Consider the following 57671-nt stretch of genomic DNA (forward strand, 5'->3'; position numbering starts at 1 on the left):
TATCACGCGCAGCGGTTTAGCCCCACATCGCTGGTGGTGAACAATGGCACACTATGGGTCGCCTTTCCGGGTTATGGCATTGTGGGGTTAAATGCCGACACCTTTGAAAAACAATTTCATTTCGATAAATCGGTCTTGCTTCAATCCAACGTTATTTACGGTTTGCAATTGGATAAAAACGGCAATATTTGGTTTACGTCTCACTCTGGTTTACACCGCTTTAGCCCTGAACAGGAAATAGTGAGTCATTATCGATACGGCCTGGAAATTGGCGTGGCTGAGTTTAACCAAGGGGCAGAGCTCACTTTGCGCGATGGGCGAATGGCCTATGGCTCACCACGAGGCGTGATTTTATTTTCTCCCGATAAATTGTTGTCTGCGTCTGAAACCTCTTTAATGGCGGGAAACAGAATGATGGCCATTACTGGGATCACGCTAGATTCAAGACCACTTAAAATGCCAATGGACAATTTGGCTGGGCGTCATTTAGATCTGCAATACGATGATTATGGCCTAACCATTTACTATTCGCCGCTTCAATATACCGTTACCAAAGACGTGAGTTATCGGCATGTATTAATGAAAAATAACGAAGTGCTGAGCGACTCGGTATCGACCGACTCCAGGGTGATTTTGCCAGTGCTTGCACCGGGGAAATATCGTTTCGAGGTATATCCCATCGGGCAAAGTGCAGATCGTATTATGTTACCCGCGCACATTACGATTTCGGTGCCGTACCCACCTTTTCGATCGCCGTTAGCTTATACGACCTATGGCATTTTGTTTATCGTCGGGTCGTGGTGGTTTTTTTATCGCCGACAGCGTCAAATACACCGTTTACACAAAGCCGAATATCAAGTGCGGTTATTTGGTAATGCCTTTAGGCAAACCCGAGATTGGGTGATTATTTTTGATAAAGATAAACACGCCGTTGCCGCTAACCCCGCATTTGAAAATGCCTTTGGCTTGTACCGCAATGAGGCGTTAGAGCCACAATTGACCTTGTTGTATCGCCGTTACCCCAAATTGCAGGAGCAATTGCAGGGGCGTTTGTCCAACATTCGCCCCGGTGAATTTTGGAAAGACGAAGACAGTATTGTTATGGCCGACGGCCATCAGTACGACGTGCTAATCGATATTACAGCCATTCAAGATAGTCGTGCAGAAGCGTCGTTACATTACTTGGTGGTGATGTCTGACATTAGTGAGCAAAAAACAGCAGAACGCAAGTTACTGAAAATTGCCAACTATGACAGTTTAACCGGGCTGGTAAATCGCAATTTGTTGCTCGACCGGCTAGACCACGCAATTGCGAACGCCGAACGTCACGACACGAAAGTTGCCGTATTGTTTGTCGATTTAGATCGTTTCAAAGGCATCAATGATTCATTGGGGCACGATTTTGGCGATAAGCTATTGCGTGTTGTGGCCAACCGCATGTTAAATCTCGCGTCGTCTACCGATACTGTGGCGAGGCTAGGCGGCGATGAATTTGTGATTGTCATGGAGGAAGTGCCAGATCCTGATCGTCTGTCGTCGTTTGTGTCGCAATTGATAGAGAATATCGAAACACCGATTTCCCTCGGCAATGAAATTTTGCGAATTTCCTGCAGTATTGGCGTGTCTTTTTATCCTGATGACGCAACCGCGCCTTCTGAATTATTGAAGCAAGCCGATGTGGCCATGTATACAGCGAAAAAAGACAACTTAAACGCTTTTACGTATTTCACAGAGGAAATGAACACACGGGCAAGAGAGCGACTCACAATCGAAAATGTGGTTAAAAATGCTTATCGAGAAAGCCTTTTTTATAATCATTATCAGCCAATAGTGAATGTGCAGACCGGTGAACTTGAAGGCGTTGAGCTACTGTTGCGCCTCGATGACCATGTTCATCCAATGTCACCGGCTTTGTTTATCCCTATTCTTGAAGAGTTGCGCTACATTCGGGAAGTCACGCAGCACGCGGTTCGCCGAGCAGTAGAAGACTTGGTCATTTGGTACAAAGCTGGTTTTAAAGGTTATGTGTCAGTTAATTTATCTGCGCTGCACTTTAAAACTGAATTAGATTTAACCGAGCTTATTAAGGCGTTAACCGAACAAGGGCTACCCACGTCTGCAATTCGCTTTGAAATTACCGAATCGGTGTTGATGGAGAACACGGCAAATGCCAGTCGCCAAATTGCCCGTATAGGTGCTTCGGGTTTCAAGTTGGCATTAGACGATTTTGGCACCGGCTATTCATCGTTGAGCTATTTAAAACGCTTCCCATTGCAGGTATTGAAAATAGACAAAAGCTTTATCGATGATGTCAATGAAGGTTCCGCAGAAAATGCCTTGGTGCTGACGACCATTTCACTGGCGAATAGTTTGAATATGGTGTGTATTGCAGAAGGTGTGGAGTCTCGTGAGCAAGCCGCGTTCTTGATGGCCAATGGATGCTGTCACTTGCAAGGTTTTTACTTCTCAAAGCCCGTTAATAGCGACGGAATTACCCAGCTTCTCGGTACCGACTGGCGGCTTAAATAAACCCGCCCCGATCGGCTGTGGGGCGGGCTTGTTCTCAATTAACTCAGTGTTAACTGTAAGGGGATGGGTAAAGTCCGAATGCGTTGCCCTGTAGCGGCGAATAGCGCATTGGCGAGAGCGGGAGCAAAAGGCGGAGTAGGGGGCTCTCCCACTCCAGCTGGTGGTGCCGTGCTTTCTACAATATCCACGCTAAACTGCTTAGGTGCATGACTCATTCTAGCAACCTGATAGTCATGAAAGTTACTTTGTTTGATGCGCCCGTCGGCGGCTGATATTTCACCGATGGCGCAGCTCAATCCGTAAATCATGCCGCCTTCACATTGTGCTTTTACGTGCTCTGGGTTCACAATTGTGCCTGCATCTATTGCTACATAAGCATGAGGAATATGCCAACGGCCGTCTTTATCTACAACGACTTCCACCACCTCTGCAACGTACGTTAAAAACGAACGGTGCGCAGCAATTCCCAAGAACCGCCCTTGAGCATGGCGGTTATCCCAATCGCTCAGAGCAGCTACCCTTTCGATCACGTTTTTCAAGCGCGCTGTATCAATGGGATAGTCGCTCAGAGGATCACCATAGTTGGTGTATTCAGCGTGTTCGGCGGCTAAATCAATGTGTCTATCTTCACCGATGAGTTCGAGCAGGCAATCTTTAGGGTCTTTACCTGTTTCATGAGCAATCTCAGAGGCAAAAGACTGTACCGCGAACGCGTGATAAACATTGGCAACACTTCTTAACCAACCTATACGCACGTGGGGTTTTGCTTGCCCCCTTTCCATAGTGATATTGGGAATATCAAACGGCATGTCGAGTAAGCCTAAGCCAAGTTCACTGGTACTTGGTCTGTCTACCGCGGCGTTAAAGGTTGATGAAATCGAAGGGAAAACACTGTTGTGGCGCCACGCACTGACTTTGCCGTCTTCTGATATGGCCGCTTGAATATGCTGCGCGCTAACTGAGTGGTAATACCCGTTTTGGATATCATCTTCTCGTCGCCACACAACTTTGACTGGCCTTTTCGCTTGTTTGGATAAAATGGCCGCTTCGACCGAGAAATCAGGCTTAGATTTACGGCCGAATCCTCCGCCTAACAAAGTTACATTGACGGTGACCTTGTCTGGTTCAAGACCCAGTGCCACTGCAACTTGTTGCCGTGTTGATTGGGGAGTTTGAGTGCAGGCCCAAATAGTCGCCGCACCTTCTTGAACATCTGCAGTGGCCGCTGGAGGCTCCATTGGCGCTTGAGCTAAATGAGGCGCGTAATAGGTTGCAGATAAGGTGTTTTCAGCTGCTGCCAACGCCGCTTTTGCATCGCCTTTTTGTCTTACTGTTTCACCAGGGGCTTTGGCTGTGTTAATCAGCGCCGCTTTATAAACGTCAGAGTCGTAGCTGTCGTTAGCACTGGCAGCCCACTCTATATCGAGCGCTTGTAAGCCTTGCATAGCGGCCCAAGTAGAAGTAGCCAATACTGCTACACCACCTAAAGCGTTAAACATTGCCGGTGGTTTTGCATCGGGTAGTTTAATTACGTCGACTACGCCTTTTATTGCACGGGCTTTACTGTCATCTAGTGATTTTACCGCGCTAAATAACACTGGTGGGCGCTGAATCATTGCAATAAGCATATTGTCGAGTTGAACATCGTGCCCAAATGTAGTGTCACCACTGGTTACCTTGTCGATATCAACACTGGTGATACCTTTGCCGATGAATTGCCATTGCTCACGAGGTTTGAGGTTAAGCACTGCGATTTCCGGAATGGGCAAGCCTGCAGCAACACTCACTAAATCAGCGTAGTCAACGCGTCGGCCAGTGGAGCGATGTACAACCTGATGCATTTCACAGTCACAGCTCTCTACATCGACGTTCCAGCCTTTCGCAGCAGCTTGCTTTAACATGTGTGCCGCAGCGGCTCCCGCTTGACGCAAACGAGTTAGGTTACGGCGAATACTGCGCGAGCCATCGGTGTTTTGGTCACCGTATTCTGGGTTGCCCGTGCCTTGTTCTACTTCAACTCGATCCCAGTCAGCATATAATTCATCTGCAATAATTTGCGCAATACTAGTGCGGATCTGCTGGCCCATTTCTGAACGGTGGCAGGTGACAGTGACCGTACCTTGGGGATCAATTTTTACAAAGACATTGGGTTCGAGTAACGACGTGTTGGCAGATGCATCGCCAGCCATTGCGATGGCTTTAGTGCCAGACAGTAAGGTAACACTGAGCCCTAAGCCGGTTGTGGTTGCCGTGCGCTTGAGAAATTGGCGACGGGTAAGTTGAGTTTCACTCAGCATTATTAGGCTCCTTGCGCGACATCTTTAATCGCGGCTTTAATACGCGGATAGGTGCCACAGCGACAAATGTTACCAGACATGTTTTGCTCTATTTCTGAATCAGACGGCTTGGGGTTGGCCGCTAATAAACTGGCTGCTTGCATAATTTGTCCGCTTTGGCAGTAGCCACATTGCGGCACATTGTGTTTTTTCCACGCTTTTTGGAGTGGATGTGCATTATTGGGGTCTAAGCCTTCAATTGTGGTGACCTGTTTGTCGGCAATAGCTGCCATAGGTAGACGACACGAACGCATGGCTTGTCCTTCAACATGTACCGTACAAGCGCCACATAAAGCCATACCACAGGAAAACTTAGTGCCGGTTAGGGTGAGTTCGTCACGCAAATACCACAAAAGTGGCATTTGAGGGTCGCCGGAAAAGACCTTTTCTTGACCATTAATAGTTAGTTTCATTATACGGTGCCTGTTCTTTTTTAATTGAGTAAGCATAGACCACATTATCAATCAGGCTTAATCAAGCGACATGCGATGAAGGTAAGATTTATGCCGCTGTAAAGAAGTGTCAATGAAGATTTGAGCTTCAGGACAATTCAAGCTATTTAATATTAACTATAAGAAAAAGAAAGTATTCAGTAATTCAATGCCTTCAGGGTTACCTTTTCCGTAAACGTCAATTAAAAGTGTTGCGTTACTGCTATGTTTTCGGGTTATTATTAATTTGTGAAATAACTGTAAATGTTATTGGTTCTAGAGTATTCATTGAGTTAAAGACGTTTCGTTTGGAAGAGTTGATCATGCCGCAAAGTAATACTGTTGATGATATACATGCTATTCGTTCACCCTTGGCCATGTTGGCGCATTGGGAAGCACAACGCCCACAGGAAGTATTTTTAACTCAGCCTGTTAATGGGGAGTATCAAACTTATACTTGGGCGCAGGTAGGTGACTTAGCCCGCCGTGTCGCTGCGAGATTACAAGCTATGGCGTTACCGCAAGGAAGCCGCATAGCCATTTTATCTAAAAACTGTGCTGAGTGGTTTATTACTGACCTTGCGATAATGATGGCTGGGCATGTGTCTGTGCCTATTTTCTCCACTGCAGGCCAAGATACGATTCGTTACGTACTCACGCATGCGGACGTTAAAGTTCTGTTTGTTGGGAAACTCGATGACACAGCGTCTCAAGTTGAAGCCGTGCCAGAATGGGTCGATACCGTTGCTTTCCCATACCCCAATATTCCAGCAAAGCATCAATGGGCTGAGTTTATTGATTGCGAGCCTACTGCGTCTCCAGTCACTCCTGATATGTCGTCAATGATGACCATTATCTATACTTCTGGTAGTACGGGGCAGCCCAAGGGGGTTGTGCACAGCTTTGAAAGTATCTGCTGGGCGGGGCAAAATTCTATCAAGGCGTTAGGAGTGTCTACCGGTGACCGGGTATTGAGTTACCTGCCCTTGGCACACATTACCGAACGCGTTTTAGTCGAGTTATCAAGCCTTTATTCTGGCGAGCAAATTTTCTTTATTGAATCGTTAGACACGTTTCAGCGCGATGTTGTGTATTGCCAACCAACATTGTTTATTTCTGTGCCTCGCCTTTGGACTAAGTTTCAAATGGGCGTACTGGCTAAAATACCACAGAAAAAGCTCGATATTTTATTGCGTATTCCATTGGTCAAGCAGCTCATTTCTAAGAAAATTCGCAAAGGCTTAGGCATTAACGAAGCTCGATTATGGGCAAGTGGGTCTGCGCCATTGCCGCCGCCGATAATTAAGTGGTTTGAGCGTATTGGTGTGCGTATCTCAGAAGGGTGGGGTATGACCGAAAACAGTGCATACGGCACCGCCAGCGTCCCATTTAGAAGCGACAAAGTCGGGTGTATTGGCAAGGCTTACGACGGGGTTGATATACGACTTTCGGAAGAAGGCGAAATTCAGGTTAAATCGCCCTGTAATATGATTGAGTATTATCTCGACGCAGAAAAAACGGCCGAAGCGTTTACGTCTGACGGCTATCTAAAAACCGGTGATAAAGGGGCGATTGATAACGACGGATATATCCGTATTACAGGCCGACTTAAAGATATTTTTAAAACGGCCAAAGGTAAGTACGTCACGCCTGCGCCCATTGAAGCACGGTTTACTGAAAACCCATTGTTGGAACAAATTTGTGTAACAGGCACCAATTTGCCTCAGCCTATTGCTTTGGTTGTGCTTTCTGAAGACGCCAAACTGCAAAATAAGGAGTTGGTAACAGCATGCATAAACGACACGCTAGACGCAATTAATGCGAAACTGGAAAGTCATCAAGTGTTAGATCGCGTGGTGGTCATGCCCGATGAGTGGACCATTGAAAACGGCTTACTTACACCTACGTTAAAGGTGAAGCGCCACGAAATTGAAGACAAGTTTAAATCTGTGATTTTGGGCAGCTACAGCGAAAAAGTGGTGTGGTTGTAAATTAAGTTCAAACACAAAAAAAAAGGCGTCTCGGTATCTACCTTGGCGCCTTTTTTGTGCCCCGGTGCGTCAGTTACGCAGGGTAACGTTCGCTCAGGCCTTGATAGATAAGGTCGCTGTAACCTTCAGCATTAATGTCTAGTGCTGCCAGCACTTCTACCAAATGCTCGTTATCTTCTCTGCCATGCCAGGTTTTGATGTAAGTACCGGCTTTGTAACCGTGATCCTGACGGAAGAAATTCAACACATTTTTACCTACATACTGCTGATATAAATCAGCACCTGTCATTTCACATTGGGTGACTATATACATGAACAAAGGCACGCTAAAACGTTTAGCAGCACATAAGCCTGCCATTAACTCAAGGTTATCCAGTAATGATTGCTCAGCAGGGAAGTAAGTTGTGCCGTCGAAGACCACTTGATTTTCTGAGCTGGCTAACTCTGCTGCAAGTGTTGTTGCTGTGGCGGATATATCGCCTTCAAAATTAATAATGCTCGCAGATAGGGCGAAGTGCCAGATGTCGACAAGCTCCATTTGCAGTTGGGGTAAGTCTTTTTCCTGAGCTTTCCACCATTTCCAACCGTGGTGTTCAATAGCCTCAACAGACTCCACCATCGCCGCGCGCAAATAACCATACCCAGCAGTAAGCCACTGAGGGTTAACTTTTGTGTTCATTTTATCTTGCAAAGCAAGCATGGTGTTAAGTTGTGGTTGGGTGAGCATAGCGTATTTATCCTGTGACTCTCGCTGTGTTTTCAGCGTTCTGATTTTTTGCAGGCTAAATGGTAACTGAGATGGCATTGATGAGCCAGAGAAAGTCTGCGATTTGGGAATTTGTTGACCAGTCGCTCAAATTCGGTGCATATGCACCATGAAAAGGATATTGAAGTGAGCAAGAAGTCGTGAGGTTAGGGGTAAGTTATTGATTTTTGGTTATTATCTAAGTTGGCATTGATTCTGCTAAATCAACATTGTTAACTGCGCTGAACTGCGGCGCTAACTTTGAACGGTGCCAGGCAACGCCGTTTCAAAGTTGTCGCAGAAAGGCCCGTAACCTTCCCCATACAGATTTTTCGTGTCCTGAGGTCTGTATGGGTTTTTTTCTTCTGCGTATTGTACACAATTGACTATTATTTCTCCATTCATTTCCATCACAATTTTTATTGCGTAAGATAGGCTTCAATCAAGTCGACCAAATGGAACCGCGTTGCTCGCTCTCTACCCCTCAAATAAGCTCGAACATTTAAGTACTTTGTTGGCAACACTGCTTGATCAACAGCCATCGCCTCCTTTTACCGCTGATACTATTTTGGTTGAAAGCCCAGGTATGCAGCATTGGCTCAGCATGGAACTCGCCCGCCAGCATGGTGTGTCGATGAATTTGGCATTTCCATTACCCACGCGATTTATGTGGAACACTGCGCGCACCGTGTTGGGAGAGAACGTGGTACCCACGCAGTCGCCTTATCGTCGTGAAGTACTGATGTGGCGCATCGACACGCTGTTAGTTGACCATGAGGTAAAGGCTCATCCAAGTGCTGCGCGAATGACAGCGTATTGGGAACAGGCAGAGTCAGAGACAGAGCGCAGTGTAAAGCGCTTGCAACTCGCAATGAACTTGGCTGACGTATTTGAACAATATTTGTTATATCGTCCGGAATGGTTGCAAAGTTGGGAGCAGGGTGATGTTGCCGTAACGGGTGACGAAGATGAAGCATGGCAGGCTTTGATCTGGCAATGCTTGGTGAAAGAAAACCCATTGCACCCGGCTAAACTTCATCAAATGGCATTAGCGGCACTCGCTGAAAAGGGCGAAGATGTAGCGCAGCATTTACCTCAGCGGTTAATTGTTTTTGCTATCAATACTATGGCGCCGCAGTTAGTCTCGTTTTTCGATGCCTTGGCGCAGTTTATCGATATCCACTTGTTTCATTTAAACCCAAGTGTGAATTATTGGGGCAATGCCCAAAGCGACAAAGCGCAAGCAAAAATGCTGAGAGAGCAGGGGTTACAAGCGTGGATGGCAGAAGACCAATCTAATCCGCTGTTGGCAAATTTAGGTCGTCAGGGGCGGGATTTATTTAATTTGCTGACCCAATTGGACACCTTTGAAATTAGCGCTTTTGACGACGTGGATGAACCCGAAGTGGTCAGCGCTCAGCACTTGTTAGGTGACGTTCAAACCGATGTGTTACTGGCACAGCAGCCAGATGGAACGAGAAGCTGGCGCGAAGGTGATGACAGTATTCACATTAGCAGTGGTCATAGTGCGCTGCGAGAAGTACAAGCCTTACACGATTATTTATTGCATCAATTTAATGCTGATGATTCACTCACGCCTCAGGACGTGGTGGTGATGTGTCCTAAAATTGAAGAATACGCCCCTTTTGTTGACGCGGTGTTTCACCGTGTCGGAACGCCCAAGCCAGAACAGAGCGATATACCTCGTATTCCGTGTTCCATCGCAGACCGTGCCCCATTAGATGCAGAGCCATTGATAGCCACTTTTATCGAATTGCTCTCTTTACCCGACAGCCGATTTGAAGTGAATCATATTGTTGATTACTTACGTTTGCCCGCGGTGCAACGTAAATTTTCGATTGAAGAAGACAGCCTCGAACTCATGGTGTATTTCCTGAAAAAAGCCAATATTCACTGGGGGCTGGATGCGCAACATCGCGCCCGTGTCAGTGATGGTGTGGCGACGAGTGCAGTAAACACATGGCGTTGGGGGCTGAACCGCTTGATGGTGGGGATGGCCTGTGAAGACTTGTCTATTATGACAGAGGATCTTCTCACGTTACCTGACGTAGAAGGGCAGCAAAGCCTAGTGCTAGGCCAATTAATGGCACTCGTGGACACGCTGCAATTTCACGCTGAATCATTGTCGAGAACCCGCACCATTGGCGATTGGGAAAAGTACTTGCGCAGTCTACGCGATGACTGCTTTGAGCCAGATGAGGCGAGCCAAGACGCATGGGAAAGCATCGGTAAAGCCATTGGTGAATTAGCCGAGCACTGTGATCAGGCCGCTTACAAGCAAAGGTTGCATTTACGCCAAATTCGAGAAGTGTTAGCCCATCGCTTTTCGTCACCCGATGCAGGCAACCACTTTATGACGGGGCAAGTCACCTTTTGTTCAATGCTGCCGATGCGTAGTATTCCTTTCAAAGTGGTTGCCATTTTGGGGTTGAATGACGGTGCGTTCCCACGGCTGAATCAGCCGAATAGTATCAATATTATGCAGCGAAGTGCCGCACGGTTGGGAGACCGTTCTCGTCGGTTGGAAGATCGCTATTTGTTTTTAGAAGGGATTATTTCGGCGCGAGAAAACCTGTATTTGAGCTATCAGGGCAATAGCGTGGTAGACAACAGTGAGCGCCAGCCTAGTTTAGTACTACAAGAATTAATGGCATTGCTCAAAGAAGGTTACCATTGGCAGGCAGATAAAGGTGTGCATCACCTGCCGCTTCACCCCTTTAGTCAACAGAATTTCACCTCAGAGAAACCGAGTTTTGAAGCGGGCTGGCAACGACTCGCCCAAGCGCTTTATGCTTCTGTAAACGCGGCTCAGTCGACATCATTGACGCTGAGCAATGTGGTATTACCTGAGTCATTGTCGGTGCAATATATTGCAAGTGCATTCGATAATCCCTTGGCATTTTTTGCACAGCAACAGTTAAAAATGTATCTGGATTTACCAGTAACAGAATTGCAGGATACGGAACCCTTCAGCGAAAGCAGTTTAACCCGATACAAAATCCTCGAAACCATGGTTGACGCCGGTTTACACAAGCAAAGCATGCAATCGAGTACCCAGCGTTTTCGTTTGGATGGGGTATTACCCGACAATGCACTTACTGACGACGTGATGACGGTCTATGAACAAGCCGTAGAAAAACTAATCAGTAAAATGGAGCATTATGGTGACGCATGGACCGAGGAGCCAACGCATTTGCGTTGGAGTATGGGCAATACGGTTGTGAGTGCTTATGTGCATGAATCTGAGCACAGTGTGGTGAGTTATCATACTGGTACTCAACACGACAAGCGCATTGTAGAACAATGGTTAACGGCGTTGCTTTGTTGGGTGAATGGTATCGAGAAAAACTACATTGTTTTTTATGGCAAAAAGTGGGGCAGCGACAAGGCTGAACTGCGCAAAGTTACCTACACGCCGGTTGACAAAGAGTTGGCGGAACAGTACTTACAACTGTATTTGTCTAAGTTAACTCAGATTTTAACCACCCCGAGTCTGTATTACGCAAGATACGGTGCCGATGTGGCGAAAAAACTGCACGATTTCGCTAAAAAACAACCCGATAGTCATTGGCAGCAAGACGACGCTTTTGTTGACAGTTTACGAACTTGGTGGCGAGGCTGCTATGAGTACAACCCCAATAATCGCAATTTAGCTGGCGACGCTTATTTTCAATGGTTTTACCCTGTTACACCCGAGTTAGAAGCCTTACCCTTAGATGATCTCTACGACTTGTACGCGTTTAAACACACTTATTACAAAGACAGCAAGGAGAAATAAAGCATGAGTGAATTTTCTCCTTTGTCAGTGACCGGGTTAACCCTCTCAGGCACGCACCTGATTGAAGCCAGTGCAGGAACAGGAAAAACCTACAATATTACCCGTTTGTATTTACGAATCTTGCTAGAAAAGAAACTGAGCGTACAGCAAATCTTGGTGATGACTTACACCAATGCTGCAACAGAAGAGATTCGTGGTCGAATTGCAGACACATTGCGCGAGGCCCAGTCCTTTTGGCAAGCTTGCCATAACTGCGAAGAAGCGGGAGGGGATATTGCCAGTATTGATGGTGACCCCGACTTCCATGTGCTGTATCAGCGCACTCCAGGTGAATCAGGGTTAGCTTTGATCAAAGCGGCATTGCTAGAGTTAGACGACGCGGCGGTGTTTACCATTCACGGATTTTGTAATCGCGTGTTGTCGCAATTGGCCTTTTCGTCAGGTTCATCGATGACGTTAACCCTCGACAACGACACGCATGCGTTATACCTCACCGCTGCAAGCGATTATTTACGTAGTATCAGTCAGCAAAAAGAGAAGTTCGCGCTGTTAGCAAGCAGGGGGTGGCAAATACCCGATGCCTTACTTCACAAGTTTATGGGCGCTATTGCGCACAACGGGCAATTGGTTATTCCTCAAGCGGGCGAAATAGAAACTAAATTTGCAGAAAAAAAAGCACAGATTCTCAGCGAGTTTGAAACCGCCTTTGAAGAGGTGCGCAATCATCTCAGCGCAAATAAAGCCTTTTTGTTCGATGCACTCGTTAACATTAAAAAAGGTAAAGATAAGGCGTCCCGAGAAGCTGAATGGCAGAGTATTGAAGCCTGGTTAAACACGGCGCAACCTGTGGAACCAGAAAAGGCCGTTTTCGATTTTTGTAGTCGCCGGCGTACTACCAAAAACCTAGAAGCAAGAGACATCATGGAACCGCTAAACCAACTGTGCGACAAAGCAAAAAGTTGGGAGGCGCAACTGGAGCAAGAAAAAGCCACAGCGTTAAACGAAGCAGCATTATATGCGGTGGTTGAAGAAGCTATCAGTTTTATTCGGCAACACGTAGAAAAGAGTAAAACTCATTTAGGTACGATCAATTTTGACGATATGATTTCGCTGTTGGCGAATCGCATCACATCGCCAGATTGTGAATTAAGCCGGCGTTTACGAGCGTTGTTTCCGGTGGGACTGATTGATGAATTTCAAGATACTGACATGCAGCAGTATCACATTATTTCCAATATGTATCCGTCATCACAAGAAGACACGTTGTTAATGATGATTGGCGACCCGAAACAGGCCATTTACGGCTTTCGTGGCGGTGATATTTTTACCTATTTGGAAGCTGGGCGACGAGCCACATATCGCTGGAATCTCGGCACCAATTGGCGTTCAACGAGCGACATGGTGGATGCGTATAATAGGTTGTTCTACGGTGCCCCATTGAATCAGGAAAAATCTGATGTATTTGGTTTTGGTATTGATTACCACCCAGTGGCGTCCACGCCTTATGCGAAAGCGGCGAAATTTCCTTTAAGTGACAGCAACAGCGATAAAAAAGCCCTGCACTATGCCGTTTTAAAAGAAAATGACGATAGTAAATCGATAGCAAAAGGCTTAGCCGCCTTTCATATGTCGATATGGATTTGTGGGGAAATACAGCGTTTATTGTCGCAAGCCAAATTGGGTGATACGCCGGTGAAACCGGGTGATATTGCTATTTTGGTGCGCGGTGGTGGCGAAGCGAGCTTGTTGCAAAATCAACTCGCTAAAGCGGGGCTTAGTGCCGTATATATGAGTAATAAATCGAGTTTGTACGAGAGTGCCGAAGCCCATGATTTATTGCGCGTACTAACCGGCATTTGGCAGCAAGAGACAATGGGGGCGCTTACACCTGCGTTGGGAAGTCCATTATTTGGTCTTTCACAAGAAACGTTAACCTCGCTTTTGTACGACGAAGACGACCAAGCGTGGGAGTCGACAATGGAAACGGTGCGCACACTTAAAGAAATGTGGTCAAAACGCGGTGTGATGAGCGTTATTTTGTCGCTGTTGGAAAACCATTACGTACAAGTGGGCGATGCTGCCGAACGTGCACTCACCAACTATTTACACCTTGCTGAAAGTTTGGAAAAAGCGGCTTCTCGTCAGCCTCATCCGAATCAATTGCTACTGTGGTTTGCGCGCCAATTGGTGGAACAGTCGAATAACGACGAGTCGGTTCAGCGTCTTGAGAGCGATGCCAACCTCATCCAAATTATTACCCAACATAAATCGAAAGGTTTGGAATACCCAATTGTCTTTGTCCCTTTTGCTACGCATTACAAAGATCCTGCAAAATACGGGAATACGCTCAGTGATGTCCATCGATACTATTCTGACAAGTATGCCCAGCAGGTTGTACAGGTTGGTAGCACCGACGATGCACTGACTTGTGTGAGAGAGCAGGGCGAGGCAGAAGCGATGCGCTTGCTTTACGTGGCAATCACGCGTGCTTCGCATCGGTGTTACGTAGGGATGATGCCTACCGATGATGCGTCTCAGTCGGCTATTGCACAAGCTTTTACCGGGCGAGAGGGAGGCGATCACATTCGTGCACTTGAACAAATTATTGAGCAAACGCCACAACACACCAGTGTAGAGTGGGTTGATGCGAGTTGGGATGTGTCGCCTAAGCATAACGACATTGAGACTACCACTCCTAACCTGAATATTAGTGTATTTGAAGGCGAAATTTACGACGATTGGCGTTTGTATTCGTTTACGGCGCTTACGCGCCAAAGTAAGGTTGTAAAGCGCACTCATCGTGAAGCCGAAGTCGACGAAGCTGTCATTAGCGAAGAGCAAAACACCGCAGAATTGCCTTTCAGATTTAGTTTTGCCAAAGGCGCCGCGTCGGGAAATTTATTACACGATGTACTTGAAGTTATTGATTTCAGCCAGCCAGATTGGGAGGGAGAGGCGCAAACCGCGATGAAAAAACACGGCTTGGCAGAAGATAACCAACCTGCTTTTATTGCCTGGCTGGAAGAAGTGTTGCAAACCCCTTTGGAAACCGGCGATCAATCGGCTTATGCATTGCAGGACCTTGCTCAGGCACACACCCTGCGAGAGGCCGAGTTTTATTTTCCCATGAATACCGCGCGCAGCTTCGCTTTAACCAAAGTGTTACAGCATCATCGGCAATCATTAAAGCGGGATACCACGTCCACATTGCCCGCTCCGACTCTGTCTAGCCATACCTTGAGCGGCATGATGCACGGCTTTATTGACCTAATCTTTTATCGTGACGGGAAATACTATGTCGCCGATTATAAGTCTACGCACTTAGGCGATAATGCAGAGAGCTACCACCCAGAAGCATTACAATTTAGCAATCAGCATCATTTATATGACCTTCAGTATTTAATTTATAGTTTAGCGCTACACCGCTATTTACAGCGGCATGTACCCGATTATGACTTCGACCGTCACTTTGGGGGAGTTTACTACTTCTATTTGAGGGGGATGTCGCCCGATTTTCCCACTCATTCAGGGGTGTACTTCTGCCAACTTACTCAGTTGCTGGTGGAACAACTGGATGCTGTTTTTACCGATGATGTAGAGGTAATGGAATGAGTTTTACGCTGCTAAATTCGTGTCGAGATTATTTGGATAATGTGGCGTCGGTGGACATTTATTTCGCCAAAACCATGATGGAAAGAGTACCTGTGCCCAGCGCAATGCAGGCTGATTGGTTTCATCTGGCACTGGCGTTGTCTTGGCATCAAAGACAAGGGCACAGCTGCTTGTATTTGCCCGCTATTGCTAACCAATTGATGTTTGCTTCTCAGGAGTCGGTAAAAGCAGGTTGGCAATTTCCCTCTCTTGAACAATTACAACACCTTGCTTCTGAAGTCACAAGCACTGAACAAACGCCTGCACTGTTAGTGTTTGAGCAGGACAATTTATTTACGCAACGTTATTGGCAATTTGAGCAAGACATTAAGCAGGGGATCAGTGTTCGCACATCGCCAGTTGCCTTGAGCAAGGAAAGTGTTGATGCAGTACAAGGCCTTTGGCCATGTATGTTTTCAACTGAGAATAACCTAGAAGATTGGCAGCAGTTTGCTTCGGCTGCGGCTCTGCATTTGCCCTTTGCCATCATCAGTGGTGGCCCGGGTACGGGGAAAACTTACACGGTTGCGCGTTTGCTCTTGGCGTTACAAGCTGCGTATGGTGGTGCGTTGCGAATCAAACTTGCCGCGCCTACCGGCAAAGCGGCGCAGCGATTGACTGAATCTGTGGGGAATGCACTGCGTGAATTGTCTCTTCCTGACAACTATGAAAACGTTCGGCAGTCTGTACCCACAGAAGCGCAAACTCTGCACCGTTTGTTGGGTGTAAAAGCGCAGGGGGTAGACTGTTATGCCAATCAACAAAACCCGCTCGATTGCGATGTACTGATTGTAGATGAAAGCTCCATGGTAGACGTTGCACTTATGGCGCGCCTGTTTAGAGCGCTTACGCCGAGTACACGTTTATTTTTGATTGGTGATCCAGACCAGTTGCCGTCGGTTGAATCAGGTAACGTATTGGCCTCGCTGGTGGGGGCAAACAAACGGCACTACAGTGCGCCGTTGCTGCATAATATCGCCCAATTGTGCCCCCATCTTAACACGCTGTCGCCAAGTGAACCTGCCCGCGATTTTCGTTTGCAGTTGTCGAAGAGTCAGCGCTTTTCAGGCGACCTTGCAGATTGCGCTGCAGCCATTCAACAGGGCAACGGTGAGCAAGCTTGGGCTGTCTTGAATCGACTGTCTCATCAGCAAGTAATGCCGAATAACGCCGGTGTGTACTGGAGTGATTTATCAGAGGCTAAGTCACACATTCGCACGCTTGCTAGACAGTGGTTTGCCAATGTGTTGAAAAGTCAGTCGGTGCAAGAAGCAATGGCGGCGCTCGCCCATTGTCGCTGGCTCACCCCAATGCGCAAAGGGCCTTATGGAGTAGGGCAATTAAATCGTGAGGTCGAGCAAGCGCTTTCATCATTAGATGGGCAAATTGGAAGGGTAAAATACTACCGAGGCCGTCCTGTTATGGTGACCAGTAATCACTATGCACAAAAGCTATTCAATGGTGATGTGGGGATTATTTGGCCAGATGACCAAGGCCAATTAAAGGCCTGGTTTGAAGATGGTGAGGGAGGCTATCGCGGTATCAGCCTTGCCCGGTTACCCGAGGTTGAAACCGTCTTTGCCATGACCATTCATAAATCTCAGGGATCTGAATTTCAACATGTACTACTTTTGATCCCTCCGGTACAAGCAGGTAACAGTGGCAATCTGTGTACCAGAGAATTGATTTATACCGGGCTGACAAGAGCTAAGCAAAGTGCCTCGTTACTTACCGAATACAGCCGATTTAAAGACGTAGTTCATACACAACAACAACGGTTTTCTGGCTTGGGACGGTAGTTAGCCCTGTATGTTTGCAGCAGGCCAAATTTGGCTGGCATCGACAAAATAAAACAAGCAATCTTGCTTAGCAATGTCATGCTGGCCAGTGGCCATAAAGAATTTCATTGGGCGCCGCACGGTTAACGCGTTATCAGTGGCATCGAAAAATTGCTTAATATCTTCACCGTGTTCAGCCCCACACAGTGAAAAGTGCAGGAGTTGTGCGTGATCCACCCAACCGATCACCTCGCCCGGTTGGGTAATACCAAAATTCATTTGTTCAATATCTTGTCTTAAGGTGACATTCGCTCCAAACACAGGCCGCTCGGCAAAGGCGATGCTGGTGTCTGGCTCAAGTTCTAGTCGAAGGGGATAACGCAATACTTCAATATCTTGTTTGTATTGATTAGTGTTTTCGCTAGAAATGAAGTTTTTTAAGCCTTCATAAGCTCTCACATCCGCGTCGGCGTCGTGGGCGCCTCCCACTTCAACAGTAACAACAGGGCAATGCAATGGCACTTCCATGAGTGCGCCAAGCTGTATATTGGTTTGCACGAAGCAACGACTAAAATGCGATGCAAGGGCCATATAGGATGGGTGGTAACGCGTGGCAACACAAAAGGCGGGGCCACTACCAGAGGTGTTGTGTATGTCGACGACCGCGCAGGGTTGCCATTGGTGTAAACAGTCCATAATCGCTTTCGCGATCATTCCTTCTTTGCCGATAAACGGAGGGGCGAAACAGCGATTGATGTCTTTGCCTGACGGCGGGTAGCGATAGCTGAAAACTGGCTCTAACAATGCACTTTGTACGCCGACGATAATGATTTTTGTATCGACGGTGGCTTTCACGCCTTCTTTTAATAATCGATAAACCGCTTTGAGGCCAGAAGGCTCATTGCCGTGCAGCAAGGTTAACACGACGCGACAGCCCGGCTTTTTGCCTTTCAAATGAATAACGGTGGGGCCAGCTAAACTTTGTAAAAACCCAAAGCAACTCGCAGGCATACTGACAGATTCAGGTTGTGAAATATGTGATAACGGCGAAGTTTTCGTATCGTAATGTTTGGCAATTTCACTCATTGGTGTCTCCGTGCACTGGCAAACTTCGTAGTGTTAATTGGTTTAATTTCAGTGATTATTTTGCTGAATCTCACAGTGTTTTTCGCTCGCAATAAGGAGAAGGCGACTTGGCATATTGGCAGAGTAATGGTATTCGCTAAAAGCGTTTTGATTCAGATCAAGCGGTGAATACGCCGGGTAATGCACTGTACAGATAAGTCGAAAAAGTTTGTTCTTTGTCAATAAAGAGGCACTCTTTGGACGCACGTGTGTTTTTTATTCACTGGTCTCTGTGATGAGGATTGAAATTTGTCGTAGCGTTTTTCATTTTTAACGCGAAAATTGGCATTGTTTTGTGACATTCGGTAGGGTTTAAAAAACAACAAACAATAAACCTTCAACGGGTATTTTTTATTTTTTCAGGGGAGAACAACGGTGCGTAAATTATGGGTAATGGCAATTGGTTTAGGTATAAGCCAATGTGCATTAGCGGCACCTTCCATCGAAACCTTTACTAAAGGCATGGAAGAAAAAGACGGGTTTATTGACCTGTATTACGACAAAAAGGCCGACAAGGTCTATCTCGAAATCGAACATTTTGACAGCCCATTTATTTTTCAGACCAGTTTGCCACAGGGCATGGGTTCTAATGACATTGGTTTAGATCGCGGCCAGTTAGGCGATACTCGTCTGGTTGAGTTTGAGCGCTATGGCAATAAGGTTATGCTCAAGCAATTAAATACTGAATATCGAGCGAGTTCAGATAATCCGGCAGAGCAAGCCAGTATCGATGAGGCCTTTGCTGATTCTGTATTGCAAGGTTTTACCGTTGTGGCGGAAACTGACGATGCCGTGATCATCGATTACACTGATTATCTTCTCAGTGATGTACATGGTATCAGTGGGCGCTTAGCGGCTACTCAACAGGGTAACTTTAAGGCAGATAAATCTCGAAGTGGTGTTTTTATTGACAAAACTAAAGCCTTCCCACTGAATACCGAAGTGGAGTCAATGGTCACCTTTGGGGGGAGCAATGCGGGAGAGTACGTACGCCAAGTCACTCCTGATCCAGACAGTATTACTGTGCATCTTCATCATTCATTTGTTGCCTTGCCAGACGATGGTTATGAACCTCGTCAGTTTGACCCCATGTCGGGGTATTGGTCTCACAGTTATCAAGACTACTCTGCGCCGATTACTGCACCTATGCGACAGCAGTTGATCAATCGACATCGTCTCGCCAAAAAAGACCCAACAGCGGCGGTTAGTGAAGCGGTCACACCGATTATTTACTATCTCGACCCTGGTATTCCAGAGCCAGTGATGAGCGCGCTAAAAGACGGCGCAAGCTGGTGGAATCAGGCATTTGAAGCTATTGGGTACAAAGATGCGTTTCAGGTGAAAGTATTACCGGAAGATGCAGACCCGATGGACGTGCGTTACAACGTGATTCAATGGGTGCATAGAGCAACAAGAGGGTGGTCTTATGGCTCTTCTGTTGTCGACCCGCGCACAGGCGAAATTATCAAAGGCCATGTGACCTTGGGGTCGCTGCGCGTGAGGCAAGACTATCTTATTGCCCTTGGCCTAACCAGCCCGTTTAGCGATGATAACGCAGACATCACACCTCAAAAGGAAATGGCGTTGGCACGTATTCGCCAGCTGTCGGCGCACGAAGTGGGCCACACATTAGGGATTGCCCACAACTTTGCTGCCAGTGAATATGGCAGAGAGTCAGTGATGGACTACCCACACCCCAGAATCACAATGAAAGACGGCGAAATTTCTCTGGATGGGGCCTACGATACTGGAATGGGAGAGTGGGACAAGCACGCCATTGCTTACGGATATCAGGATTTTGTATCAGCCGAAGCAGAATCTGAAGGGTTGGCGCACATTGTGGCTAATGCCAGAAATAAAGGCATGCGATTTAAATCTGATGCCGATGCGCGTTCAGCGGTGCATGGTTCGGCCGACGGTCACCTATGGGACAATGGCACCGACCCCATCAGCGCCTTCAATCATATTAGTATGATCCGGCGAACAGCGTTGAATAATATGGGCATAAACACGCTTCAAACAGGGCAAGGTTTGTCTGCTTTGGAAGATGCCTTCGTACCGGTTTTTTTACTGCATCGCTATCAACTTAACGCATTAGCGAAACAAGTGGGGGGGGTGAATTACGAGTATGAAACCAAAGGTGCCTATGAAGAGCCTAAAGGGCAAACATTTGTGTCGGGTACTACGCAAATCGAAGCGATTAACCTGATGATTGAAGCCTCGACAGCACCTTACTTAACAATCCCTGACAATGTGTTGTCATTAATTACCCCTAAAGTGTATGGCGATTACGCGAGCCGAGAGCATTTTAAAGGGCGAACAGGCCGAGTATTTGATCCCGCTTCGGCGGCAGAAGCGGCGGCAGGATATAGCTTGTCGTTGCTATTGCACCCTGAAAAACTCAACCGTTTGGCGTGGCAACACGACCATAACAGCCAAGTGCCTTCACCTGCACAATTGGTGCATTCGATATTGTCACAGCATTTCTTTAAAGCAAAGAGCAAGCCGTCAATACTGGCCAAGCGTTTGCAACTCGTCGCCCTGAATAGCGTGATGAAATCATTGAGTAACGATACCTTGGCTCCCGAAGTGAAAGTGTCTATTGAAGACGTACTACTCGACTTTACCGAGTGGTTGGATGATGAAGATGATATTCCGGGTAACCGCGTGTTAGAGAAACACTTTGAGACGTATTGGGAAACCGGTGCCTGGCCAGCGTTTTTCGACGTTGCACCTATGCCACCTGGTTCGCCAATTTAAACTTTTCGTGAACAACATAAAGCCGGTTATGCGATTGCCTTACCGGCTTTTTTTATCTACACGTCATTACTCGGGTGAGGTAATGTCGAAATACTCGGTGAAACATTTATACAATTGAGTTCCGCTTAACACCGAAGCTGAAGGAAAGTGTAACATCGGGATAAGATCACAAGGTGCGATCACGTCATGGGTGGCGTTGTCGTTGTCGAGTTCATCGATGTTGAGTACTCGAGCCAGTCGTTCGCCTTTCTTCACGTGTTGGCCGGGTTTAGCGCAATATTCCACCATGCCTCCCCACTGGGTAAACAGCGTTTTGTAGTGTTGTAAATACACCCCAATACGGTGCATAGTTGCGGGAGATATACCACTGTTTGTTACCGCGCCTTTTGCTGTTAAATAGCTCAGTACACTCTGTGCGTCTATTTTCCCTTCACCAAATTCTATGACTTCCTGACTGCCCATTTCTAGTGTGAACGCTTCTACGTCAAAATTCACTGATCGACCAAAGCGTGCACTGAGCGCATCTTGCAACGTCCACCACGGACAAAATGTGGCTTCGTCCAATGCGCCGGCAAATACGTTGGGAATAAAAATACAATGAGGGAAATTAAACAATGTGGCCGACGCTTTGGCGTATTCTGGAATATAGATATGACGGGTAGATACAGGACCATTGTGCAAATCGAGTACATAATCTGCATCAACCGCCATTTGCTGTAGTTTAAGGTTGAGTTGATTTGCTAAACCCAATCCCCAGGGTTGAGCGAGGCGCTCTGAGATGCATTGGCGCCAAAATTCGCGAAAACGAAGCTTAATTGAGTCGACAGATTCTTCTGGTGTAACTCTCTCGGCAAAGTCCTGCACTTTACTTTGGTCATAAAAATACCCGCGATTCCAGTTAGTACCGTTGACGGGGTCGAATCGACCTAAGGTGTATTCTCCGGCCTTGATGTTGGTGCCGATAGGGTTGCAGTTTGGCACTAATACAATTTCGCCGCAGATATCGAGCTGCTGCAGTGATTTGATCAGTTGGTGAATTACCACGTTACCTTGTACTTCCGCGCCGTGAATCGAACTTTGAATATACACTTTGGGGCCCGGGCGAGGCCCTTTAAAACGATAAATAGGTACGTTCATATTGCGGCCAGAGGCATTTTGCGCGACCACTAAATACTGTTTAGTTACCTGTGTTTTCATTGTCATATCTTTATTATTGCTGACAAACCGTGCAGGTTTGTGAGGGAGTTAATGCAAAATGTTGCCACTGATGTGCGCCCGCATCAAACATCATTAACGTATTCACCGGCAAGCGCTCTGGTTGCGTGAGATATTGCAGAGCCAATAGCGACTGATAGGTGCCGACCATAGTCACAACTGGCGCGAGTATACCAGCCTCTGTACAAGACAAGGTTTCTGGCTTGAACAGTTGACTTACGCAACCGTAACAGGCGGTATTTAGTTTGGGCTCCACGACCATCAGTTGCCCTTCAAAACGAATAGCAGCGCCAATAATTAGTGGCGTATTGGCGGCGTAACAGGCTTGATTGAGGGCTTGACGTGAAGGTACATTGTCGGTGCAATCCAATACTAAAGTGTGTTGCTCAACTAACTCCGACAAGGCTTGCTTGTTGAGTCGAGAGGTTATAACCGATACCTGACATTCATTGTTTCGTGCCAGTAAGTTATCTCGGGCGGCGTTGACTTTTTTCATGCCCACTTGGCTTTCGGTGAATAAGGTTTGCCGTGGTAAGTTGTGCAGCTCTACGCAATCATCATCCACCAACGTAAGTTTGCCAACCCCCGCGCCGCACAGAGACAAACTTGCTGCTGTGCCTAATCCACCCACACCAACGATGAGAATTGAGGCGGCACGTATGGCTTCTTGACCGTCTAAATCAATTTGCGGCAACACAATTTGTCGGTTGTAGCGCATGGCTTGCTTCACGGTTAAAGATTCTGGCATAGTGCTCTCTTCAATATACACGCTGAACTTCGCTGAATAGTCTGTACCATTACAGCTAAGTATGAGTTGTATCAATAGGTTATAAAGCTCGCTGGCTCTATACTCTGACATGTCTTAATATAGCCAGCACTATACCCAATCAGTATAAAATTGCACGTATCGGGCTTGCTAAATCGAGTAAACGCCGATGATGGGCATCAATCAAGTCACAAGCAGATATCAGGAACGCATATGTCGAGCTCTTCTATTGCATTAAATATAGCCATTCTCACTATTTCAGATACCCGTACACTCGACACCGATACGTCAGGTGACTTTTTACAACATGCAGCGGAGTCTGCGGGCCATCAGGTTGCCGCAAGAGACTTGGTGAAAGACGATATTTACCAACAACGTGCTGTGGTGTCTGGGTGGATTGCCGACGCCAACATTCACGCGGTATTGGTAACGGGCGGAACGGGGTTTACCCATCGCGATTCAACGCCAGAAGCACTCTCAGTGTTATTCGACAAAGAGGTGGATGGCTTTGGTGAGTTATTTCGTCAATTGAGCTATGAGGAAATCGGTACATCAACGATTCAATCTCGAGCGATTGCGGGTTTTGCCAATAAAACGGTTGTGTTTTGTTTGCCAGGTTCAACCGGCGCATGTCGAACAGGGTGGGAGAAGATTATCGCCTCTCAACTCGACAGTACTTATAAGCCATGTAACTTTGTTGCCCATTTGGTGGGAGATCTTTAATGGGCTTTTCTCATCTGAATGCCGCAGGCGAAGCAAACATGGTGGACGTGTCTGACAAGGCCGTGACTGTGCGCGAAGCTACCGCACAAGGTAAAATCAGTATGAATGATGCCGCGTTCTCAGCCATACAAAATGAACAGGTTGCAAAAGGTGATGTATACGCCGTAGCGCGTATTGCGGGTATTCAAGGAGCCAAGCGTTGTGCTGATCTAATCCCTTTGTGTCACCCGTTGGCATTGAGCAAAGTTGATATTTCTTTTTCTATCGATGATGCGAATCGGGCTATTTACGTGAATTGTTACTGTAAACTCAGCGGGAAAACGGGCGTAGAAATGGAAGCGTTAACTGGCGCCAATATTGCTTTGTTAACCTTGTTTGATATGTGCAAGGCATTAGACCCTGCTATGGTCATTTCCGACGTAAAAGTCCTCGATAAAAAAGGTGGCAAAACGGGTCACTGGCAAGCTGAGAATTAACATGATAACCGTGAAATTTTTCGCCCAAGTACGCGAGCAAGTTAACACAGCAGAGGTGTCTCTTGCTGTTCAAGACAATGAAACAATGGCGAGTGTGCTCGACACATTGCGTCAGCAAGGAGATGTGTGGCAACAGGCGCTGGGCGATAATTTGCTTATGGCCTGTAATCAAGCCTTGGTTGATGCCACTCACCCAGTAAAAAGCGGCGATGAAGTGGCGTTTTTCCCACCGGTTACGGGCGGGTGAGCTGATGATCGCGGTACAATCACAGGATTTTTGTCAACAAACTCTCTATGACCAAGTGCGTCAGGCACAGCCTAATGCTGGGGCGATAGTTACGTTTACTGGCTTGGTAAGAGATTACAACCAACAAGGCAATATTGAAGGGATAGAATTAGAACACTATCCCGGTATGACCGAACACGCATTAACGCAGCTGGCGGCAAATGCGCAATCTCAATTTGCCGTGCTCAACGTGAGTATTGTGCATCGTATTGGGCGTATTGCGAATCACGAACAAATTGTTTGGGTTGGCGTGGCGGCTCACCATCGTAAAGCGGCATTTGACGCCGCGTGTTTTGTGATGGATATGCTCAAACAGTCTGTGCCGTTGTGGAAGAAAGAATGGCAAAATGGTGAGGCAGAATGGGTCGCAGCGAAAGAATCTGACGCGCTCGCGGCAATGTCTTGGTTGCCATCTAAACGTTAAGCAGAGAAAAAGAATACTGATGATTAAATCTTGGATAAAGATACTTCTCGTTGCCACATTACTCTTGTCTGGTGCATGTGCACAGGCTAAAGCACTGCGTATTGCTGTGGCGGCAAACTTCGCCAAACCAGCACAAACACTGGCGACCCAGTTTGAGGCAAAAACCGGTAATAAGGTGAATGTGGTGGTTGGCTCCAGTGGCGCATTGTTTGCACAAATTTCTCATGGTGCGCCGTTTGATGTGTTTTTTTCCGCCGATAGTCAACGGCCCATGTTGTTGGCGGAACGCGGGTTGGCTGTCGCCGGCAGTGTTCAACCGTACGCGTTGGGGCGATTAGTGTTACTGGATGCGAAAAACCCTTCACCAGCACTGAGTGAGTTGTCTAATATGGCAGCCCTGCAAGCCGGCCGTAAACTCGCTATTGCTAATCCGAAACTCGCTCCTTACGGCGCGGCCGCGAAGGAATTGTTGAGCTCATTGGGCGTGTGGGATCAAAGCGCACCTCAAATAGTAATGGGTAGTAACGTATTACAAACCTATCAATATTTTACTACAGGGAATGTTGACCTCGCGCTAGTGGCTTATTCATTGGTTGCGCAAACCGACAACAAAGGCACCTTAGTGCCTGCGTCCTTTCACACGCCGATAGTGCAAAAACTCGCCCTAATGAGTAACGCGGCATCACCAGACATCGCGCAAGATTTTATTCACTTTGTGTTAGCTAAAGCGCAGCAAGCTCAATTGTCTTCATGGGGGTATAGCGCAGTGGCACCAGCTAACGTTAATGCGGCCACCAGTGATTCGAAAGAACACGATACCCAAACCTCACAAACGAGGGGTGAGGCCCTTTGAGTGCAGGGGATGTTCAGGCGTTACTGCTTACGTTAAAACTAGCGTTAGTGAGTAGTCTGTTATTGCTCGTGGTAGCAATACCTTTAGCTTGGGCGTTACACAAATGGCGCCACCCGATTGCTGATGTGGTGCAAGCGGTGGTGGCTTTACCCTTGGTGCTGCCTCCTACCGTGCTTGGTTTTTATTTGTTAATTGCTTTTGCGCCTTCAGGTGTTATTGGTCAAACTTGGTTTTCGGTGACGGGCACACAACTGGCATTCAGTTTCGAAGCCTTGGTGATGGGGTCAATGGTGTATTCGTTACCTTTCGCTGTGCAGCCTTTGATATCAGGTTTTCGACAATTCAACCGACGTTATTTGGTGGTTGCTAACATGTTGGCAATGCCTAAACGTGCTGTCTTTACTCGTGTCTTCATGCCTATAAACATGCCGCATTTTTTGACCGCTTTTGTGCTGGCATTTGCCCACACGATTGGCGAATTTGGTGTGGTGTTAATGATTGGCGGCAATATACCAGGCGAAACCAAAGTGGTATCTATCAGCCTATTTGAACACGTAGAAGCAATAGAGTACGACCACGCACATCAACTTGCTCTTGTCTTGGTTGGGATGTCATTGGCGTTATTGGTGCTGATATTTCGCCTTAATCGACGCCAGCAAAATAGCCAACCTTTCGCAGGTGGTGGGGCGGTGTTTAAATGAGTCTGTCGTTGCGTATTCAGGCCAACGAGCCTGTGCCGATAGACGTAGATATACGGTTTAATTCACCGTGTGACATGTTGGGTATCACTGGACCTTCAGGTGCGGGAAAGTCCAGTTTGTTAAGCGTGCTTTCTTGTACAACTGCAATTGAAGCCCAAGGCCAATGGGATGGTAACGACCTTAGGGAGCTTCAAGCCAAAGCGGGAGAAATACACTTATTGTACCAAACACCGGTCTTGTTCCCGCATCTCAACGTGCGCGATAACCTGGCGCTTGCTACCGATTTTGCGCGCAACCGGCCCAGCGTTAAAAGCAGGGAATTAGCAAAAGGCGAAATACAACCCACACTGCATCAAGTAGCAGAGGTGTGCGAGTGTGCGCATTTGCTCGAAAAGTCGGTGTTTACGCTGTCAGGTGGAGAGGCGCAACGCGTGGCACTGGCCAGAGGCATATTAGCCGCGCCGCGATGGTTATTGTTAGATGAAGCCACAAGCGCAATGGACAGTGCAATGAGTCAGCGTATTCTCGCTAGGCTAAGGCATTATGTTGACGCGGGATTGTTTAAAGTAGTGATGGTGTCGCATCAGCTTGCTGATATAGCGTTGTATTGTGATCAGGCTGTGGTGTTATCTGGTGGTAAAATTGAGCACTCAGGTCACGCACAAGCCTTAGTTGCCCAATACCAAAGCCAGCATACAGTACCGCGTTTTAGCGTACTTACCGGCACTCTTTGTGACAACAATCAAACAGACGCTGAATATGGGCTAATGCAATGTGTTGTGGCGCAACAGACTCTGTACGTTGCCAACCCTGTACGCGTGGGTGAAAAGGTGCATGTGAAAGTGAATGCAGACGCCGTTAGCCTTGATTTGCACACAGGGCATGAGTCGTCGATGTTAAATGCGTTACAAGCGACTATTGAGACCATCGCTTTGGTGTCTGAACATCAAGCTCTGGTGACACTGACCGTGGGGGACCAACCCTTGTATTCCCTGATTAGTCGTTTGTCGTTAGAGCGAATGCAGTTAACTCTCGGGCAGTCTGTCACTGCCCGGTTCAAATTAGATCACGCGTGAGTAACGTTGCTGGTTTAAGTTTTGTGCCAGATAGGCGTCAAACGCCATGCATATCATACGGATAAGCAGGCGGGCTTTGGGCGCAACCTGAATACTGTTGTTTGATACTGTGACTAATTGGTCTTGGATATAAGGCGCAAGTCTCGCTAAGTCTTCTGCGAAGTAATCAGTAAAACAAATCTGATATGTTTGTTCTATTGCCTTCATGTCGAGATGCAAATTACACATCAGGGTTTGGATCACGTCACGACGTATCATGTCATCTTTATCTAATACAGCGCCCTTTACCGTGATGTTTTGTTTTGCGTCTATGGCGCTGTAGTAGTCGTTCAATGTCTTAGGGTTTTGTGCATAAACATTATTCACCGCACTGATTGAAGACACACCCAAGGCCAGTAAGTCTAAGTCACCTTGCGTGGTGTAGCCTTGGAAATTGCGATGTAAATAGCCCTTGCGCTGAGCAACAGCCAGTTCATCGTCGGGTTTGGCAAAGTGGTCCATACCGATCAGGTCGTATCCTACTTGCGTTAAGCTTGTCATGGCTAACTTCATCAACGCGAGTTTATCTTCTGCGGTGGGTAACCATTCGTCTCGAATTTTCCGTTGGGCGGCAAAGCGGCTGGGTAAATGGGCATAGCTAAACAGTGAAATACGCTCTGGTGATATCGCTTTTACCGCCGCTAACGTGGTGGAAAACGACGACAACGTTTGGTGCGGTAGGCCGTAGATTAAATCAAGGTTCACTGAACGAAAGCCAATATCACGGGCGTAGTTGGCTAGGTCGGCAATATGTTGCGTGCTTTGTACGCGATTGATAGCTTCCTGCACCCCGTAATCTGTGTCTTGCAAGCCGATACTGAGGCGGTTAAACCCTAGTGCCGCAAGCGTATCCAAATAGGCTAAGTCAACAGTGCGAGGGTCAATTTCAATACTCATCTCTGGCGCTTCAACAAAGCGGAAATGTTGCTTGAGCATCGCAATCAAACGGCTTTGTTGTTCATCGGATAAAAAGCTAGGCGTGCCGCCACCTAAATGGATTTGTTGTACCGGCAAGTGAGCAAAGTGGGGAGCGCGATAAGCGATTTCTCGTGCGAGATAATCCAGATATTTGTCTGCTTTTTCGGGGTGACGGGTCACAATTTTGTTGCAACCACAGTAGTAACACAAACTATGGCAAAAGGGGATGTGGATATATAGCGATAATCCAGTCGCCTGACTATCTGCACTCGCTTTGGCTAACAGGGTGTCATCTACGCCGTCGTGAAATTCCAATGCTGTAGGGTAAGAGGTGTAGCGCGGACCATTAATATTGTATTTTTTGAGTAGTGCGCTATCAAAAAAATGATGAGTTAAGGGCGTAGGGGTCATGCTCAATTCCCGATTAGATGGCGTATGGGCAACAGAGTAACGCGGTTTTTATTGTCGGGTATTGATCTTGTTCAAATGAATAGAGGAAACCAAACCCCGTTTGCTACTAACGAGGCTTGGCTTGTTCGCAACAGCGCTAGAAACGCTTGTTGAGGGTAATGCCATATGTTCGAGGCATACCGGGATAGGCCATAATTTTGCCTTTTTGTACGGGTACATCAAAGCCGTTTTTAGCCACGTATTCCTCGTTTAGGGCATTGCGTGCCCAAAAAGTGATATCTGCGTCGTATTCCTCTAACATCCACTGCCAGCGCACGTTAAGTAGGCTGAAGCTGTCTGCTTTTTTGTATGGGTCGTTACTATCGTCTAATAAAATGTCACCGGTATATTGGTAATCTGCTGATAACACATGTTGGCTACCAAACAGTTCGATAGTTTGTTGTAGGTTTAATGCGAAGGTGGTTTGTGGTTCAAAACCTAAGCGATCACCACTGCGTGAACAATAGGCTGCGCCATCTGCCTGTCCTGGGTCTTGTACACCTGTGTGCCACGTGTATGCAACCCAACAGGTTCCTTTTTCAAATTTGTCAAAGTACGCAAGGTTACGCATAAAAGAGGCGTGTACTAGAGTATCTGCGAAGGGATACCAAGTTAGCTCCACTTCGACCCCTTTGGTATTGATGCTACCAGCATTTTGTAAGTTAAACCCACTACCTGTAAAAGTGGTGGCTTGATAATCGTCTAATGTGGTGTAGTGGCCTGCGACATTGAGTCGCAGATTATACGCTTGCCATTCTTGTTTCATTCCCACTTCGATACTTTCAGTGGTTTCTGCATCGAACACTGGGTCTAGCTCAGGTGAAATTCTGTCGGTGTTAATACCTCCAGATTTGAACCCCGTGCCCCAACTGGCATACCACAATTGGGTTGCACTGGGTTGATAACTCAGTTTTACCGTACCGGTAATTTGTTCGTCTTCTAGCTTCTCGTCTAAATCAGGACGTGGGCGAATAGATGACGTGTCTAAGAAATAGAACCCCCAGCCAGCCGATTGAAATGGAGCTAAAGCTGCTAAGTCGCTATTGCTAGGTAGTTGACCGTTGCCCAGTGCAGCAGCCGCATTATAAAGGGCAGTCGCTGCAGCAGTAGGGTTGGGCCATTGTGACCTATCTGACGACATGCCATTAATACCAGGCCCTTGCTCGGTATAGCGACCGGTGAGGGTTTTGTCTTCCCACGTATAGCGTATGCCCGTGGTTAGGGTCATGTTTTCGGCCAATTCCCAGTCGCTTTGAGCAAACAGTGCATAGCTGTTTTGTGATTGGTCAGCCGAGTGAAAAAAGTCGGTGTTTGCTGGCGTTGCTGTTGCGGCAGGCGCGATCAGCCCGCCGGTAGCATTACTCAGTTGATTGATACCGTCTACAAGAGGCTGAATTTCTGCGGCACTGGCAGCGAAAAAAGTAGGGAAAGTATCGCCAATGCGCATAGTAAAGTTAAGGTCTAACGCTTGATGAAAATAAAAGCCGCCAAAAATCGCCCGCACGTTATCACCGTCGTAATGTAAACGCAGCTCTTGAGACGTACTGCGCTGCTCGGCGTCGTTTATTGTGGTCAGGAGGTTGGCATTAGTGAAATCTGAATCGATTTCATCGTAACTATCAAAAGCTCGCAGTGCTGAAATACTCACAAGTGACCAGTCGTGAGTAAGTTGCCAGTTAACTTCAGCTGAAAGGCCGCGATCTTCCATTTTTGATGTTGGCAGTTGGCTTAAGGCGGTTTTAAAGTCATAAAAGTCGTCGCGCGTGAACAGTGTTGCATTGAGCAACGGCGACATTAACAATGCATCAGTGCCGTATTTCCCTTCAATTTCATTCGCTTCGCGATTGTCTTGCCAGGTTAATGCGGCGCAGCAATGTTCATTGAGTTCAGCGTAATCGGCAATCACTCTCACAGACAAATTATCTGTCGGGGTATAAAGCGCTTGCGCTCTAAAGCCCGAACGGTCACGGTTATTTAAGGTGTTATCGCCTAGGTATACATCGTCTACCCAGCCGTCTCGGTTTGAGGTAAATCCGGAAAAGCGCAGTGCCAGTACGTTGTCGATGGCGTTGAATGAACTAGCCGCCGCGAGGTTGAGCAAATTGTAATTACCTACTGTAACTCGCACAAACCCATCGCCATTTTCAAAACTGGGAGCTTTGGTTCGCATTACCACTGCCCCAGAAGGGGTGTTTTTACCGAACAAGGTGCCTTGTGGGCCACGTAGTACTTCTACCGCTTCAACATCGACCAAATCGTTGATCACTGAGTTTTGACGAGGGCGATATACACCATCGACATAGAGGCCGACTGAAGACTCAAAGCCAAAGTTTTGGGTGGAAGTCCCAATGCCGCGAATAGAAAAACCTGAGTTGGTGGCACTTTGACTTTGAAAAGCCTGGAACGCAGGTACGTAACCTTGTAAATCATAGAGGTCGAAAGACACGGTTTCTTCTAAATCACGACCACTTAAAGCGGTTACCGCGATAGGCACTTCTTGTAAATTCTGTGTGCGCTTTTGGGCCGTAACTTCAATGGTTTCAAGTTGGTTATTTGATGTTTGCGCAAGGCTCACGTGGCTCGCACAGCACAGCGCAATTGCGGTGAGTGGTGTTGAAAGAGATTTAACGTGAAAAGAACGTGGGGATCTAAGCATGGGATGTATCCAAATTCCGTGCAAAAAGCTAGTGACTAAAGATAGTTATTTTTATTGGTGCCCAAGGCATGGGGCTATTTTTAAGCTTACGTTAACGTAAATTAATGACAGTATCATAACGATATTCGTCAAAAATGTATCGAATTGTAAGTCTCTCGGCCTGTTGTTTTGCGCGAGCGCAAAGATTTTACCCGTCAAACTATAGTTTTTCTGAATCTAAACTCATTCACCTTATCAATTAAACTTATGCGTTAATTTTTTCTACTATGGTTAACATTGTTGTTACAAGTGGAAGGGCGTAATGGGAAAAGTGTATCTCGTGAGGCATGGACAAGCCTCCTTTGGCGCAGATAATTACGATAAATTGAGCGATGTTGGGCATCAACAAGCGCTATGGTTAGGCGAGTACTTCCGAGAGCGCAACCAAGCCTTTGACGCCGTATGGTGTGGCGATATGGTGCGTCACCAAGAAACCGCCCAAGGCATCTGTCGCGGCGGAGATTATCACCATGAGTTTTCTGTTCACACGGGTTTAAATGAATTTAATTTTCAATCGGTTGCCAACGCCTTTATCAGCGTTAACCCATCTCAGGCAGTTACAGCCAATGCCCCCCGAGAAGCTTACTATCGGTTGCTACGTCAAGCCATGTTGGCGTGGGCAGCGGGTGTGTTAGATACCCAAGGTATTGACGAGACCTGGGACCATTTTAAACACCGTGTCACTGATGCGCTGATTGCCATTCAACAACAAAAAGGCACTCAACTGGTGGTGAGTTCAGGTGGGGCAATGGCCATGATGATGGGGTTGATGCTCGATTATCCGGCTGCGTCTGTTATCAATGTCAATTTACAAATTCGCAATGCCAGCTTTGCAGAGTTGTTCGTAAATCGCGAACGCGCGCAGCTCGGTAGTTTTAATAATATTCCGCATCTGGACCAGCCTTCGCGCCAGCATGCCATTACCTACAGTTAATCTGGAGTAACGTTATGGACTTCGAATACAGTGACAAAACACAAGCGCTTATCGAGCAAGTAGACAACTTTATGCAGGCGCATATTTTCCCCATCGAAAAGGAATATATCGAAGCGGTGGAAAACGCAGAGGACAAATGGACCACACTGCCTTTGATGCATGAGTTAAAACAAAAGGCCAAAGATGCGGGTTTGTGGAACTTGTTTTTAACCAAAGAATACGCGCCCTATGGTGCAGGATTAACGAACTTGGAATACGCGCCCTTGTGCGAGCTAATGGGGCGTGTGACTTTCAGTGCAGAAGTATTTAATTGTAGTGCGCCCGACACCGGCAATATGGAAGTGCTGGCCAAATACGGCAACCAAGAGCAGAAAAAGCAATGGCTGGAGCCGCTGTTAAACGGTGAGATCCGCTCGGCGTTTGCCATGACGGAACCCGCTGTTGCCAGTAGTGACGCGACCAATATTGAAACAGCGATTGTGCGTGATGGCGATGACTACGTGATCAATGGCCGAAAGTGGTACACCAGTGGTGCGATGAACAGTAATTGCCAGATTATGGTGGTGATGGGGAAAACCGACGTGAATGCGCCCAAGCATGCGCAACAGTCGCAAATATTGGTGCCAATGAACACGCCGGGTGTAACGGTAGTGCGTCCTATGGCAGCTATGGGCTATCTCGATGAGCCAATTGGTCACGCGGAAGTGTTGTTCGACAATGTGCGCGTGCCAGCCAGTCACCTTTTGGTTGGTGAAGGTCAGGGGTTTGCTATCGCGCAAGGGCGTTTAGGTCCGGGCCGTATTCACCATTGTATGCGCTTGATCGGATGCGCCCAGCGAGCACTCGACTTAGCGTGTCAACGGGTGGAAGACCGTATCGCATTTGGTAAACCTTTGAGTAAACAACAGTCGGTACGTGAATCTATCGCCCAGATGTATTGTGATATCGAGCAAGCGCGTTTATTAACTTTGAAAGCGGCAGACAAGATGGATCGCTTTGGTAATAAGGTGGCGAGAGACCTCATCGCGGCAATTAAAATTGTTGCGCCACGTATGGCCTGTAAAGTTATTGACGAGAGTATTCAAATGCATGGCGCTATGGGCACAAGCCAAGATACCGTTTTGTCGGCCATGTATGCCTATGCCAGAACCATTCGCTTGGCGGATGGCCCAGACCAAGTTCATATGATGCAACTGGGTCGTAACCTCATCGCTGAAACGGCGAAGTAGGGGGAGCAATGAGTACCATGCAATTGGATTTACCCTTGTTGCAACACTACTTTGACGAACACTTGCCATTGGGTAAGCTCGTTGAAGCCACCAAGTTTGCGGGTGGCCAGTCGAACCCGACTTTTTTGCTTGAGACAGAAAGTGGCAAATATGTCTTGCGCCGACAGCCTCCCGGTAAGCTGCTCAAATCTGCCCATGCCGTGGACCGTGAATACCGTGTGATGCGCGCTTTAGCCGATACTGCCGTGCCTGTGCCTAAGGTATTGCACTTGTGCACAGATACTGATGTGTTGGGAAGCCAGTTTTATGTGATGGAATACATCCAAGGCGATATCTTTTGGAAAGCCGCCTTACCCGAATTAAACAATGCCCAACGAGCCAATGCGTATGACGTAATGAATCAAGTTTTGGCGGCTTTGCACAGTGTAGACGTTGAAGCCGCGGGTTTGGCTGATTACGGCAAGCCTGGTAATTATTTTGAAAGACAAGTTGGGCGATGGACCAAACAGTATCGCTTGTCGCAAACTCGTGACATACCCGAAGTCGAATCACTTATCGATTACCTTCAACAACATATACCTGAAGATGACGGGCAAGTTTCCATCGTGCATGGTGATTTTAGGCTCGATAATATGATTTTTGAGCAAGGCGACAACGACACCTTATCGATTAAAGCCATACTGGATTGGGAGTTGAGTACCTTGGGGCATCCTATCGCCGATTTAGCCTATCAATGTATGCAGTGGCGCTTACCATCAAATTTACCCAATGTGTCGGGGTTAGGTGGGCTTGATCCTAAAGCTTTGGGACTTCCCTCTGAACGAGAGTACGTTGCGTTGTATTGTGAGCGCCGTGGTATTCCACCGATTCAAAACTGGCCTTTTTATGTTGCGTTCAGTTTTTTCCGCCTGTTGGCTATTGTTCAAGGCGTGGTGAAGCGCGGTATGGAAGGTAATGCTTCAAATGATCGTGCAGTAAAACTCGAAGCCATGATTAAACCCATGGCCATACAAGCGAATGAATTGATTAAAGAAGGATAACAACATGAAAGCAATAGTTTGCCATGAGTTTGGCCCTTTGTCGTCGTTGTGCGTTGAAGACGTTTCTGACCCCACACCACAAGCAGGACAAGTGCTGATTGATGTGGAAGCTTGTGGCGTAAACTACCCCGATGGGTTGTTGGTTCAAGGCTTGTATCAAATGCAGCCCGACTTCCCTTTTATTCCCGGTAGTGAAGTTGCCGGCACCATTAGTGCGGTGGGAGACGGTGTAGACAGCCAGCTCATCGGCCAACGCGTGATTTCGGTGAACCCTTTAGGTGGTTATGCGCAAAAGATAGCCGTAGATGCTCAGCGCATCATGCCTTTGCCCGGGAGTATTCCTTCGCAAGAGGCGGCGGCATTGGTTACCGCTCATGCTACCGCACATCACGCCTTAAAGCAGCGTGCGAAACTACAACCCGGTGAAACCCTTGTTGTCACCGGCGCCGCTGGCGGAACTGGGTTAGCAGCCGTGCAAATTGGCAAGCAGATGGGAGCGCGTGTTATTGCGGTGTGTTCGAGCGAAGAAAAGCTGCAATTAGCCAAAGAACATGGGGCTGATGTTTTGATCAATTATACCGAGCAAGACCTCAAAGAAACCCTTAAAGTCGTTACCGAAGGGCGAGGTGTCGACGTAGTGTATGAATGCGTAGGTGGTGATGCTTTTCATGCATGTAGTCGCAGTATGGCTTGGGAGGGGCGCTTACTCGTGATCGGGTTTGCCGGTGGAGAAATACCCAAGTTACCCGTGAATCTCACATTGGTGAAGGGCTATTCGGTTGTAGGCGTATTTTGGGGCACGTTTACGCGTAAAGATCCAAAAGCCTTTGCTCAAAATATGCAGGAATTACTGGCTTGGTATGTTGCGGATAAAGTGAAGGTAGTTGTAGACGAAGCCTTGCCGCTCTCTCGCGCTCAGGAAGCGTTAGAAAAAGTGATGACGCGCAAGGTGAAAGGCAAAATGGTGTTAGTGCCCTAAACGAAAAAACGGCACACAAATTTGTGTGCCGTCAAAATGCGATAAGTCATCGCATACCATGTTGAACTGGGTTACTGCCAGTAAGTTGATACAACCGTACCACGGTTGCGGATCACACTACTTCCAGTTGGTAACAAGCGCATAGATTTCTGTGTTAGGTGCTCAGCATTCACTTCGTTCGCATCGTTACAATGCTGCATAGGTAGCTGAGAAAGTCGTGGTAGTGCATCGGCATTACCGCGATTCTTTTTTTCGATGGTTTGGCTTGTTTTTGTTAGGTCACACGATGAGTTCACTTTCAACTCAGACGCGCTCGCAGCAGTATTTACTACACTACTGAATAAAACGGCTGTAATGATCTTTTTCAACATGGTCATTCCTCTGTTCAAAGATATTAAAGCCAATAGACACGCTAGTTGGTAGCCTTGCACTAATACACGCGTATATTTTTTCATACTTTTGTATTCGCGTACTTTCATCAAAGCGGTGATGGATTGTTTGAACAGTCGTTCAGCGCTAATTATTCAGATAATGAATAAATATTTATAAAACCAATAAACTTCACTGATTTACTGGTCTGACCTAACATTCTGTTAACGTTAAGTTGATGGAACAATGTCTGTCAACGCCATGACTCCAATAGAACAAAGGATAAGACCGATGCAAGATTACCGGGCCCCAATAAAAGATGTCACGTTTGTACATAGCGAGTTGCTAGATTTTGCTAGCCATTATCAAGCATTGGGATTTAGCGAATTGGATGAAGACTTGGTCAGTGCCATTTTTGCCGAGGCGGGGAAGTTTAGTGAGCAAGTGTTGGCTCCGTTGAACAAAATTGGTGACGAGCAGGGGTGTCAGTGGCAGGACGGCAAAGTGACAACCCCAGATGGTTTTAAAGAGGCTTACGCGCAATATGTAGAAGGCGGATGGCCGTCGATGGCGCACCCCGAAGCGTTCGGCGGTCAGGCACTGCCGTATTCGTTGGCAACCTCGGTGGCCGAATGGTTTTCTGCGGCGAATCACGCGTGGGCAATGTACCCTGGTTTGAGTCAAGGGTGTATGGAAACCTTGAAAATGCACGGTACCGACGAACAGCAACAACGTTTTCTACCTCCGCTGATTTCTGGTGAATGGACAGGGACTATGTGTTTAACCGAGCCTCACTGTGGTTCAGACCTAGGTATGTTGAAATGTAAGGCCGAGCCGCAAGGCGATGGTAGCTATGCGATTACGGGAACCAAAATTTTTATTTCAGCCGGTGAGCACGACATGTCAGACAATATTATCCATATTGTATTGGCACGATTGCCTGATGCTCCTTCTGGTACTAAAGGTATCTCGCTGTTTATTGTGCCCAAAATTAACGTGTCGGAAACGGGAGAATTGGGTGATCCAAACGCGGTATCTTGTGGCTCTCTTGAGCACAAAATGGGAATTAAAGGCAGCGCCACCTGTGTTATGAACTTTGATGGTGCGACAGGTTACTTGATAGGTGAAGTAAATCGCGGGTTACATTGCATGTTCACCTTTATGAATATGGCGCGTATTGGCGTGGGTTTAGAAGGGTTAGCCTCTACCGATGCCGCGTATCAGGGGGCATTGCGATACGCGAAAGACCGTTTGCAGTTTCGGTCATTAACCGGGCCTAAAAATGCGGCAGGCCCAGCAGATCCTATATTAGTGCACCCCGATGTGCGTCGTATGTTGCTAACGCAAAAAGCGTTGGCTGAAGGAAATCGGGTGCTTACGACGTACTGTACTCAATTAGTCGATGTGAGTTTGTATTCAGATGATGGAGCCAAAAAAGCGGAGGCTGAAGCTAAACTCGCCCTATTAACGCCTGTGGTTAAAGCGTTTATCACCGAAACTGCGCAAGAAGCGACAAGTTACGGGATTCAGGTATATGGCGGTCATGGCTATATTCAGGAGTGGGGCATGGAGCAGCTTGTTCGTGATACCCGTATTTGTACCTTGTATGAAGGGACAACCGGAATTCAAGCAATGGATTTGTTAGCGCGCAAAATCATGGGCTCAAAAGGTGAGTTGCTCAATGTTTTTGTGTCTGAGGTACGCAGCTTTTGCAAGCAGGTACGAGACGTTAATCAACTGGCGCCTTGGTGTAATGCCCTTGAGCAACACTTAGACGAATGGCAACAGATTACCGGCGAAATAGGTAAAGCCGCCATGAGTAACCCTGACGAGTTAGGGGCAGCATCAGTAGATTACCTCATGTACGCTGGCTACGTGATTGTTGGTTATATGTGGTTAAAGTCGGCAGCGGTTGCACTTCAAAAACTGGAGAGCGATGCAGAAAACGGTTTTTATCAAGCCAAAGTGATCACGGCAGGCTTTTACTTTGACCGTTTGTTACCTCGCACGCGATCGTTAGTATCAGCGATTCGCTCTGGTGCAGACAATGTGATGAGTATGCCAGAAGCTTTATTTGCCTTCGACTAGCCTTAGGAGCGTGAAGCGCATAGCGTTGCAAAATTGAAGGGCCACATCATATGAAAGGCCCTTTTGCGTATCCGCTTAATACGGGTTAAATAACTCCAGCGCGTTTAAACACACCCAGCATGGCATGCCATGCTTTATCCGCTTGTTTTTCGTTATATACGCGCGAATCTGGTGGTGTCCAGCCGTGTAGTGTTCCCTCATATACTTTAATATCTGCATACAAATCAGCTTGCTGATAGGCTTCAATTAACATAGGTACCATGTCGGGGGAGCGTTCATTGTCATTTTCAGCTACGGCATGTAAGGCCAGCGCTTTAGTTTGGCGCACGGTGAGGTGAGGGCTGTCAGATTTAGCTGTGGCTAGCCCTCCGCCATGGAATGTGGCAATGGCGCCCACTCGCTCAGGTAAGGCAGCGGCTGCCCACATCGCAAAAGCGCCACTCATACAATAACCCAGTACTGCCCCAGGCTTTGAGGTATCAGAGCCTGCTTGTTGGTCTAAAAAGTGAAAGAATGCTCGGTTGTCGCTAACGGTGTTGTCTTGCGTGAGTTTTTCGCGCATCGGACCAAGAATTGCCCTTGCTTCAGGCGCTGGAAATGTAATGCCTTCGGGGAGCGCTGCGCCTTTAACATCGCGGTAAAAAGGGTTAACAACCAGCACTGAATAGCCGGCTGAGGCCAGTCTTTTACCCATGAGATCAAAGGCCGGCCGTCTGCCTTTTATGTCCGTCCATAAGACTACGGCTGGATGTTTCCCATGGGTTGGGGCAGTGTAAAAGCAATCGGCGATACCGTCGGGCGTTTGAATCATGACTTCTTTTGTCATCAGGGCTTCTTCGGCAAAAGAGAATTGCGCAAAACCAGAAGCCACTACTGCTGTTGTCAAAAACTTATTAAAGTCTCTTCTGGTCAAAGCCGCATTTTTTTCAATATATTGTTGAATATCTTGTTCGGTGTCTTTATCGCACACAGCGAAGCTCCATGATTGTTAGTGCTGAAATTTTAGATTATGCCTTTTACAGTGAAATGCAAATGGTAATCTGCCCCCTTGTTTTATTCGTTAGTAACACAATGTTTTCTATTGGTAATAATCATATTTGCTAATGATTAAAATTGTTGTAAATCAATGAGTAATATTGTTTTGTGGTGCTAGTATTAATAACTATTTACAGTGACGATGGGGTGAAAAATAGGATGAAAACACACCTAATATGGCTTGGTTTTGGTTGTGCGCTTTTAATGCTTTTTAGTTGCACAGATAAACCGGCACCAGCAGCGAACTTAGCCAGCCAAAGTATATTACCTGTGATGGCTTGTGAAGATCTTAAAGGGCAGGTATTTGCACAGGGAAGCATTGTTAGCGCTGAAGGTACCACGAGTGATGGTATCGATGTATGCGCCGTTTCCGGTACCATGGCACCGGCAATCAACTTTCAAGTATTACTACCCACGCGTTCGTGGTCGGGACGTTATTTACAAGTTGGTTGTGGTGGACTGTGTGGCAACATAACTATGCGTTCTGGCGCATCAGATGGGTGCCAATTACTGACCGACGGTGCATTTGTCATGGCTGCGACAGACATGGGGCACTCAGGAAGAGATGGCGCCTGGGCGGCAGAAAAGCAGAAGTTGAATGATTTTGCCTATAATGCTCAGCATCAAACTGCGCTTGCAGTTAAGGCTATGATCAATGCGTTTTATGGGCAGCCTGCCAATTATAGCTATTTTAATGGGTGTTCTGATGGTGGGCGTGAAGCTTTGATGGAAGCGCAACGCTTTCCCTCTGATTTTAATGGCATTATTGCTGGCGCCCCCGCTATGCTGTTCCAAGTTCAAAATACGCTGTACCACGGTTGGCAAGCGCGTTCGAATACGGATGAACAGGGTAAAGTGATTCTTACGGCTGACAAACTACCTCTTCTTCATCAAGCCGTCTTAGCGGCATGTGACACTACCGATGGTGTACAAGACAGTCTTATTAGTCAGCCGGCGTTATGTGACTTCGATCCCGCGAGCTTACTGTGCAACTCTCCTCATAGTGATGATACGTGTTTGTCGGCGTCTGAGGTGGCGGTGGTTAAAGCCTTTTATCAAGGCCCAAAAGATAAAGAACTGGATACTTACCTCACCGCTGGGCAGCCTTTGTATGGGTCTGAACTTGCGTGGCAAGGTGTGTACGTGAGCGGTAGTCCTGACGGGCACTTAATGAGTGAAATGGCAACGGTGCCTGTTATGCGCTACATCGCTTTTGACGAAGTCAACCCAGCGCTTACCCTCAATGATCTGTCTTTTTCTGAATCAACATTGGCGAAGTTACAGTCTCGTCATACTTTGCTTGATGCCACTAATACACAGCTAGATGCGTTTGCTCAGGCGGGCAATAAGCTTATTATGTGGCACGGCTTGTCAGACCCTCATATCTCTCCGGCCAATACCGTTGCATACCATCAAGCCCTCGTGAGTCAATTAGGCAAAGACAAAGTAGACAGCTTTGAGCGTTTGTATTTGTTGCCCGGAGTGGCCCATTGTGGCGGTGGGCAAGGACCGTCGAAAATCGACTTGTTGAGCGCGATAGTTGAATGGGTTGAATTAGATCAAGCGCCGTTTGCGGTGATAACGGCGAGCCAATCAAAGATGTCGCGTTTTGGGCAGCCCGATTTTGATGCACACAATGCGAAACCAAGAGGGGAGCGACCTCCTAGACAAACATTCAATATTCCTGCACTGCCAGATATGAGCAGGCCTGTTTATCCATACCCTTATGTTGCTGAGTACATTGGCACCGGCAGTGTTTGGGAGGCATCTCAATGGAAACAAGGTAAAGCCGCAACGGTAGTTAATACCCGTTCGTGGCCGGGAGAAGCTATGTTTGGCCCGTATACGTTTTCTGAACTTGAGTAATATGAGTATAAAAGAAAAGGCGCCAATCGGCGCCTTCTTCAATGCAGAGAGTGGTCTCTGCAACCATGTTGAAACTCTTACATGGATAATTTAGATACGGTCAGCAAGTTCTGCTGCGATAGGGCTTGATTGGAAGCCGTTTTCAGCAATCCACGCTTGTAACGTCTTACCGTCTTGTTCTGGCTCTTGTAAGTCACGGCTAGGCATTTTCTTCACCAAAAGCGTACCTACATCTACAGCGTTACTTTCGATTGCTGTACGGATAAGGCTGTTGCCATTGCACGAAACACCTGTGTAGTAGTCGTGTAGTTTTAGACGGAAGTCAGACTCTACGCGGCGAATTTTTTTACGTAGTTCACCTTTGTCATCTGCACTTACAATTGTGCAAATATTCGCTAGTGCGTCGTTAATATCAGCTTGGGCACTGCCCGCAAAAGTTAGACTCAAAGCAGTAGCAGCAAGAGAAAGTTTAACAATTTTCAACATGGTTAAATCCTCGTTTTTATTAATTAATGTCAGTGTTTGTTTGTTGTTTGTTCGAGATCAATTAAACAAAATTTAGTCACATCAAAAAACAGTTATGGCGATACATAGGTATTTTTTTTAATAACTATGGTGTTGTAGTGCAATCCGGTTTTTGTTTTAACTTTATAATTTATATGGGTTTTTCTTTTTTTTTGTGGTAAGGAGGAAAAGCGTGGGTATCGCACAGTAGGAATAAATAGTTTGAAAATAAATAAAAATTTGATGGATGCACAAAGTCTAAACGTACACGTTAATGTGTTTTTATCTACACCCAAGGAAAGTTTGTTGCTTGACGAAAAAATCTAATACGAGTGGAGGGATGAATATCAAAAGGCAGAAAAGAGAAAAGGCGTCCGAAGACGCCTTTTGATGCAGGGGAGGAACCCCGCAACCATGTTGAACTAGCTCGACATGGTTTGTCGAATTCTTACAGACGACCCATCAACTCTTCGCTGATCGGGCTTCCTTGGTGGCCGTTTTCAGCAATCCATGCTTGGAGTGTTTTACCATCTTGCTCTGGTGCTTGAAGGTCTTTACTTGGCATTTTTTTCACAAGTAGTGTACCTACATCAACCGCGTTGCTCTCGATGGCCGTGCGAATAAGGCTGTTTCCGTTGCAAGAAATACCAGTGTAGTAATCAGGTAGTTTAAGACGGAAGTCAGACTCTACGCGACGGATTTTCTTACGTAGTTCGCCTTTGTCATTTGCACTTACAATTGTGCAAATATTGGCAAGTGCGTCGTTGATATCAGCGTGAGCAGAACCAGCCATAGCTAACGTTAGTGCAGTAGCGGCTAGAGAAGTTTTAACAATTTTCAACATGGTTAAATCCTCGATTGTATTGTTTGAAGTCAGTGTTTGTTTGTTGTTTGTTCGGGAGCAATTAAACGGGTTTTAGGTATGTGCTAAAACAGCAAAACCTATACATAGGTATATTAAATAATAACTTAGATTGAGTTTATTAATGCCAAAAAATCATGAAGTTATGTCATGTCTAATGCGCTGGAGTGCTTATAACGCGTGGGGTTGCCAGCAACGCGCCGTTTGTAAAAAAGTAGGGGGAGTAGCAATGAACGCTGCGCGTGATTAGGGGGCAAAAAGATAAAAAAACGAAGAGTTAAATTAAAAAGTATTGGGTGTACGCGCTGGATTCATCGAATACCAGCACGTCAATACATGATATGTGGGCTTATGATACCGCGGCTTCTTCTGTTTCGTTTTCGGGAAGGTAGGCGCGCGCCACTTCTTTTATTTGTTCTCGCATCCAGATATGGGCGTGATCGTGATCTGCACTGACATGCCAATATAAATAGTATTCCACTTTAGGGAGAGTAAAAGGCATTTCGTAAATCGCCATGTCATAGTGCTTGGCTAAGTGATACGGCAGTGTACCTAGTAAATCTGTTTTGGCTATTGCACTTGGTACGGTCAAAAAATGTTGGCCGCGCATGACGACTTTTCTTTTCTTACCTATTTTGTCTAGCGCAATATCGATTGGCCCAGCTCCTGTCTTACGGTGAGATACGTGGATATGGCCCAAGCGTAAATAGGTGTCGAGGTCTAACCCTTGTTTTAAAGCGGGATGGTTACGCCGTGCAATGACTACAAATCGGTCTTCGGCAATTTTCTGCTTACATAAGTGGGGGTCACTGAATGCTGTTGCGTCAGCATAAAAGTCTAGATGGCCACTGGCCATGGCCGACACCACTTCTTTTCGCGGTATTTCGTAATTGGTCAGCGTAATATTGGGAGACAAGTTCTGCAAACGAGCCATGAGCCTCGGCATAATGCTTACTTCCAATAAATCCCTGCTGGCAAAGTTAAAGCTTTTTTCTGCAGTGAGTGGGTCAAAGGTATGGCTTTCTTGAACGCTCCTGCGCATTAGTGCTAACGCTTGCCTAGCGGGCACAATAATGTTTTGAGCGACTGGGGTTGGAGTCATACTGTGCCCAGTACGTACAAATAGAGGGTCGTTGAGCATTTCTCTCAGCCGAGCCAAAGAATTACTAACGGCTGGTTGAGTAATACATAATACGTCGGCGGCTTTGGTTAAGCTCCCTGCTGTGTATATTGCATCAAAGACTGCAAAAAGGTTTAGGTCGATTCTATTGAGATTCATGTGCACACCTGTTTATCCGTTATTAACGTCGTGTTAACCTAATAATTCCATCTTATTAAATAAGTGCGCATGTATTCAACAAAGTAATACTTCATTTTTAAGAATAGTTGCCTATAGGTTGAGTGAATAGTCCTGCTGGGTGTTGTTAGATACGGTGCGTTAAAACCTAAAAGAGTGAGGGGCAAATGACAGTAACAGAAACACTAAAAATGTCGGAGCAAGACATTATCGTAGCGCTTGAGCGTTTGAATCAGCAATGTGTCGCTGAAGGACAATGGCAAATAGAAGACGGTAAATTATGCAAAACCTTTTACTTTAAAAGTTTCATACGTGCTTTTGGTTGGATGTCGCAAGTGGCAATCTGGGCTGAAAAGCTCAAGCATCACCCAGAATGGTTTAACGTGTATAACAAAGTTGAGGTGAAATTAGTGACACATGATGTAGCAGGTTTGTCTAATCTTGACTTCTCATTAGCGGAAAAAATGGAAAAGCACTATTAATACTGCGTCAGTACTGGTTGTGTTTTAGTCATATTGGTGGTGTTTAATACAGGCTTGCTGGTTTATTGCGCGGTTGGTAAGAAAAATGCAATATTCCTACTTCTTACGCTTGTCATTGCAAAGCTGCTATGTATAATACGCACCACTTGAACGGCACTGACCAGAAACACACAGTCGTTTAAGGTAATAACAGTCGCGGGATGGAGCAGTCTGGTAGCTCGTCGGGCTCATAACCCGAAGGTCGTAGGTTCAAATCCTGCTCCCGCAACCACATTCTAGTTGAGCTGATATTACACAGTTTAACGTCGTCTTTTCAGACGCGGGATGGAGCAGTCTGGTAGCTCGTCGGGCTCATAACCCGAAGGTCGTAGGTTCAAATCCTGCTCCCGCAACCACTTTACCCTTGCTGGGTAGGTCACGTGTAAATCGTGCCCCCGCAACCAGCTTGCCCTTGCAAGGAGAGTTAGAAGCCTGAGTGCTCTTTTCTAGAGCGCTCTCAGCTTCACCATTTTCAAGCAATAACTCAGAAACATGACTAAATAATTCATCTTTGTTTTGAATTTTCTGCTTGGAATCCGCTGCTACCGTTAATATTCCCGCTAAGTCACCATGTAAATCTATCGAGTACTCTCTGCCGCAAGATTTAGGCGTTAATACAACTTTATCAATTAATGCCCTCAGTTTTTCCGCTGCTTCCGCTTTTTTAGTTTCGTCTGTTAACGCTTCTCTGAGCGCTCTAATTTCGTCTTTGTAACGCTTAGACATATTGGGATGCATGAGTACTTGTGGTTCGTCGTTGCTATTTAAATATGTTTCAATTGTTGTTCTGCGCTCAATGATCTTGTCTAAGCTATCTTTTACTTCTGATGCAGGGATGCCATTTGTTATGGCTTCAATGATTTTTTCTTTGTCTTTAGCAAGTTTTTTTAATTCTCTCTTGTAATTATCAACTTTAGAATAGCGGGTTTTTCTAAGTGCATTAATGTGTTTGGTGTACTCATCGCAAAACACTTCCAGTAAGTCTGGCTGCATCAGCTGAGTTTGAAGAGCACGAAGTACTGTCAGTTCTAACGCCTCTTGTTTAATTGTCAGACGGTTAGAGCAAATTCCTTTGTTCCTCGATGCTGAGCACCCATAACGTCCTTTGGAAACAATACTCATACCACTGCCGCAGCAACCGCATTTCAGTAAATGTGATAGTAATTTAGGTGGACGCTGCTTTTGCCAAAAATGAGGCTTGTCTTCTAAAGACTTTTGGCGTGCTTTTACACGCTGCCATAATTCATCATCTATTATTCGAAGGTGGGGCACCTCAGAAATTTGCCACTCACTTTCTGGATTTAGACGGCTCACACGTTTACCTGTATCAGGGTCTTTGATGAATTTTTGTCGGTTCCACACCAAACGGCCAATATAAAGCTCGTTATTTAGCAAACCATTTCCACGCCGTCGGTTTCCGTAGATAGTGCTTGAACCCCAAGCACTGCCAGAAGGGCAGGCGATACCTTCTTTGTTAAGCTGCTGAGCAATTTTTTTCGGTGATATGCCCTTTGCGTATTCTTCGAAAATACGCTCTATGATTTTTGCTTCATTTTCTATTATTTCTCGTTCACCTTTAACGAGCTCGCCATTTGCGTTTAACTGTTTTTGTACTTTGTCGCCATAGCAAATCCCACCTCCAGATTTTCCTTTTGCCACACGGCCGCTCAAACCTCTATGGGTTTTGATTGCTAAATCTTTGAGAAACATGGCATTCATGGTGCCTTTGAGGCCAATGTGGATTTCGCTGACAAAACCTCCATCACTAATAGAGTATATTTCTGCACCAGAGAACTTGATACGTTTGTAAATACCTGCGACGTCTTCTTGGTCACGGCTCAAGCGGTCTAGCCCCTCAGTTAAAACGATGTCATATAGACCTTTGGCCACATCGTGCAGTAAGGACTGGATACCTTGTCGAAGCATAATACTTGCACCGCTGATACCGTGATCTGAATAAACTTTGACAGCTTGCCAGTGTTGCTCTTTAACGAGCGTTTGAGCAATGCGGACTTGATCATCTATTGAATTTGTATTTTGGAGCTCTTCATTACTAAAACGTGCATATATGGCAACTCTCATGGTTATTCCTTTCGTGGATTAGTGCAGGGTGTCAGTCTTTTGTTGAAGCATCACGTCAAAGTCTTTTTCTGCTGCGTGACGGGCTAGCAACTTGACTAAGCCAGTAAACCTTTCATCACTAGTGTGACTCGCTTTACTGGTCAATTTCCAGTCTTTAACTTGCGATCTTTCGATATTGTCCGTCAATGAAAAAACATAAGTGTTTTGAGAAGAGGGCGGTATGATCATGTTATGTTCCTCCTACAATTGCTGAGTTGGGTGGTTTGATTGGTTTAACTGATTATTTTTAGCCCTCAATGCTTCAAATCTAACGCGAATGTCTTCATTCATGCGCGCATTGAATGTCTGATTGAATACTGACTTTTCTTGTTGTCTCTGATTGCGCAGGTTTCGCAGTTGCTCCCGTAACGTTTGGGCAGCTTGGAGTTGTTTTTGTACAAGGGCTTCTTTTTCTGATTTGTCGCGTTTGAGTGATGCTTCTGCCTCAGCTTCGTTAATTTTCCGTTGTCGATTGGATTTTCCCGTAATGAAATCCCAAAGGCCGCTAACACCTTTTCTAATTTTGGCTTGGCGTTTGGATTGTTCGAAAAGCCAGCGCTGTTCATGCTCTGCTTGTTGTTTGAGGCGCGCTTGTCTGTGCTCCGCAAGCATGGCGCGTTGTTTATCAAGAAGCGGCTTTAAAATAAACTGATGTTTTACATCGATTTTGGTGCTAAAGCGCTTGTGTAGTGCGTCATAGCGGCTCGCAATATGTGTTTGAGTATCTACGACCGAACGCAAGTTGTTCGGCTGGCCGAGTTTTGCATTTATGGCCTTGGATTTAATGCCTAATGAACGGGACAGGGAATATATTTCTCCGCGCCAATCCATCACTACAAAGCCCCGTCTATCACCTTTTGCAAGAAAAAAGCCTTTGTCTTCGATAGCATGTTGAAAACTGGTTTGGTTGTCCGAGGATTGCCAGCATTGCTGTAACGCTTGTTTTATTTCTCGTGGATCGACGTTATTGCGCTTACCTTGTTGCCACTCAGCCAGTGTAAAATTGAATGGGTTTCGCAGGTGAGGGTGGACAAAGCCTTGTGGCATATCCCACGCCTGTTCTAGATACAATTCCTTCGCGATACCATTGAGCCGTTTTTTAAAGTAGTCGAGTTTGATGGATTTCATATTTTCACCATCTATTCGACTCCATACACAGTGACAATGGCGACGAGCATCTTTTTCATGAAGCACCACTGCGCGAGGTTGGCCTTTTAAGCCAAGCTCGGCTTCAATCCGCTCAATGGCGTTATCAAACACACTGATATCAACTATTTCATTGGCTGGTGGGTTGAGTGATACAGACAGCAAGTACTTTTTACACTTAGTGCCTTTCGCGACAGCCTGCATCTCTTTAAACGCCCCAGCGACCGTTTCACTGACAGTGCCTCGAATGTCGTGTACTGTTACATGTTCATTGTCATCAGCGTTCATTAAATGCCGTGCAAGGGCTTGACCGCCAGAGCGTTGAGAAGCGACGATAATCATACTTTCAATCCTATGGCGGAGATGAGGGTGCGGCTCATTAGGACAATATGGTCACGGCTTTCAATTATTATCTGCTCTGTGTCAGGGCCGCCAATTACATTGCCTTGATTGGCGTGTTTGGCGAGCTGGTTTAAATTGCTTGCGTAGCGTGTTTGTCCTAGTAAATATTTTAGATGGCTCAATTCTTTATTTTGTATGAGCGCCTGACCGTCAAACAGCTTGTATTTTATCCACGCGGCTTCTGTACAGTGCATTTCATGCGCTTTTGCCTGAATGTAACGGCGCTGCTTTTCTGTAAAGCGAATAGAATAGGGATTAGAACTAACCATGTGCAGAACAGCCTTTCATTTGCGTTAAAAAAGATGCCAAGCGAAAATCTCCGCTTGGCAGCGTTGGTTATGGGTTTAAATGTTGATTTTTGGATTTCTCCTTACTTTGCCGTGCACGCAATGCCAAGAGTTCGTCTTTGCCTGTGCGAGGCTTTATCAGCATTTTGCCGTGTACGGTATCGCCTATAAGATTCCCTGACGCTGGGATCTGCCAAAGCGCGCCAATGTTCACAAAACGTGCTTTTTCTCCGTTTCCCAGCATTTGAACGACATCAAAATCAGGCTTTCGACCTGCTTCTGATAAATCGTTAGGATGTTCATTGTCGTTGCTCATTACAGCCTCCATTGATTAATGCAGTGACTTTGCATGTGCACCCGTTGGCGGGGCAACAGGTTTACGGGTCAATGGCTTTTTATTCATCTTCTTTTTAGGCACGACTTCAAATTCGCCAAACATGGTATCCAGACGCATATAATTATCGCTGCGTCCCCATCCTTCACCTACCTGATAGCGATAGGTTTGGCCTTCATGGGTGATAACCTGATTAACGGTATGAGTAGATTTGCGCTCCCATAAGCTATCCAATTCATGGTTGTAATCATCATTAGTAAACATGATTTTCTCCTCTTTGGTTTGATTGCGTTTACCCTTTTATTGAGCCGCCAATTTCGTAAAAAATGTATTAATAAACAATTGCTTGACCGATTCATCCTTACCTAAGGATGCGGGCGTTAATAAGGTGTTAATTACAGCTTAACGTTGCATACATGGGTATGGCTTTGTGCGTTAAAGTGCGCGCGTTGATGTCCCTGATGCCGCGCGTCTTCTAACGCTTTACGCCACTCTTTCTGTGCGTTTTTCAGTGACATTTCACCGATTTGCAAAGTCTTCACATGACGTTTATATAAGTCTTGATGAACCCATTGCTCTGTCATCCCGCTTGGGGTGAGCTGCATTTGCAGCTCAGGTTTTGATAAGCTGGCACGCAATGCGTCCAGCTCAGCTCTGGTAATTGTCATCAGCTAGTCTACAAAGGAACAGCGATGAAATTGGCACCAGTCTGCTCAAAGTAGCGTCCCCACATTTTTCGCAGATGGATTGTTTCCTTATCGGAACGACCTTCGCCAATATCAAACATCACTACATTGCAGCCCCAAATATTCACAAAGTCGCTAGGATCAGGGAGAGATTGCGTCCCATTCAGTAATTTGTTTGGATTGACGTATTCCGAAGCCTCGATAGCATCGGTTATGATCATGATTGTGTTGCTGTCTTTTCGACAGTCAATCGGATTACGGTTAAACCATGCCAGTAAATTTGTTGAACCTTGTGGTTTTATCCTCTCTGGTAAGGTCTGCACTTTAATAATGTCGCCTTTTTCCAATTGCTCAATCATTTTGAAGCTGTATTGTGCGGCGCGTTTATTAAACGCCGAACCAATCAACATTGGATTGGATCGGCTTAGCACATGATCATCACAGGTTTTGAGTTCACTGAGGGGGCAAGTTGCCGCATTGGTGATATAGCGAACCCCTTCAATATCGAAGATACGCGTTCTTTCGGCCAGTGTGGATTCTAAATTGCCGCGGGTTTCATTACTGGCATTAATAAAGACTGAGGCGGCACCAATAGTTGCCCTTGAAAATGTGGTGCTTTCACGCATTGTTTGATAATGCAAATCCGCTTTGGTGACGGTCATTCCTGCTCCTCATCATTCTTTACTGTCGATGAGATAACGGTATCATTGGGAGGCGGGGTTTCTGGGAAAGTCGGTGAGGTTTCGTGCGATAAAGGAGTATTTTGTTTAACAAAAGCTCGTAAGCCTTTGCGCCAAAAGCGCTCACCGTGTTCAGGATCAACGGCATAGTGCCAAACAGGTAGCGCTTTAAAATATGGCTCATTCCTAAGTTTTAAGGCACGACTGCCGGCAAGCGTGACGATAAGATGATTGCTATTGGGGTTGAGGTAACGGCTGACTTGCTCCGCCTCCATCACACTGACTTCATGGCGTGTTTTCTGGCCTGTGTACCGATCCTTTTTAATGCGTGTAGTCTTACCCAATAAGCGGGATAGAAACTGGGCATTGTCGGGATGGTTGCCCCCCATCCAAAAGGTTGCATCAGATTCCCCGATAAAGGATTTCCAGCTATTGGGATAATGCTTTTTCATTAATTCAATATTCTGGCTTACCCCTAAAAAGGTTTGTCCCATTGATCTTGAAGCAGCTAGTATGACTTCAAATATAGAGTTGTACTGCTGGGACGGAAGCTCATCAATCACGGTGAGGCATTGGCCTTTTTTCTCTTTGACGCTCTCAAACGTATAAGCGACCATGTTGGTGAGTAAGCGGCTCAGGCGGCTGAGTTCTTCCCGTAGAGAGAATAGAGAAGCCGTAAAAGCCAGCACTACATCATCGCGTGTTTTTAAATCCGCTAAAGAAATATCACTGTGACGCAGCACCTTTCTGACATTAGGAAGATCTAAGAATTTTGTTTGCTCTTGCAATGAGCTGCGCACATTGCCAGCCGTTTCTTTGCCTGCACTTTTTAACGCCGACACTGCACCTGCTATGACACCATCAAATGCAGGATTACGACTCATCGAATCGAGCAATAAAAGATGGGCTTCATCATCCTTAGTCAGTTCCTGACTTTCATCAAAGACCCTATAGCCATTGATAATTAAATCACGAACGAAGGGTAAATTCTGTTCTTCTTCGGGATGGTGAGTCAGTACATGCAAGACTAAGCCGCCCAAGAATTGCTTGGAGACTTGTAAAAAATAGGGCTGCTTGCTTTGGCTGGGAATAATAATAAGCGCTTCAGAAATGCGGTTAGCCCATAATACCGCCGCGCCATCGCCATCACGCTGCATGGCTTCTTTGATGCAGTCGAAAAAATTAATGGAAATACTGGGCACACCAGAAATGCCACTTGGATCAAATACCCACCATTGCCGTTTATCACGACGATAAATCGCCTTGACGACTTGGGCCCTAGGATCAACAAGAAACACAGATCCCCGCCATAAAAAAGTAAGGGTGGTTAAAGCCGTTGTCTTCCCCGTGCCCGTCATTGCGAGCATAAAAATATGACGGGAAATATGAGCGCCAACCGGTTGCAGCAGGCCAATGCCAAACGCTGTGGCACGGCCTAAATGCAGCATGTTGGGTTTATATCGCATACAAAATTGCGACAAGGGTGAAGCAAAGCCACCCGTAGCCCCACGTTTACCGAGCAAGAAAACTTGCTCGTACCACTGACGACATTTCATATACAGCCTGTAGACAGCTCGCCACGGTAATGTCGGCCAGCGGTAATAATGGTCAGGACTGTAAAAACCAAAGACCCTGCCAAGCCATGTGACCACTGTCCGTAGTAGCATGATGATAAGCAGCCCTTGCAAACCATAAAGAAGCAGCGTTTCTATACTCATCGTCTTGACCCACCATCATGGAAGCCAAGACGCTGTTTGATCAGAGCAATTACACATTTGAAAAACAGCAACCAAAACAAAATGGCTAAAATGAAACCTAAAACACTCAGCGATTCATCTGTGACAGTATTAGGATCAACATCAAAAACACTCAGCAGCAATTTGGATAAAAGCTGCCCAGGCAACAGAAAGATTTCATGATTACTCATGGCTATTCTCCTCATCTCATTAGGGGGATGAAGAAAAGTCTATCGAAGAGGTAACGGGCTTCTGGGAAAGTCTGAGCGGAATAGAGAAAGGAAATGAAAATAAAAATGTGAGAGGCAAAAATAAAACAGCGATGGTTCCCTGATTGAGAACCATCACCAGCCAAGCAAATTATAACGTAGCGTTAAAAGAAAACCGTTTTTCTTGAGACTGCACCAGTTTCCAGCCGTTCGTAATGGCAGTAATGCGCTTGGAGCGAGCAGGATGTGTTGGCGTATCCTGCTCATTCAGTTTTTGGGTAATGGCAAGCGCCTGATCCAGAGTTGCCCCCAATTTTGCCATCATAAACCCAGCAAAACGATCAGCTTCTAGCTCTTGCGTGTGGTGGGAGCGGTTTTGCACAAAGGTATGGCCTGCAAGATGATGCCCCAGCTCGTGCGCGAGCACCGCCAAAGACGGCCAATAAATGATTCCGTCAGGGGCAAAGAAGTTATCTGCCTTGTCATAGACAATATAACGCTGATCATCGCGGATGATCGCAAAAGCAATCACCTTTTTAGAAAACGTCCCTGCCACCAATTCAAAATTCGTTTCCAGCCCCACCTGATCCATCATCCACTGTAATGCGGTCAGCGCTTCGGGACGGGCTGGTTCAATTTTTGACGCTCCATCAAAATCAGGATACGCGCCCAAGGCGCAAATCTTTAAAAAGTCTGTGCCTTCCAATCTCGTGATGCTGGTCTCCTTCGGCGCATCGCAAATTGAGATTCTATCCATTTTAACGCAGCCAGCAGGTAGCTTTTCCTGCCTAATATGGGTGTCAGGTGTTTGTGACTGGCTGTCTTTCCATGTGTGGTGCAAATCCAGCGCCCAAGCGCTCACCATCAGCCCAACCAATCCAATAGCACCGACAATCGGCAAATGATTAAAGGTATGTCTCGCTAAACTAGTCATCATTCTGCTCCTTTGTTAAAGGGTCATGGCCTAGCTGTTGTAAAGCTTTTTTTGCTAATAACAAATCACGAACGGACACATTCCAGTGACGTTCTGATGGCGCAAACGGTGGCGCGATGAGCATCAACACCAGACCAATGAACAATGGCAACAAATCCAGCGCTAGTCCTGCCACCCAGCTTTGTGGATAGAGATACCAGTACACAATCACTGCATTCAACGTGGAGATAGGTTTAAGCTTTGGCAGCTCTGGGGAGGATTGCGCCAAATATTCGCTAAAGGCGTTATCCATTAGCAATGTACCACTGCTCAAACGATCCTTGATTTTAGCGATAGCCGCCTGCTGCCCTTGCGCCACTTTTGGGTTGCTGGATAAGGTGATTGCTTTCAGCGCATTGGGCATGTTCAGTACAATGATCCGCATTCCTTCGATAAAGTCTTTTGTTTGCATTTTTATCAGCAAACCATTGAGCACATCCAATTGCTCAGCCACCTTTTTCATACGCTCTGGTGAAGAGAGTTTTTGATCCTCAATCACCTGACGAATAAGCGCTAATTTCTCATTTGCTTGCCCGCTAAGGGTTTCTACTTGAGACAAAAAGGAGGCTGTTTGACTATGCAGTGTTTTAAACTGCGCGGAATACTGATCCAAAATGGAAGACACACCGCCACCGCCTGCTGTTTTAGAAAAGGAACCTAATGTTCTCTCGTCATAAGCAGCTTGTTGCCAACTGGCTCTTTGCTGCTCAAATAGCGGCAAGAACCGTCTCAAACCATTGGCTTGCTGAAAAATATCCCGCGCACTGACACTGGCCTTTTTTTCCAAATCACTTAAATAGCTGATTTGGGCGGCGCGGCCTGACAATGCCGCCACATTGATGGCCGAGCTTAAGCCAATGATGAACACGAAAAACACAGCCGCCAGCGCCAAAACGCCCAGACGTTTCCTAAGCTCCACATGCTCAACCAAAGCTTTCATCACTGTGCTATGGTAGAGGTAGACACTGGCAAACGTGCTAACCGCCATCACACTTGCCATGATTTTTCCCTCTAAATCAGGCCACAAGGACTGATAACCGTAGTAACTCATCCCTGTAGTGCCAGCGCTAATCACTAACAAGCAAGAGACAAACATAATCTGAAATGAAGAATTTCTGGTAAGCGATGTCATAAAGGCATTCCTCCAAAAAAATACGATAAAAAACGACTGTAACTCACACCCAGCTCATATAACGTGTCCACCACGTCCAACATCCGATAAGACGAAGGCACACTGTTTTGCTGATTGGTTGTAATCACCGTTGCACATAGGCTTAGCGTCAACATGGCAATGAAAATAGTGTTGGATGATCTCATGCTCATTCCTCCATTTGGGTTCCAATTCGCTTATGTTAACGTTGCTCACATAGCAAACTGGGAAAGTCTGAACGGGTGAAAAAAATTCAGTACCGTGACTGGCACCAAGCTTTCACCCCCTGACGATCTTAAAAATCTTCATCCTCGATTTCGTTTAAGCATTCCTCCTGCTCAAAACGCCACTGCGCCGTATGAGCGGCATATTCCTTATCCACTGCCTGCATGCACAAACACTCGATGCGGAGCAAGTCACGGTTTCTCATCCGTGTGGAAGGATCATGCAATTGTTTACGAATAGAGCGACCTTCCTCATCCGTAATCTGATGCAAGTGAGGAAACCAAACCCCACCCATGATTTTGTCGCTGTAAACCTTCGCCCATAAAATGGACAAACCTTCCAGCCCATAACGCTCTGACCACTCCAACTTAGAAGCCACTCGACCTAACGCCTCGTTGAGTGCTTGCTGGTTTTCGTCTGACATAAAGTAAAGGTCTGGCATTAATTTAATCTCTAACGTTTTCATCGTTTTCACCTATTTGGTAAGTGAAAACAGCGCTGCTTTCGGTTTATGTTTTCCTGCGTTGATCCATCAACATCATTGATACTGGCAGCACTCGTTGAAGACTAAAATTGCCGTTTTCCCAGAAAACTCTGACTTTTCTGGCGTATAGTCAGAAAAGTCAGTCTGTATTTATAACTTGTTGTTTTAAATGTATTTTTGCGTTTTAAGTTGACGGTTATGAAAAATCAATGCTAGAAAAAATCAGCAAAAAAGATGGCGAAAGGGAAATTTGCTATGGCAGAGAAGAGTCCAAAGAGACAGATAAATCCTATGGAGCAACAGAATCCACGAGTGGAATACAAATGCACGGGGGTAAGGCCAGAGACGATTGGAGCATTACGCTGGATGTTGAGCGGTACTGGCAAAGATGAAGGTGAATTTTTATCAGAACTTTTTGAGCAAGCTGTGGCTAAAGAGTATAGTGTGCCTGTGCTCAATCATGTTAAGGAGCAATTTCTTAAAGATCCTTCGTTTTTTGAAAACATTCAAGAATTACACAATGAATAGTATTCTTATTTGATAGTCGCCTGATAGTTATCTTATTCTGTATCTAATATGGATCAGAGGTTGTCATAGATGGCTATTGATAATGAAGCAAGCTTAGAGTTTATAGATAAGCATCTTGATGTTCTAAAAGCTGAAAATGAAGATTTAACATGGCTGTTTTGGCTTATTTGTGTGGCAGCATCCACCCAGAATGTTAATAACAACAGAATACGTCCGCTTGATAGCATTATAGATAAGCATTTCAGGCACTATGATATAAACAATCTTAACCATCCAGTTAAACACACTGAAAAGAGTGGTGATGGTACATCTCAAGAAAGATCCGATAAATCGGCAAGATACTGGCATTGTAAAAACCTCTATGCCTTTATTTTTCAGCACTCTAGTTTTAATGAACAAAAATTTTTCAAAACTATAAGGACAACTGGTCATAAAGGCTGGGTTGACATAGAGGACTGGAACAAAATAAAAAGTGGGACAGGATATGGATATATACCTATTCAAGTACTATTTTGTGCATCAGCTACAATGCGTAATGACTATGATGATGTCCTCAGAGAACATGTATTAAGCTTCTTGGAAGAATATCGTGATGATCATCACCTATGGACACAAGGCGTTCCCGAAATCACCAAAATCGTCGATAAGTACCTGTTAGAGATTGACGAAGCAAAAAACGCAAAGATTACCCAAGATCAAAATACCTCAGCATCACCATCTTTTAACCCCCAAGACCTCCTCGACATACTCAGCCAAGTCTCTGAAACTGTAAACAGCCTGAAAGACGATAATGAAGGGGCTAAAAATACGTTTGCTGACATCGTGGAAACAGTGTCTGTGGAGTTTTCAAATGCCCAGCAACAAACATCGGTCGAGTTCCAGCGCATATTAAAAGAGGCCATTGAATCATCCTCTAAGATTCAGCAAGACAATCAAGAGCAGTTTTTTAATTCTCTTACTACTTTCCTCAAAAGCCTTGAAGGAAAACAGTCTGCGATAGATGAGACAAACACTACCATACAGGAATCAATCAAAGCTCTCATAGCTTCTATTGCCCAAATATCGGAACAAATTAGTAGTGCACAGAGTATTCTAGCTCAAAAGACCGAACATCAATATGCGCTCCAGTTGGATCCTCCCCCAATTCTGGAAGACAACATCAACTATTACGGGAACCGAACCATTGATGTAATAGGCCGTGATGAGGAACAAGAATATCTACGAAACTTTCTTAAACCTGATGAGGTTGAACCCAAACGACAATTTAGGTGGTTGCAACTGGCTGGCGTCGCAGGACAAGGGAAAAGCCGCTTAGCCTACGAACTAGCATTAGAAGCCAGTAAAGATGGAACATGGATAGCAGGTTTAATAGATGATGATGAAATTTTGTCCGTATCGGAAAAGCTAGATAAATGGCAACCTAATAAGCCTCACCTTATTATTGTTGACTATGTCATTGGGCGAACACATGTTTTACGCCCTTTTATAAAAATGCTTTCCAAACGGCAACATGATTTTGTACACCCCGTTAGATTGCTGCTACTTGAACGACAACCGTGGAACCAAGGAATTAATTTCAATGCTCTAAACTCCAGATCAAGACAAAGAACAATCAGCGAAACAAAAGCTGAATGGTTTATTAATATTACCAGCAGAGAAGATGGTAATGATGATGGACTAAATAAATCTCGCTATGAGGAAGGCGTACTGGAACTGAATCAACTCAATCCAGAACATCTAATTAGTATTGTCCAATACATAGTAGAAAAAACATCACATAATCTATTAGATATAAAAGACGCGGATGTAAGAGAAAGAATCAAAGAAGATCTTAACAATATTGATTCTGATGGTCGACCTCTCTACGCATATTTTCTAGCACAAGCATTAGCTTCTGGTTCAATAACAGACCTGTGGACAAGGGAAGATCTGTTGAATGCTACGTTGGAACGAGAACTATTAAGGTGGCGTAGGGTTTTTAAAGGAGACCAACCTCGAATAGGGGAAGATAATATAATTAACAAGTTAATCCTACTGGCAACAATGACAGGAGGTTTCAACTATGAAGATATAATACAGAAAGACCTATTGCCTGTAATTAGTGAGGATCAATTAAAAATTGCTAGTGTTTTTACTGGAGGTGGTACAAGCAAAGGCATTGAAGAGGCATCTCCCATCATCAATCCAATGATGCCTGATTTGCTAGGCGAATGGCTGGT

General features: G+C 46.1%; 49 protein-coding genes and 2 tRNA genes (2 of these 51 only partly in view). 24 read left to right on the forward strand and 27 right to left on the reverse strand.

Annotation, left to right across the window (positions count from 1 at the left end; translation table 11 throughout):
- Positions 1-2529, forward strand: the 3' portion of a protein-coding gene (locus ACXAH6_RS01130; RefSeq protein WP_474874784.1) for an EAL domain-containing protein. The gene continues 1593 nt to the left of window position 1, outside the view; the window shows 2529 of its 4122 coding nt (coding positions 1594-4122); its start codon lies off the left edge, out of view; the stop codon is at positions 2527-2529.
- Positions 2530-2567: 38 nt separating this feature from the next.
- Here the strand turns inward: ACXAH6_RS01130 and ACXAH6_RS01135 are convergent, their stop codons facing one another.
- Positions 2568-4826 (reverse strand): xanthine dehydrogenase family protein molybdopterin-binding subunit, encoded by a 2259-nt coding sequence (locus ACXAH6_RS01135; RefSeq protein WP_474874785.1) that lies wholly within the window; start codon positions 4824-4826, stop codon positions 2568-2570.
- 2 nt (positions 4827-4828) lie between these two features.
- Positions 4829-5281: a (2Fe-2S)-binding protein gene (locus tag ACXAH6_RS01140; RefSeq protein ID WP_474875033.1), complete on the reverse strand. Its 453-nt coding sequence runs from the start codon at positions 5279-5281 to the stop codon at positions 4829-4831.
- Positions 5282-5619: 338 nt separating this feature from the next.
- On the opposite strand from ACXAH6_RS01140, the gene ACXAH6_RS01145 reads away from it, so the two are divergent.
- Positions 5620-7287, forward strand: a complete 1668-nt coding sequence (locus ACXAH6_RS01145; protein ID WP_474874786.1) for an AMP-binding protein — start codon at positions 5620-5622, stop codon at positions 7285-7287.
- Positions 7288-7360: 73 nt separating this feature from the next.
- On the opposite strand, the gene ACXAH6_RS01150 is transcribed toward ACXAH6_RS01145, so the two are convergent.
- Positions 7361-8014, reverse strand: a complete 654-nt coding sequence (locus ACXAH6_RS01150) for a dUTP diphosphatase (RefSeq protein WP_474875034.1) — start codon at positions 8012-8014, stop codon at positions 7361-7363.
- Between the two features lie 484 nt (positions 8015-8498).
- On the opposite strand from ACXAH6_RS01150, the gene recC reads away from it, so the two are divergent.
- From recC to recD, 3 genes are read left to right on the forward strand one after another with little or no spacing between them, the layout of a single operon-like run.
- Positions 8499-11831 (forward strand): exodeoxyribonuclease V subunit gamma, encoded by a 3333-nt coding sequence (gene recC, locus ACXAH6_RS01155; protein WP_474874787.1) that lies wholly within the window; start codon positions 8499-8501, stop codon positions 11829-11831.
- Between the two features lie 3 nt (positions 11832-11834).
- Positions 11835-15443 (forward strand): exodeoxyribonuclease V subunit beta, encoded by a 3609-nt coding sequence (gene recB / locus ACXAH6_RS01160; RefSeq protein ID WP_474874788.1) that lies wholly within the window; start codon positions 11835-11837, stop codon positions 15441-15443.
- The gene (gene recD, locus ACXAH6_RS01165) at positions 15440-17281 is read left to right on the forward strand and encodes an exodeoxyribonuclease V subunit alpha (protein ID WP_474874789.1); all 1842 of its coding nucleotides are present in this window, start codon (positions 15440-15442) and stop codon (positions 17279-17281) included. The genes recB and recD overlap by 4 nt, the downstream gene beginning before the upstream one ends.
- Here recD and ACXAH6_RS01170 read toward each other — a convergent pair whose 3' ends face one another.
- Entirely contained in the window at positions 17282-18346 is a 1065-nt protein-coding gene (locus ACXAH6_RS01170; RefSeq protein WP_474874790.1) for a M14 family metallopeptidase, read from the reverse strand. It abuts the gene before it with no gap.
- A 432-nt stretch (positions 18347-18778) separates the two neighbouring features.
- Between ACXAH6_RS01170 and ACXAH6_RS01175 the strand changes: the two genes are divergently transcribed.
- Positions 18779-21145 (forward strand): zinc-dependent metalloprotease, encoded by a 2367-nt coding sequence (locus tag ACXAH6_RS01175; RefSeq protein ID WP_474875035.1) that lies wholly within the window; start codon positions 18779-18781, stop codon positions 21143-21145.
- Positions 21146-21211: 66 nt separating this feature from the next.
- On the opposite strand, the gene ACXAH6_RS01180 is transcribed toward ACXAH6_RS01175, so the two are convergent.
- Positions 21212-22342, reverse strand: coding sequence for a peptidase M14 (locus ACXAH6_RS01180; RefSeq protein WP_474874791.1), 1131 nt, complete (start codon positions 22340-22342; stop codon positions 21212-21214).
- Positions 22343-22355: 13 nt separating this feature from the next.
- Positions 22356-23108: a HesA/MoeB/ThiF family protein gene (locus ACXAH6_RS01185; protein ID WP_474874792.1), complete on the reverse strand. Its 753-nt coding sequence runs from the start codon at positions 23106-23108 to the stop codon at positions 22356-22358.
- Between the two features lie 231 nt (positions 23109-23339).
- Between ACXAH6_RS01185 and moaB the strand changes: the two genes are divergently transcribed.
- The 7 genes from moaB to ACXAH6_RS01220 are packed head-to-tail and all read left to right on the forward strand — an operon-like array spanning position 23340 to position 27665.
- Positions 23340-23849: a molybdenum cofactor biosynthesis protein B gene (gene moaB / locus ACXAH6_RS01190; RefSeq protein WP_474874793.1), complete on the forward strand. Its 510-nt coding sequence runs from the start codon at positions 23340-23342 to the stop codon at positions 23847-23849.
- On the forward strand, positions 23849-24325 hold the full coding sequence (gene moaC, locus ACXAH6_RS01195; protein ID WP_474874794.1) for a cyclic pyranopterin monophosphate synthase MoaC: 477 nt from the start codon (positions 23849-23851) through the stop codon (positions 24323-24325). The genes moaB and moaC overlap by 1 nt, the downstream gene beginning before the upstream one ends.
- A 1-nt stretch (position 24326) precedes the next feature.
- The gene (moaD, locus tag ACXAH6_RS01200) at positions 24327-24572 is read left to right on the forward strand and encodes a molybdopterin converting factor subunit 1 (RefSeq protein ID WP_474874795.1); all 246 of its coding nucleotides are present in this window, start codon (positions 24327-24329) and stop codon (positions 24570-24572) included.
- A 4-nt stretch (positions 24573-24576) separates the two neighbouring features.
- Entirely contained in the window at positions 24577-25035 is a 459-nt protein-coding gene (locus ACXAH6_RS01205; RefSeq protein ID WP_474874796.1) for a molybdenum cofactor biosynthesis protein MoaE, read from the forward strand.
- A gap of 19 nt (positions 25036-25054) precedes the next feature.
- Complete coding sequence (modA, locus tag ACXAH6_RS01210) at positions 25055-25888, forward strand: molybdate ABC transporter substrate-binding protein (protein WP_474874797.1); 834 nt, start codon at positions 25055-25057, stop codon at positions 25886-25888.
- Positions 25885-26589, forward strand: coding sequence for a molybdate ABC transporter permease subunit (gene modB / locus ACXAH6_RS01215; protein WP_474874798.1), 705 nt, complete (start codon positions 25885-25887; stop codon positions 26587-26589). Before modA ends, modB begins: the two co-directional genes overlap by 4 nt.
- Positions 26586-27665 carry an ATP-binding cassette domain-containing protein gene (locus tag ACXAH6_RS01220; RefSeq protein ID WP_474874799.1) on the forward strand — a complete coding sequence of 360 codons (1080 nt, stop codon included), beginning with the start codon at positions 26586-26588 and terminating at the stop codon, positions 27663-27665. The genes modB and ACXAH6_RS01220 overlap by 4 nt, the downstream gene beginning before the upstream one ends.
- On the opposite strand, the gene hemN is transcribed toward ACXAH6_RS01220, so the two are convergent.
- Entirely contained in the window at positions 27651-29033 is a 1383-nt protein-coding gene (hemN, locus tag ACXAH6_RS01225; RefSeq protein ID WP_474874800.1) for an oxygen-independent coproporphyrinogen III oxidase, read from the reverse strand. The two genes, ACXAH6_RS01220 and hemN, sit on opposite strands and share 15 nt — an antisense overlap.
- Before the next feature lie 136 nt (positions 29034-29169).
- Positions 29170-31728: a TonB-dependent receptor gene (locus ACXAH6_RS01230; protein ID WP_474874801.1), complete on the reverse strand. Its 2559-nt coding sequence runs from the start codon at positions 31726-31728 to the stop codon at positions 29170-29172.
- A 301-nt stretch (positions 31729-32029) separates the two neighbouring features.
- Here ACXAH6_RS01230 and ACXAH6_RS01235 point away from each other — a divergent pair, with 301 nt between their 5' ends.
- From ACXAH6_RS01235 to ACXAH6_RS01250, 4 genes are read left to right on the forward strand one after another with little or no spacing between them, the layout of a single operon-like run.
- Positions 32030-32701, forward strand: a complete 672-nt coding sequence (locus ACXAH6_RS01235) for a histidine phosphatase family protein (RefSeq protein WP_474874802.1) — start codon at positions 32030-32032, stop codon at positions 32699-32701.
- A 14-nt stretch (positions 32702-32715) separates the two neighbouring features.
- Positions 32716-33930 carry an acyl-CoA dehydrogenase family protein gene (locus ACXAH6_RS01240; protein ID WP_474874803.1) on the forward strand — a complete coding sequence of 405 codons (1215 nt, stop codon included), beginning with the start codon at positions 32716-32718 and terminating at the stop codon, positions 33928-33930.
- An 8-nt stretch (positions 33931-33938) separates the two neighbouring features.
- A complete protein-coding gene (locus ACXAH6_RS01245) occupies positions 33939-34970 on the forward strand; it encodes a phosphotransferase family protein (protein ID WP_474874804.1) in 1032 nt (343 codons plus the stop codon).
- A 4-nt stretch (positions 34971-34974) separates the two neighbouring features.
- Positions 34975-35949, forward strand: a complete 975-nt coding sequence (locus tag ACXAH6_RS01250; RefSeq protein WP_474874805.1) for an NADPH:quinone oxidoreductase family protein — start codon at positions 34975-34977, stop codon at positions 35947-35949.
- 71 nt (positions 35950-36020) lie between these two features.
- On the opposite strand, the gene ACXAH6_RS01255 is transcribed toward ACXAH6_RS01250, so the two are convergent.
- Complete coding sequence (locus tag ACXAH6_RS01255) at positions 36021-36320, reverse strand: hypothetical protein (protein WP_474874806.1); 300 nt, start codon at positions 36318-36320, stop codon at positions 36021-36023.
- Positions 36321-36609: 289 nt separating this feature from the next.
- Between ACXAH6_RS01255 and ACXAH6_RS01260 the strand changes: the two genes are divergently transcribed.
- Positions 36610-38406, forward strand: coding sequence for an acyl-CoA dehydrogenase C-terminal domain-containing protein (locus ACXAH6_RS01260; protein WP_474874807.1), 1797 nt, complete (start codon positions 36610-36612; stop codon positions 38404-38406).
- A gap of 85 nt (positions 38407-38491) precedes the next feature.
- Here ACXAH6_RS01260 and ACXAH6_RS01265 read toward each other — a convergent pair whose 3' ends face one another.
- Positions 38492-39376 (reverse strand): dienelactone hydrolase family protein, encoded by an 885-nt coding sequence (locus ACXAH6_RS01265; protein WP_474874808.1) that lies wholly within the window; start codon positions 39374-39376, stop codon positions 38492-38494.
- Between the two features lie 224 nt (positions 39377-39600).
- On the opposite strand from ACXAH6_RS01265, the gene ACXAH6_RS01270 reads away from it, so the two are divergent.
- On the forward strand, positions 39601-41307 hold the full coding sequence (locus tag ACXAH6_RS01270) for a tannase/feruloyl esterase family alpha/beta hydrolase (RefSeq protein ID WP_474874809.1): 1707 nt from the start codon (positions 39601-39603) through the stop codon (positions 41305-41307).
- A 90-nt stretch (positions 41308-41397) separates the two neighbouring features.
- Here the strand turns inward: ACXAH6_RS01270 and ACXAH6_RS01275 are convergent, their stop codons facing one another.
- From ACXAH6_RS01275 to ACXAH6_RS01285, 3 genes are all read right to left on the reverse strand, one after another.
- Positions 41398-41793: a DUF3718 domain-containing protein gene (locus ACXAH6_RS01275; protein WP_474874810.1), complete on the reverse strand. Its 396-nt coding sequence runs from the start codon at positions 41791-41793 to the stop codon at positions 41398-41400.
- Positions 41794-42259: 466 nt separating this feature from the next.
- Positions 42260-42655, reverse strand: coding sequence for a DUF3718 domain-containing protein (locus tag ACXAH6_RS01280; protein WP_474874811.1), 396 nt, complete (start codon positions 42653-42655; stop codon positions 42260-42262).
- Between the two features lie 367 nt (positions 42656-43022).
- Positions 43023-43952 (reverse strand): LysR family transcriptional regulator, encoded by a 930-nt coding sequence (locus ACXAH6_RS01285; RefSeq protein ID WP_474874812.1) that lies wholly within the window; start codon positions 43950-43952, stop codon positions 43023-43025.
- Between the two features lie 209 nt (positions 43953-44161).
- Here ACXAH6_RS01285 and ACXAH6_RS01290 point away from each other — a divergent pair, with 209 nt between their 5' ends.
- From ACXAH6_RS01290 to ACXAH6_RS01300, 3 genes are all read left to right on the forward strand, one after another.
- Positions 44162-44452 (forward strand): 4a-hydroxytetrahydrobiopterin dehydratase, encoded by a 291-nt coding sequence (locus ACXAH6_RS01290; protein WP_474875036.1) that lies wholly within the window; start codon positions 44162-44164, stop codon positions 44450-44452.
- 194 nt (positions 44453-44646) lie between these two features.
- A tRNA-Met gene (locus ACXAH6_RS01295) sits at positions 44647-44723 on the forward strand.
- A gap of 47 nt (positions 44724-44770) precedes the next feature.
- Positions 44771-44847: transfer RNA gene (locus ACXAH6_RS01300), tRNA-Met, on the forward strand.
- On the opposite strand, the gene ACXAH6_RS01305 is transcribed toward ACXAH6_RS01300, so the two are convergent.
- From ACXAH6_RS01305 to ACXAH6_RS01370, 14 genes are all read right to left on the reverse strand, one after another.
- Positions 44804-46573 (reverse strand): recombinase family protein, encoded by a 1770-nt coding sequence (locus ACXAH6_RS01305; RefSeq protein WP_474875037.1) that lies wholly within the window; start codon positions 46571-46573, stop codon positions 44804-44806. The genes ACXAH6_RS01300 and ACXAH6_RS01305 overlap by 44 nt on opposite strands.
- Positions 46574-46591: 18 nt before the next feature.
- Positions 46592-46801, reverse strand: a complete 210-nt coding sequence (locus ACXAH6_RS01310) for a hypothetical protein (RefSeq protein WP_474874813.1) — start codon at positions 46799-46801, stop codon at positions 46592-46594.
- A gap of 12 nt (positions 46802-46813) precedes the next feature.
- The gene (locus ACXAH6_RS01315) at positions 46814-48100 is read right to left on the reverse strand and encodes a relaxase/mobilization nuclease domain-containing protein (RefSeq protein WP_474874814.1); all 1287 of its coding nucleotides are present in this window, start codon (positions 48098-48100) and stop codon (positions 46814-46816) included.
- On the reverse strand, positions 48097-48429 hold the full coding sequence (locus ACXAH6_RS01320; RefSeq protein ID WP_474874815.1) for a hypothetical protein: 333 nt from the start codon (positions 48427-48429) through the stop codon (positions 48097-48099). Before ACXAH6_RS01320 ends, ACXAH6_RS01315 begins: the two co-directional genes overlap by 4 nt.
- 67 nt (positions 48430-48496) lie before the next feature.
- Complete coding sequence (locus tag ACXAH6_RS01325; protein ID WP_474874816.1) at positions 48497-48763, reverse strand: hypothetical protein; 267 nt, start codon at positions 48761-48763, stop codon at positions 48497-48499.
- Positions 48764-48778: 15 nt separating this feature from the next.
- On the reverse strand, positions 48779-49045 hold the full coding sequence (locus ACXAH6_RS01330) for a hypothetical protein (protein ID WP_474874817.1): 267 nt from the start codon (positions 49043-49045) through the stop codon (positions 48779-48781).
- Between the two features lie 131 nt (positions 49046-49176).
- A complete protein-coding gene (locus tag ACXAH6_RS01335; RefSeq protein ID WP_474874818.1) occupies positions 49177-49449 on the reverse strand; it encodes a hypothetical protein in 273 nt (90 codons plus the stop codon).
- Between the two features lie 8 nt (positions 49450-49457).
- Positions 49458-50129 carry a hypothetical protein gene (locus ACXAH6_RS01340; protein WP_474874819.1) on the reverse strand — a complete coding sequence of 224 codons (672 nt, stop codon included), beginning with the start codon at positions 50127-50129 and terminating at the stop codon, positions 49458-49460.
- Complete coding sequence (locus ACXAH6_RS01345; RefSeq protein ID WP_474874820.1) at positions 50126-51865, reverse strand: type IV secretory system conjugative DNA transfer family protein; 1740 nt, start codon at positions 51863-51865, stop codon at positions 50126-50128. The genes ACXAH6_RS01340 and ACXAH6_RS01345 overlap by 4 nt, the downstream gene beginning before the upstream one ends.
- Positions 51862-52074: a hypothetical protein gene (locus ACXAH6_RS01350; RefSeq protein WP_474874821.1), complete on the reverse strand. Its 213-nt coding sequence runs from the start codon at positions 52072-52074 to the stop codon at positions 51862-51864. The genes ACXAH6_RS01345 and ACXAH6_RS01350 overlap by 4 nt, the downstream gene beginning before the upstream one ends.
- Positions 52075-52243: 169 nt before the next feature.
- The gene (locus ACXAH6_RS01355) at positions 52244-53029 is read right to left on the reverse strand and encodes a M48 family metalloprotease (RefSeq protein WP_474874822.1); all 786 of its coding nucleotides are present in this window, start codon (positions 53027-53029) and stop codon (positions 52244-52246) included.
- The gene (locus ACXAH6_RS01360) at positions 53019-54005 is read right to left on the reverse strand and encodes a hypothetical protein (protein WP_474874823.1); all 987 of its coding nucleotides are present in this window, start codon (positions 54003-54005) and stop codon (positions 53019-53021) included. The genes ACXAH6_RS01355 and ACXAH6_RS01360 overlap by 11 nt, the downstream gene beginning before the upstream one ends.
- A 188-nt stretch (positions 54006-54193) precedes the next feature.
- Positions 54194-54382, reverse strand: coding sequence for a hypothetical protein (locus tag ACXAH6_RS01365; protein WP_474874824.1), 189 nt, complete (start codon positions 54380-54382; stop codon positions 54194-54196).
- Positions 54383-54510: 128 nt separating this feature from the next.
- The gene (locus ACXAH6_RS01370; RefSeq protein ID WP_474874825.1) at positions 54511-54906 is read right to left on the reverse strand and encodes a hypothetical protein; all 396 of its coding nucleotides are present in this window, start codon (positions 54904-54906) and stop codon (positions 54511-54513) included.
- A gap of 273 nt (positions 54907-55179) precedes the next feature.
- Between ACXAH6_RS01370 and ACXAH6_RS01375 the strand changes: the two genes are divergently transcribed.
- Both ACXAH6_RS01375 and ACXAH6_RS01380 read left to right on the forward strand, forming a co-directional pair.
- Positions 55180-55452, forward strand: a complete 273-nt coding sequence (locus ACXAH6_RS01375; protein WP_474874826.1) for a hypothetical protein — start codon at positions 55180-55182, stop codon at positions 55450-55452.
- A 69-nt stretch (positions 55453-55521) separates the two neighbouring features.
- Positions 55522-57671, forward strand: the 5' portion of a protein-coding gene (locus ACXAH6_RS01380) for a tetratricopeptide repeat protein (RefSeq protein WP_474874827.1). 1162 nt of this gene lie beyond the right edge of the window; the window shows 2150 of its 3312 coding nt (coding positions 1-2150); its start codon is at positions 55522-55524; its stop codon lies beyond the right edge, outside the window.

It is taken from the genome of Alteromonas sp. ABE4_545, assembly GCF_056161325.1.

Bases quoted from the DNA above. Each gene is read 5' to 3' on its own strand.
- ACXAH6_RS01315 (WP_474874814.1), bottom strand. From the start codon at position 48,100: ATGATTATCGTCGCTTCTCAACGCTCTGGCGGTCAAGCCCTTGCACGG.
- ACXAH6_RS01370 (WP_474874825.1), bottom strand. From the start codon at position 54,906: ATGAAAACGTTAGAGATTAAATTAATGCCAGACCTTTACTTTATGTCA.
- ACXAH6_RS01285 (WP_474874812.1), bottom strand. From the start codon at position 43,952: ATGAATCTCAATAGAATCGACCTAAACCTTTTTGCAGTCTTTGATGCA.
- ACXAH6_RS01325 (WP_474874816.1), bottom strand. From the start codon at position 48,763: ATGAGCAACGACAATGAACATCCTAACGATTTATCAGAAGCAGGTCGA.
- ACXAH6_RS01305 (WP_474875037.1), bottom strand. From the start codon at position 46,573: ATGAGAGTTGCCATATATGCACGTTTTAGTAATGAAGAGCTCCAAAAT.
- ACXAH6_RS01340 (WP_474874819.1), bottom strand. From the start codon at position 50,129: ATGACCGTCACCAAAGCGGATTTGCATTATCAAACAATGCGTGAAAGC.
- modA (WP_474874797.1), top strand. From the start codon at position 25,055: ATGATTAAATCTTGGATAAAGATACTTCTCGTTGCCACATTACTCTTG.
- ACXAH6_RS01150 (WP_474875034.1), bottom strand. From the start codon at position 8,014: ATGCTCACCCAACCACAACTTAACACCATGCTTGCTTTGCAAGATAAA.
- ACXAH6_RS01245 (WP_474874804.1), top strand. From the start codon at position 33,939: ATGAGTACCATGCAATTGGATTTACCCTTGTTGCAACACTACTTTGAC.
- moaC (WP_474874794.1), top strand. From the start codon at position 23,849: ATGGGCTTTTCTCATCTGAATGCCGCAGGCGAAGCAAACATGGTGGAC.
- ACXAH6_RS01260 (WP_474874807.1), top strand. From the start codon at position 36,610: ATGCAAGATTACCGGGCCCCAATAAAAGATGTCACGTTTGTACATAGC.
- ACXAH6_RS01375 (WP_474874826.1), top strand. From the start codon at position 55,180: ATGGCAGAGAAGAGTCCAAAGAGACAGATAAATCCTATGGAGCAACAG.
- ACXAH6_RS01320 (WP_474874815.1), bottom strand. From the start codon at position 48,429: ATGGTTAGTTCTAATCCCTATTCTATTCGCTTTACAGAAAAGCAGCGC.
- ACXAH6_RS01345 (WP_474874820.1), bottom strand. From the start codon at position 51,865: ATGAGTATAGAAACGCTGCTTCTTTATGGTTTGCAAGGGCTGCTTATC.
- ACXAH6_RS01205 (WP_474874796.1), top strand. From the start codon at position 24,577: ATGATCGCGGTACAATCACAGGATTTTTGTCAACAAACTCTCTATGAC.
- ACXAH6_RS01135 (WP_474874785.1), bottom strand. From the start codon at position 4,826: ATGCTGAGTGAAACTCAACTTACCCGTCGCCAATTTCTCAAGCGCACG.
- ACXAH6_RS01290 (WP_474875036.1), top strand. From the start codon at position 44,162: ATGTCGGAGCAAGACATTATCGTAGCGCTTGAGCGTTTGAATCAGCAA.
- moaB (WP_474874793.1), top strand. From the start codon at position 23,340: ATGTCGAGCTCTTCTATTGCATTAAATATAGCCATTCTCACTATTTCA.
- hemN (WP_474874800.1), bottom strand. From the start codon at position 29,033: ATGACCCCTACGCCCTTAACTCATCATTTTTTTGATAGCGCACTACTC.
- ACXAH6_RS01175 (WP_474875035.1), top strand. From the start codon at position 18,779: ATGGCAATTGGTTTAGGTATAAGCCAATGTGCATTAGCGGCACCTTCC.
- ACXAH6_RS01355 (WP_474874822.1), bottom strand. From the start codon at position 53,029: ATGATGACTAGTTTAGCGAGACATACCTTTAATCATTTGCCGATTGTC.
- ACXAH6_RS01270 (WP_474874809.1), top strand. From the start codon at position 39,601: ATGAAAACACACCTAATATGGCTTGGTTTTGGTTGTGCGCTTTTAATG.
- recB (WP_474874788.1), top strand. From the start codon at position 11,835: ATGAGTGAATTTTCTCCTTTGTCAGTGACCGGGTTAACCCTCTCAGGC.
- ACXAH6_RS01185 (WP_474874792.1), bottom strand. From the start codon at position 23,108: ATGCCAGAATCTTTAACCGTGAAGCAAGCCATGCGCTACAACCGACAA.
- moaD (WP_474874795.1), top strand. From the start codon at position 24,327: ATGATAACCGTGAAATTTTTCGCCCAAGTACGCGAGCAAGTTAACACA.
- ACXAH6_RS01180 (WP_474874791.1), bottom strand. From the start codon at position 22,342: ATGAAAACACAGGTAACTAAACAGTATTTAGTGGTCGCGCAAAATGCC.
- ACXAH6_RS01350 (WP_474874821.1), bottom strand. From the start codon at position 52,074: ATGAGTAATCATGAAATCTTTCTGTTGCCTGGGCAGCTTTTATCCAAA.
- ACXAH6_RS01170 (WP_474874790.1), bottom strand. From the start codon at position 18,346: ATGAGTGAAATTGCCAAACATTACGATACGAAAACTTCGCCGTTATCA.
- ACXAH6_RS01280 (WP_474874811.1), bottom strand. From the start codon at position 42,655: ATGTTGAAAATTGTTAAAACTTCTCTAGCCGCTACTGCACTAACGTTA.
- ACXAH6_RS01240 (WP_474874803.1), top strand. From the start codon at position 32,716: ATGGACTTCGAATACAGTGACAAAACACAAGCGCTTATCGAGCAAGTA.
- ACXAH6_RS01220 (WP_474874799.1), top strand. From the start codon at position 26,586: ATGAGTCTGTCGTTGCGTATTCAGGCCAACGAGCCTGTGCCGATAGAC.
- ACXAH6_RS01310 (WP_474874813.1), bottom strand. From the start codon at position 46,801: ATGATCATACCGCCCTCTTCTCAAAACACTTATGTTTTTTCATTGACG.
- ACXAH6_RS01235 (WP_474874802.1), top strand. From the start codon at position 32,030: ATGGGAAAAGTGTATCTCGTGAGGCATGGACAAGCCTCCTTTGGCGCA.
- ACXAH6_RS01255 (WP_474874806.1), bottom strand. From the start codon at position 36,320: ATGTTGAAAAAGATCATTACAGCCGTTTTATTCAGTAGTGTAGTAAAT.
- ACXAH6_RS01275 (WP_474874810.1), bottom strand. From the start codon at position 41,793: ATGTTGAAAATTGTTAAACTTTCTCTTGCTGCTACTGCTTTGAGTCTA.
- ACXAH6_RS01335 (WP_474874818.1), bottom strand. From the start codon at position 49,449: ATGACAATTACCAGAGCTGAGCTGGACGCATTGCGTGCCAGCTTATCA.
- ACXAH6_RS01230 (WP_474874801.1), bottom strand. From the start codon at position 31,728: ATGCTTAGATCCCCACGTTCTTTTCACGTTAAATCTCTTTCAACACCA.
- ACXAH6_RS01360 (WP_474874823.1), bottom strand. From the start codon at position 54,005: ATGAAAGCTTTGGTTGAGCATGTGGAGCTTAGGAAACGTCTGGGCGTT.
- ACXAH6_RS01145 (WP_474874786.1), top strand. From the start codon at position 5,620: ATGCCGCAAAGTAATACTGTTGATGATATACATGCTATTCGTTCACCC.
- ACXAH6_RS01330 (WP_474874817.1), bottom strand. From the start codon at position 49,045: ATGTTTACTAATGATGATTACAACCATGAATTGGATAGCTTATGGGAG.
- ACXAH6_RS01250 (WP_474874805.1), top strand. From the start codon at position 34,975: ATGAAAGCAATAGTTTGCCATGAGTTTGGCCCTTTGTCGTCGTTGTGC.
- ACXAH6_RS01365 (WP_474874824.1), bottom strand. From the start codon at position 54,382: ATGAGATCATCCAACACTATTTTCATTGCCATGTTGACGCTAAGCCTA.
- recD (WP_474874789.1), top strand. From the start codon at position 15,440: ATGAGTTTTACGCTGCTAAATTCGTGTCGAGATTATTTGGATAATGTG.